The sequence below is a fragment of the Citrobacter sp. L55 genome (genome assembly GCF_002850715.1).
GTDB lineage: Bacteria > Pseudomonadota > Gammaproteobacteria > Enterobacterales > Enterobacteriaceae > Citrobacter > Citrobacter braakii.
In genome coordinates, this window is sequence record NZ_KZ559416.1 from 1 (window position 1) to 57671 (window position 57671).

Below are 57671 nucleotides of genomic sequence, written 5' to 3' on the forward strand. Positions count from 1 at the left end.
CTCCCCATGCGAGAGTAGGGAACTGCCAGGCATCAAATTGCAGTAAACCGGGATGAATAATCCGGGTAGTGACAAAGAAATTCGGTGGAGCGGTAGTTCAGTTGGTTAGAATACCTGCCTGTCACGCAGGGGGTCGCGGGTTCGAGTCCCGTCCGTTCCGCCACTTATTAGAAAATTAAGCCTGCTACCAAGCAGGCTTAATGATAAGAAAATTTAGGGGCGTAGCTCAGTTGGTAGAGCACCGGTCTCCAAAACCGGGTGTCGCGAGTTCGAGTCTCTCCGCCCCTGCCAGAAACAATCCTTAGCATTTTTGCTAAGGATTTTTTTTTACCTGCAATTTGAATTATGCCTTCCTGCTGTTTTACTCCCGGCATCCTTGCCTATATTTTCTTTAATTTTCCAGAATATCTGTTCTCAGCAGATCGCAAATTAGTCCATTTTTATCGCTGTTTTGCAGCCAAACTGCATATAAAGGACGTGAAAGCGTTGTACTGTCGGTAACCGTATGGAGATCGCTTTTGGTTTTGGCCCAGTTGACGGGAAGCCAGCTAAAGCCCTTAATCACTGAAAGTTGCTGCCTGGCCAATTCTGCCGAACTGGTGGTGAGTACCGGCACTTCATCTCCCGCTATTAGTCCCGCTTCGTGTTGTTGAAAATCGGGTCCCCATTCCAGGCGTAAATAATTCAGCTCATCTTTGGTTTGCGAAGGAGAACTGCAATAGAGCGCCAGCGTGAAATATCCCAACAGTTGGCTGCTAAATTCGTCCATTTTGGGTGTTTCGGTAGTAATCAGTAGATCAAGCTGTCGTTCATGAAGCTGTTTTACTAACGATTGGCGTTGAGCGATCCTCGCTTCAAACTGCAGGCTGGATTGTGGCTCCTGAGATTGATACAAACGCTTCAACCAGTCATTAAGCATGCACTCCCAGAGAGATGCGCTGGCACCGATAGAAAACTCGTTATGCCGCGAGGTATTCGCGACTTCCTTACGTGCTGCCTGCCACGTATTCATCAACGTTTCGGCGTAAGGCAATAATTTTTCACCTGCAGCGGTTAAACGGATATTGTTTCTGTGTCGGGTGAACAGGTTTACACCCAATTGATTTTCCAGTTGTCTGATCCGGAAACTAACCGCTGATTGGGTCAGGTAGAGCGCTTCAGCAGCCCTGCCAAAGTGGCGTGTCCGGCTAACTTCCAGGAAAGTTTTTAACAATTCCGTATCCACAACTCGCTCCATAAAATTATTTGTCGTTATGATTTAAATCTTTTGTTTGACGCTCTGTCAAGCGTAACTAATACTCCGCGCCATAAATAGCTCGGCCAAAGAATTAGGAGCGTGCAGGATGGCGGAAAGCTTTACGACGACTAATCGATATTTCGATAATAAATATTATCCCCGCGGATTCTCCCGTCATGGTGATTTCACCATTAAAGAAGCACAACTGCTTGAGCGTCACGGTTATGCTTTCAACGAGCTGGATCTGGGCAAGCGTGAGCCGGTAACTGAAGAAGAAAAACTGTTTGTTGCGGTATGCCGTGGTGAACGTGAGCCGGTTACCGAAGCTGAACGTGTGTGGTCTAAATATATGACGCGTATTAAGCGTCCAAAACGCTTCCACACCTTATCGGGTGGGAAACCTCAGGTGGAAGGCGCAGAAGACTACACCGAATCTGATGATTAATAAAAAAAGGGCGAAAGCCCTTTTTTTATGTCAGTAGTTTCTGCAGATGAATGAGTAACCTGTCTATCGCTCGGTACCCAACGGCCTCCTGTAAATGCTGGCGAGAGATGTGATCACATTGTTCGATATCCGCAATCGTTCGAGCGACCTTAATCAGGCGCAGCCAGGCGCGGATAGACAATCCGAGATGCGCGAGCGTTTCTTCAAGCCACTGTGCATCGTCGCTACGCAGTAGGCAGTATTTATGGATATCCTGACTGTCCAGATGTGCGTTTAACTTATTTTGCCGCTGATACTGACGCTCTCGCGCTGCCATAACACGTTGCTTCACCGTTGCGCTATTTTCCCCTTTCATCGCGCTCTGGCTGAGTATACCGGGCGGCGGTAGGGGAATTTCGAGGGAGAGGTCGAAGCGGTCAAGAAATGGACCTGACAATCGATTTAGGTAGCGCAGCGTCTGTTCTGGGGTACAGCGGTTATGGTTCCCCTGATAATGGCCCGTCGGGCTTGGATTCATCGCAGCTATGAGTTGAAAGCGTGCGGGATAGGTTATTTTTGCTCTGGTGCGGGATAGATGGATCTGCCCGGACTCGATGGGTTCGCGCAGTGCATCCAGCGTGCGCCGCTCAAACTCGGGTAGTTCATCCAGAAACAGTATGCCGTTGTGCGCTAAAGAGATCTCTCCTGGCGCAGGAATAGAGCCTCCACCGACCATGGCGGTTAATGAAGCACTGTGATGTGGCGAGCGAAAAGGGCGTTGCTTCCACTGTTTTTGTATCGTGTCGGAATGGATCAGACTGAGTATCGCGGCACTTTCCAGCGCTTCATCGTTGCTAAGTGGAGGGAGCAGCCCTCTGAGTCGACTGGCTAGCATAGTCTTTCCCGTACCCGGCGGGCCGATGAGCAAGAGGTTGTGGCCGCCTGCTGCGGTAAGCTCCAGCCCGCGTTTACCCTGTTCCTGGCCGATAACATCGCTCAGATCATCAGCTAATGCGTTAGGCGTAAAATCTGCGGATGATGGCCTGTCTAAATCATGCTTACCTTCGAGAAATGCGCATACGGTCTGCAGGTGATCGGCGATCAGGCACCCCTCGCCGTGTATCAGTCCAACTTCAGCGGCATTCTCTTTTGCGACAATAATTCGCCTGCCTGCACGAATGGCCTCGGTTGCGCTTGATATCGTGCCGGGAACGCCGCGTAGCGCGCCTGTAAGCGCTAATTCACCTACCAGCTCGTAGGTGTCGAGATTGTGGGGTGTAAGCTGCTCAGAAGCGGCCAGAAGCGCAACAGCGATAGGTAAATCATATCGCCCCCCTTCTTTCGGGAGATCGGCCGGAGCGAGGTTTATAGTTATCTTTTTTGCCGGGAATTCATAACCGCTATTAATAATCGCACTGCGTACCCGATCGCGAGCCTCTTTCACCGTCGTTTCGGGCAGCCCCACCATGGTTAAACCAGGCAGGCCGTTGCTGATATGTACCTCGATGGTAATGGCTGGCGCATTCACGCCTAGCGCGGCGCGTGTGTGAACAATCGATAGTGACATAATTTCTCCTGATAAAAGTATTATGTCGCAATACATCGCGGCAAGATTTCACATAATTACGGTTTTTAGATGCTGATTCCCGTATTTTTGCGCAACGTATAACTGCTTGCATTAAGCCTGGAATGACGCCCGCAAATGCTTTTGAATGGTGTTTGTATTGGGGATCGGGTTACCGATGATCGCCTGAAGCGTGAAATATTTTCATTTTTGATTTTTTTGTATAAAAAACAACGGTATTTATCTAAACCGTTAACGACGTCAGAAAAACGAATAAAAAAATATCTTGTGTCATTTGCAAATTCTATGGTAACTCTTTAGGTATTCCTTCGAACAAGATGCAAGAAAATACAAAAATGACAGCCCTTCTACGAGTGATTAGCCTGGTCGTGATTAGCGTGGTGGTGATTATTATCCCACCGTGCGGGGCTGCACTTGGACGAGGAAAGGCTTAGAAAACAAGCCTTAACGAACTAAGACCCCCGCACCGAAAGGTCCGGGGGTTTTTTTTGACCTTAAAAACATACACGAGGAGCAGAAAGTGAACGGTAGCATAAAATTCTGTTTCTCAAGATTTACGGCGGGGATGTAACTATGAATGGGGCACAGTGGGTGGTACATGCGTTGCGTGCACAAGGGGTTCAAACCGTCTTTGGTTATCCTGGTGGCGCAATTATGCCGGTTTACGATGCGTTGTATGACGGCGGCGTAGAGCACCTGTTGTGCCGACACGAGCAGGGTGCGGCAATGGCGGCGATTGGCTATGCCCGTGCGACCGGTAAAACCGGCGTTTGTATCGCTACCTCCGGCCCTGGCGCAACCAACCTGATCACGGGCCTTGCCGATGCGCTGTTAGATTCTGTTCCAGTGGTGGCGATCACCGGTCAGGTGGCATCACCTTTCATCGGAACGGATGCGTTCCAGGAAGTGGACGTGCTGGGGATGTCTCTGTCCTGCACCAAACACAGCTTCCTGGTACAGTCACTCGAAGAACTGCCGCGTATCATGGCTGAGGCTTTCGCCGTGGCGAATTCCGGTCGTCCGGGTCCAGTTCTGGTTGATATCCCGAAAGACATTCAATTAGCCAGCGGTACGCTGGAGCCATATTTTACGACCGTCGAAAACGTAGAGACGTTTCCGCACGCTGACGTTGAGCAGGCACGTAATATGCTGGCGCAGGCACAAAAACCCATCCTGTACGTAGGTGGTGGCGTAGGTATGGCGCAGGCGGTCCCGGCCCTGCGTGAATTTATCGCGGTAACCCAAATGCCGGTCGCCTGCACGCTGAAAGGTCTGGGCGCAGTAGATGCTGACTACCCGTACTATTTGGGCATGTTGGGAATGCACGGTACTAAAGCCGCGAATTTCGCGGTGCAAGAGTGCGATTTACTGATTGCGGTTGGCGCACGTTTTGATGACCGGGTGACTGGCAAGCTGAATACCTTTGCACCGAACGCCAGCGTAATCCACATGGATATCGACCCAGCGGAAATGAACAAACTGCGCCAGGCACACGTGGCGCTGCAGGGGGATTTAAATTCTCTTCTGCCAGCATTACAGCAATTGATGAAGATTGACGAATGGCGTCAGCACAGCGCTGAACTGCGCGCAGAACATACCTGGCGCTACGACCATCCGGGGGAAGCTATCTATGCGCCACTGTTGTTAAAGCAGTTATCCGATCGCAAACCTGCGGATAGTGTAGTGACAACGGATGTTGGCCAGCATCAGATGTGGTCGGCACAGCATATGACCTACACTCGCCCTGAAAACTTCATCACGTCGAGCGGTCTGGGGACGATGGGCTTTGGCCTGCCAGCAGCGGTTGGCGCGCAGGTTGCTCGCCCGAATGATACGGTAATCTGTATCTCCGGTGACGGTTCCTTCATGATGAATGTACAGGAATTGGGCACCGTAAAACGCAAGCAGTTGCCGCTGAAGATAGTTTTACTCGACAACCAGCGGTTAGGCATGGTGCGACAATGGCAGCAGCTGTTTTTCCAGGAACGTTATAGCGAAACCACCCTTACCGATAACCCCGATTTCCTCATGTTGGCCAGAGCCTTCGGCATTCCTGGTCAACACATCACCCGTAAAGACCAGGTTGAAGCGGCACTCGACACCATGCTGAATAGCGAGGGGCCATACTTGCTTCATGTCTCAATCGACGAACTTGAGAATGTCTGGCCTCTGGTGCCACCTGGCGCCAGTAACTCAGAAATGCTGGAGAAATTATCATGATGCAACATCAGGTCGCCGTTGAGGCTCGTTTCAATCCGGAAACGTTAGAACGTGTTTTACGCGTGGTACGCCATCGTGGTTTTCAGGTGTGCTCCATGAATATGGAAGCCGCCAGCGATGCGCAGAATATAAATATCGAATTGACCGTTGCCAGCCCCCGGTCGGTCGACTTACTGTTTAGTCAGTTAAGTAAACTGGTAGATGTTGCACATGTTGCTATCTGCCAGAGCACAACCACATCACAACAAATCCGCGCCTGAGCGCAAAAGGAAGAAAAATGACGACGAAAAAAGCTGATTACATTTGGTCTAATGGCGAGATGATTCGTTGGGAAGACGCGAAGGTCCACGTGATGTCCCACGCGCTGCACTACGGTACTTCTGTATTTGAAGGGATCCGTTGCTACGATTCTCACAAAGGGCCGGTAGTGTTCCGTCATCGCGAACATATGCAGCGTCTGCGTGATTCAGCCAAGATCTATCGTTTTCCCGTTTCTCAGAGCGTTGATGAGCTGATGGAAGCTTGCCGTGAGGTGATTCGTAAAAACAACCTGACCAGCGCCTATATCCGTCCGCTGGTGTTTGTTGGCGACGTAGGGATGGGCGTTAACCCGCCTGCGGGATATACCACTGATGTGATAATCGCCGCGTTCCCATGGGGGGCTTACCTCGGTGCTGAAGCGCTGGAGCAGGGGATCGACGCGATGGTTTCTTCCTGGAACCGCGTTGCGCCGAACACGATTCCTACCGCTGCTAAAGCAGGTGGTAACTATCTGTCTTCGCTGCTGGTGGGTAGTGAAGCGCGTCGTCATGGCTACCAGGAAGGCATTGCGCTGGATGTGAATGGCTACATCTCCGAAGGCGCGGGCGAAAACCTGTTTGAAGTAAAAGACGGCATTCTGTTTACCCCGCCGTTTACCTCTTCCGCGCTGCCGGGTATCACCCGTGACGCGATCATTAAGCTGGCGAAAGATCTCGATATCGAAGTGCGTGAGCAAGTGCTGTCTCGTGAATCGCTGTACCTGGCCGACGAAGTGTTCATGTCCGGTACCGCGGCCGAAATCACCCCAGTACGTAGCGTCGATGGTATTCAGGTGGGCGAAGGCCGCTGCGGTCCGGTCACCAAACGCATCCAGCAGGCTTTCTTTGGCCTCTTCACCGGTGAAACGGAAGATAAATACGGCTGGTTGGATTCAGTAAATCAATAACAAAATTAATATTACCCCAAAATAGTTCACGTTGCAGGAAGACGGCAACGCAGCGAGCCCCAGGAGCTTACTTTAGTAGGTGACTGGGGGGAGCGAGGCAGCCCTCAGTTGCGGCGTGAAATATGCAGGGGAAAGACAGACGGGAGTTAATCAAGCATGCCTAAGTATCGTTCTGCTACCACCACCCACGGCCGCAATATGGCGGGTGCCCGCGCACTGTGGCGCGCCACCGGGATGACCGATGATGACTTCGGTAAACCGATTATCGCTGTGGTGAACTCCTTTACCCAGTTTGTGCCGGGCCACGTCCACCTGCGCGATCTCGGTAAGCTGGTTGCCGAACAAATCGAAGCCTCAGGCGGTGTGGCGAAAGAGTTCAACACCATTGCCGTGGATGATGGTATCGCCATGGGTCATGGCGGCATGCTTTATTCACTGCCGTCGCGTGAGCTGATCGCCGATTCAGTGGAATATATGGTTAACGCCCACTGCGCCGATGCGATGGTCTGCATCTCTAACTGCGATAAAATCACCCCCGGGATGTTAATGGCCTCTCTGCGGCTGAATATTCCGGTGATCTTTGTTTCCGGCGGCCCAATGGAAGCCGGGAAAACCAAGCTCTCTGACCAAATCATCAAGCTTGATCTGGTTGATGCGATGATTCAGGGCGCAGACCCGAAAGTCTCCGACTCGCAGAGCGAGCAGGTTGAACGTTCGGCCTGTCCGACCTGCGGCTCGTGCTCCGGGATGTTCACCGCCAACTCGATGAACTGCCTGACCGAAGCGTTGGGTCTGTCGCAGCCGGGTAACGGTTCGCTGTTGGCGACTCACGCCGACCGTAAAGAGCTGTTCCTCAACGCAGGTAAACGCATAGTCGAGCTGACCAAACGCTACTACGAGCAGGATGACGCTTCAGCCCTGCCGCGCAACATTGCCAACAAGGCGGCGTTTGAGAACGCCATGACGCTGGATATTGCGATGGGCGGTTCCACCAACACCGTTCTGCACCTGCTGGCGGCCGCGCAGGAAGCGGAAATCGACTTCACCATGAGTGATATTGATAAGTTGTCCCGCAAAGTCCCGCAGCTGTGTAAAGTTGCGCCGAGTACGCAGAAATACCATATGGAAGACGTGCACCGCGCGGGCGGCGTACTGGGCATTTTAGGCGAGCTGGATCGCGCCGGTCTACTGAACCGCGACGTGAAAAACGTGCTGGGACTGACTCTGCCTCAAACGCTCGATAGTTATGACGTTATGCTGACCAAAGACGACGCGGTGAAAAAAATGTTCCGCGCAGGTCCGGCTGGCATCCGTACCACACAGGCGTTCTCGCAGGATTGTCGTTGGGACACCCTGGATGATGACCGCGCAGAAGGTTGCATTCGCTCGTTGGAACATGCTTACAGCAAAGACGGCGGCCTGGCAGTCCTGTACGGTAACTTCGCGGAAAACGGCTGTATCGTAAAAACCGCTGGTGTGGATGACAGCATCCTGAAATTCACCGGCCCGGCAAAAGTGTATGAAAGCCAGGACGATGCGGTTGAAGCTATCCTCGGCGGTAAAGTGGTTGCCGGCGACGTGGTGGTGATTCGCTACGAAGGGCCGAAGGGCGGGCCAGGCATGCAGGAAATGCTCTACCCAACCACCTTCCTGAAATCGATGGGTCTCGGTAAGGCCTGCGCGCTGATTACCGACGGTCGTTTCTCTGGCGGTACTTCGGGGCTTTCCATTGGTCACGTTTCTCCTGAAGCGGCCAGCGGCGGTAATATCGCAATTATCGAAGATGGCGACATGATTGCTATCGATATCCCGAATCGTGGCATTCAACTGCAACTGAGCGATGCGGAAATCGCTGCGCGCCGTGAAGCGCAAGAAGCTCGTGGTGACAAAGCCTGGACGCCAAAAGATCGTCAGCGTCAGGTCTCCTTTGCGCTGCGCGCTTACGCCAGCCTGGCAACCAGCGCCGACAAAGGTGCGGTGCGCGATAAGTCGAAACTAGGGGGATAATGACCATGGCGGATTCTCAACCCCTCTCCGGCGCTCCAGAAGGCGCCGAGTATCTCAGAGCAGTGCTGCGTGCGCCGGTATACGAAGCGGCGCAGGTCACACCGCTACAAAAAATGGAAAAACTCTCTTCGCGCCTCGATAACGTGATTCTGGTGAAGCGCGAAGACCGTCAACCCGTTCACAGCTTCAAGCTGCGCGGTGCCTATGCCATGATGGCCGGTCTGACCGAAGAGCAAAAAGCGCATGGGGTAATCACCGCATCGGCAGGTAATCATGCTCAGGGCGTAGCTTTCTCTTCTGCGCGATTAGGTGTGAAGGCGCTGATTGTCATGCCTACGGCTACCGCTGATATCAAAGTCGATGCCGTTCGCGGTTTCGGTGGTGAAGTACTGTTACACGGCGCGAATTTTGATGAAGCCAAAGCCAAAGCGATTGAGCTGTCGCAGCAGCAGGGTTTTACCTGGGTTCCTCCGTTCGACCATCCGATGGTGATTGCCGGGCAGGGCACACTGGCACTGGAGTTATTGCAGCAGGATGCCCACCTTGATCGTGTATTCGTGCCGGTGGGCGGTGGCGGATTAGCGGCAGGCGTGGCGGTGCTGATCAAACAACTGATGCCGCAGATCAAAGTGATTGCCGTTGAAGCTGAAGACTCAGCCTGCCTGAAAGCGGCGCTGGATGCCGGTCAACCGGTCGATCTTCCACGTGTTGGCCTCTTTGCTGAAGGCGTGGCGGTGAAACGTATCGGCGACGAAACCTTCCGTTTGTGCCAGGAGTATCTCGACGACATCATCACTGTCGATAGCGACGCTATCTGCGCGGCAATGAAAGATCTGTTCGAGGATGTGCGCGCGGTGGCGGAACCTTCCGGTGCGCTGGCGCTGGCGGGGATGAAAAAGTACATTGCCCAGCACAACATTCGCGGCGAACGTCTGGCGCATATCCTTTCCGGCGCTAACGTTAACTTCCATGGCCTACGTTATGTTTCCGAACGTTGCGAGCTGGGCGAACAGCGCGAAGCGTTGCTGGCAGTAACTATTCCGGAAGAAAAGGGCAGCTTCCTGAAGTTTTGCCAGCTGTTGGGAGGACGCTCGGTTACCGAGTTTAACTACCGATTTGCTGATGCGAAAGACGCCTGTATTTTTGTTGGCGTCCGTCTGAGCCGTGGGCTGGAAGAGCGTAAGGAAATCCTCCAGTTGCTTAACGAGGGCGGCTACAGCGTGGTGGATTTGTCCGACGACGAAATGGCGAAGCTGCACGTGCGCTACATGGTCGGTGGGCGCCCGTCGAAACCCTTGCAGGAGCGGCTGTACAGCTTCGAATTCCCGGAATCTCCGGGGGCGTTGCTCAAATTCCTGCATACCCTGGGGACGCACTGGAATATTTCGTTGTTCCACTATCGTAGTCACGGAACCGATTATGGTCGCGTACTGGCGGCGTTTGAGTTGGGTGAGCACGAACCTGATTTCGAAACGCGACTGAACGAACTGGGTTATGACTGTCATGATGAAACGCATAACCCGGCGTTCAGGTTCTTCCTGGCGGGTTAGCGGCAGCCATTAAAAAAGGGTTCATGTAAAGACATGAACCCTTTTTGCAACTGTATCAGCAGATTACAGCGTGATGACTTCGAATTCGACTTCGGTGTTTACATCCGCATCGTAATCCACTTCGTCGAGACCAAAACCGAACAGATTCAGGAATTCCTGCTTATATCCTGCATAGTCCGTTTTTTGCGCCAGGTTTTCGGTGGTGATCAGCGGCCACAGATCGCGGCATGCCTGCTGAATGTCTTCACGCAGTTCCCAGTCATCCATACGGATACGCTGGTTGTCATCAAGCACCACTTTATCGCCGTACAGGCTGGTGGTCATCAGACGGTTGATCTGCTCGATGCAGCCTTCATGAATGCCTTGTTCTTTCATCAGCTTGAAGACCATGGAGATGTACAGCGGCATCACCGGAATAGCAGAAGAAGCCTGCGTGATAACGGATTTCAGTACAGCAACGTTAGCGGAACCGTTCAGCGGAGCCAGTTGATTACGCAGCGCGCCTGCCGCGCGGTCGAGATCTTCTTTTGCTTTGCCCAGCGCGCCGTGCCAGTAGATTGGCCAGGTCAGGTCGGTACCGATGTAGGAGTAGGCAACGGTTTTCACGCCGTCAGCCAGCACGCCTGCTTCGCTCAGCGCGCCCATCCACAGTTCCCAGTCTTCGCCGCCCATAACGGTGACGGTGTTCTGAACTTCTTCTTCGGTTGCCGGCTCAATGCTGGCGGTTATGATCTGATCTTTGTTGGTATCGATCGCTTTAGAGGTATAAACCTCACCGATTGGCTTCAGCGCAGAACGGACGATTTCACCGGTTTTCGGCATTTTACGTACCGGAGATGCCAGTGAATAAACCACCAGGTCAATCTGACCCAGGTCTTCTTTGATCAGTTTGATAACTTCGTCGCGACACTCGTCGGAGAACGCGTCGCCGTTGATGCTTTTGGAATACAGACCTTCACGTTTTGCGGCCTCATCGAAGGCTGCAGAGTTATACCAGCCCGCGGAACCTGGCTTGGTTTCCGTGCCTGGTTTTTCGAAAAATACGCCGATAGTGGCGGCTCCGCTGCCAAACGCGGCGGAAATTCTGGAAGCAAGGCCGTAACCGGTGGAAGCACCGATGACCAGCACGCGGGAAGGGCCGTTAGCGATTTTCCCGTTTTTCTTCACATAATCGATCTGTTTTTCCACATTGACTTTGCAGCCAGTCGGATGGGTCGTTGTACAGATGAATCCACGAATTTTTGGTTTGATTATCATAATGATGGCTAATTAAGTTTGTATTTTCGCTGTCAAGTGCGCAATGACACCGTCTGTTCTGGCTTGCTAAACGTGATGGTTAACAAGCCCCCCACATCTATTATGGCACGGGACATTATACAGAAAAGGAGCGCCAATACTGAATCTACCACTGATTTTAGGCCTGACGCTGGCGCTACTCGGCGGATTTACGCTCCAGAACAATCTTCCAGAACGCGTCGATCAGCGGCTCATGCAGCCGTTTTTTCGGTGCGCAGACGCCCAGCTCGAACGGCGTTTTTTCGTCGCTGCGTTCTAAAATCATCACGCGATTCCGTACCGGCTCCGGGCTGTTTTCCAGCACCACTTCCGGCAGCAGCGCCACACCGCAGCCCAGCGCCACCATCGAGACCATCGCTTCGTGCCCCCCGACCGTGGCGTAAATCGATGGGTTGCTGATTTTGTGACGGCGGAACCACAGTTCGATGCGGCGGCGTACCGGCCCCTGGTCGGCCATGATAAACGGCACCGTCGACCAGTCCGGCTTATCGACCGAAACCTGATTCCGTACCGGGCAAGGCAATGCTGGTGCGATCAACACTACCGTTAAATTCTCCAGCATCGAGAATGCCACAGCACCGGGCAGCGTCTCTGGCTTACCCGCTATTGCCAGATCGGCCTCTCCGGTGACCACTTTGTCCATCGCATCAGCGGCATCGCCGGTGGTGAGCTTAATTTCAACCGAGGGGTGCTCGGCGCGAAAGCGGTCGAGAATTGGCGGCAGGTGGCTGTAGGCGGCGGTAACCGAGCAGAAGATATGCAGCTCGCCCGACAACGACGGTCCCTGCTGATCGAGGGTGTGGCGCAATTGTTGATACTGCAACAGCGTCTGCTGGGCAAACACTCGCAGCTCTTCGCCTGCTTCGGTCAGCGTGACCGTACGGTTATCGCGCACAAACAGCGCCTGGCCGAGATCTTCTTCCAGCCGTTGGATCTGGCGTGAGAGTGTGGAGGGGCTGACGTGCATCGCCCGCGCACTGCGGCCAAAGTGGCGGCTTTCCGCCAGATGCAGGAACATTTTCAGATCGCGTAAATCCACGGACGAGCCTCCGATTTTCTACGTTGCAGATATTGCAATGTGATGTTGTGAATATATCAATTTCCGCAATAATTTTCCTGTTGTAATGTGGGTTCATTCTCGCTGAAACGCGAACCGAACAATAAGACAGTACAACATCACGAGGTATCACCATGGCTAACTACTTTAATACACTGAACCTGCGCCAGCAGCTGGCGCAGCTGGGCAAATGTCGCTTTATGGGTCGCGACGAATTCGCCGATGGCGCAAGCTACCTTCAGGGTAAAAAAGTGGTCATCGTCGGGTGCGGTGCTCAGGGGCTGAACCAAGGCCTGAACATGCGCGACTCCGGTTTGGATATCTCCTACGCCCTGCGTAAAGAAGCGATTGCTGAGAAGCGCGCTTCCTGGCGCAAAGCGACCGAAAATGGCTTCAAAGTAGGTACCTACGAAGAGCTGATCCCGCAGGCGGATCTGGTGGTTAACCTGACCCCGGACAAACAGCACTCCGACGTTGTACGTTCCGTACAGCCGCTGATGAAAGACGGCGCGGCGCTGGGCTACTCCCACGGTTTCAACATCGTCGAAGTGGGCGAGCAGATCCGTAAAGATATCACTGTGGTGATGGTTGCGCCGAAGTGTCCGGGTACCGAAGTGCGTGAAGAGTACAAACGTGGTTTTGGTGTTCCAACCCTGATCGCCGTTCACCCGGAAAACGATCCGAAAGGCGAAGGCATGGCGATTGCCAAAGCATGGGCTGCGGCCACTGGCGGTCACCGTGCAGGCGTGCTGGAATCGTCCTTCGTTGCGGAAGTGAAATCTGACCTGATGGGCGAGCAGACAATTCTGTGCGGTATGCTGCAGGCTGGCTCTCTGCTGTGCTTCGACAAGCTGGTGGAAGAGGGTACTGACCCGGCTTACGCCGAAAAACTGATTCAGTTTGGCTGGGAAACCATCACCGAAGCGCTGAAGCAGGGCGGTATCACCCTGATGATGGATCGTCTGTCTAACCCAGCGAAACTGCGTGCTTATGCGCTGTCCGAACAGCTGAAAGAGATCATGGCGCCATTGTTCCAGAAACACATGGATGACATCATCTCCGGCGAATTCTCTTCAGGCATGATGGCTGACTGGGCCAACGACGATAAGAAACTGCTGACCTGGCGTGAAGAGACCGGCAAAACCGCGTTCGAAACCGCGCCGCAGTTTGAAGGAAAAATTGGCGAGCAGGAGTACTTCGATAAAGGCGTGCTGATGATCGCGATGGTGAAGGCTGGCGTTGAGCTGGCGTTTGAAACCATGGTGGATTCCGGCATCATCGAAGAGTCTGCTTACTACGAATCACTGCACGAACTGCCGCTGATCGCGAACACCATCGCCCGTAAGCGCCTGTACGAAATGAACGTTGTTATTTCCGATACCGCAGAATACGGTAACTACCTGTTCTCTTACGCGTGCGTACCGCTGCTGAAAGAGTTCATGACTACCCTGCAAACCGGGGATCTGGGCAAAGCCATTGCCGAAGGTGCGGTAGACAACGCGCAGCTGCGCGACGTGAACGATGCTATTCGTGGCCATGCTATCGAGAAAGTTGGCCAGAAACTGCGTGGCTATATGACTGATATGAAACGTATTGCTGTAGCTGGCTAAGAGGCTGCCATTCGGCAAAAAAAGCCCGGTGTTTGAACACACCGGGCTTTCTATTAGTTACGGTACAGCACTTTAATGATGTGGTAACCGAACTGAGTGTGCAGTGGGCCGGTTAGCTCCAGCACCGGGCAGGAGAACACCACTTTATCAAACGCCGGAACCATCTGGCCCTGACGGAATTCGCCTAAATCGCCGCCGCGTTTGCCCGACGGGCAGATAGAGTGTTTCTTCGCCAGTTTACCAAAATCGGCGCCATTTTTGATTTGTTCCAGAAGATCTAGAGCCAGTTTCTCTTCTTTAACAAGGATATGCACTGCTGATGCTGTTTTTGCCATGGTTTGTGCTCTGAGTTGAGTGATAAATCAGGGCGCAATAGTAGCATGTAATCCATGGTCTTCGACGATGGGCTATGACCGATCCCCCTGGCGTCACTTTCTGCTACAATCCACATCCCCGTGTTTACAGATTGAGCAATCCTCTATGCGTTTGAACCCCGGACAACAACAAGCCGTCGAATTCGTCACCGGACCTTGCCTGGTGCTGGCGGGAGCGGGTTCCGGTAAGACGCGTGTTATCACAAACAAAATCGCACATCTGATCCGTGAATGTGGCTATCAGGCACGGCATATTGCGGCAGTAACCTTTACCAATAAGGCTGCGCGCGAGATGAAAGAGCGTGTGGCGCAAACGTTGGGTCGTAAAGAAGCGCGCGGGTTGATGATCTCTACTTTCCACACTCTGGGACTGGATGTCATTAAGCGTGAATACGCCGCGCTAGGGATGAAGTCGAACTTCTCGTTGTTTGATGATACTGACCAGGTGGCCCTGCTTAAGGAATTGACCGAAGGGCTAATTGAAGACGATAAACTTATCCTTCAACAGTTGATTTCAACGATCTCCAACTGGAAAAACGATCTGATGACCCCAGCGCAGGCGGCAGCCAGTGCAAAGGGTGAACGCGATCGTATTTTTGCCCACTGCTATGGTCTGTATGACGCGCATATGAAGGCGTGTAACGTCCTCGATTTTGACGATCTGATCCTGCTCCCCACGCTGCTGTTGCAGCGCAATGAAGAAGTACGTGAGCGTTGGCAAAACCGAATCCGCTACCTGCTGGTGGATGAATATCAGGATACCAACACCAGCCAGTACGAGTTGGTGAAGTTGCTGGTGGGGAAACGCGCGCGCTTTACCGTCGTGGGTGATGACGATCAGTCGATCTACTCCTGGCGCGGGGCACGTCCGCAGAACCTGGTACTGTTAAGCAAAGATTTTCCGGCGCTGCAGGTGGTGAAGCTGGAGCAAAACTATCGTTCATCAGGGCGTATCCTGAAGGCGGCGAACATCCTTATTGCTAACAACCCACACGTCTTTGAAAAACGGCTCTTTTCTGAGCTTGGCTACGGCGCTGAGCTGAAGGTGTTGAGTGCGAATAATGAAGAGCACGAAGCAGAACGCGTGACCGGGGAACTGATTGCCCATCACTTTGTGAACAAGACGCAGTATAAAGACTACGCCATCCTGTATCGCGGTAATTATCAGTCGCGAGTGTTCGAAAAGTTTCTGATGCAGAACCGCATCCCGTACAAAATTTCCGGCGGGACGTCGTTCTTCTCACGTCCGGAGATTAAAGATCTGCTGGCCTATCTGCGCGTGCTCAGCAACCCGGATGATGACAGTGCATTTTTGCGCATCGTAAATACGCCAAAGCGTGAAATCGGTCCGGCCACGCTGCAAAAGTTGGGGGAATGGGCGATGACGCGTAATAAAAGCCTGTTTACCGCCAGCTTTGATATGGGACTTAGCCAGACGCTAACCGGGCGCGGATATGATTCTCTGACCCGCTTTACGCACTGGCTGGGTGAAATTCAACGTCTGGCGGAGCGCGAGCCGGTTGCCGCCGTACGCGATCTGATCCACGGCATTGATTACGAATCCTGGCTGTATGAAACCTCGCCGAGCCCGAAAGCGGCCGAAATGCGTATGAAAAACGTCAACACGCTGTTCAGCTGGATGACGGAGATGCTGGAAGGTAGTGAGCTGGAAGAGCCAATGACCCTGACTCAGGTCGTTACCCGCTTTACCCTGCGCGACATGATGGAGCGCGGAGAGAGCGAAGAGGAGTTGGATCAGGTGCAGTTGATGACGCTGCATGCTTCAAAAGGACTGGAGTTCCCGTACGTATTTATGGTGGGAATGGAAGAAGGATTTTTGCCGCACCAGAGCAGCATCGATGAAGATAACATCGACGAAGAGCGTCGTCTGGCTTACGTCGGGATTACACGTGCGCAGAAAGAACTTATCTTCACGCTGTGTAAAGAGCGCCGTCAGTACGGTGAACTGGTACGACCTGAACCGAGCCGTTTCCTGTTGGAACTACCACAAGATGACGTTATCTGGGAACAGGAGCGTAAAGTGGTGAGTGCCGAGGAGCGGATGCAAAAAGGGCAGGCCAGCATTGCCAATATTCGGGCGATGATGGCAAAAGCCAAAGAGAAATAGGTCTTTTGTAGGCCGGATAAGCGTAAGCGCTATCCGGCAGCCAGCATCTAATGCACTTCCAGCGGCCAGTGGACATAGCTTTGCCACTGTATTTCCTGATCGATTAACTCTGTACCTAATGGATGATGTTCCAGCCAGCCTTCCGGTAGCGTTAACGTCAGATTCTCATCCTGAGCTTGCAGGGTGATATGTGGCACTAAATCGTCGCGACGGCGAGCGGCGAAGATGATCGCCAGGCGTAGCAAACGGCAAAGGTGCTCCGCGATGCGTGGTGGCACAGCGTTTTGCTGGTGGAGTGAAGAGAGATCGACTGGATTAGTTTGGTTGAGCAACAGCGTGGCTAACAGTTTTTTCTGCGCGGGAGTAAAGCCCGGGAGATCGAGATTACGTACCAGCCAGGCGGCATGCAGTGGCGCCTGCTTATACTCTACGCTCAGTCCTATTTCATGCAACTGACAGGCACTTTGCAGCAGTTCACGACTAATAGCTTCAAGATGCCACTCATCTTTCACCTGTTCGAGTAAATGCACAGCCAATTGCGTGACGCGATTCGCCTGATCGGTGTCGACCATAAATCGACGCTGAATATTACGCAGCGTACGGCTGCGAATGTCCTGATCAACCGGTAAGTGCAGCATGCCGTAGACCAGACCTTCGCGTAGTGCGCCGCCGGCCAGAGTCATGCATTGAATATTCAGTTCGGTGAAAATGGCGATCAGAATGGCCAGTCCGCTGGGAAAAACCAGTGCGCGTTCCAGCGTTAACCCTTCTATTTCCAGCTCTTCCAGACGACCACAATGAATTGCGCGTTGTTTAAGCTGCTGAAGCTTGGCCAACGTAATGCGCTCATCCATGCCTTGCGCCATCATGATTTCCTGTAACGCTTGGACGGTGCCAGAGGCACCAACGCAAACTTTCCAGCCATGAAAACGCAGTTTGTCGGCGACCGGGCGCAGAACTTCGCGAGCCGCTTTCTCTGCTTCGTCAAAGTTTTCCTGTGCCAGATTACGATTGGTGAAATACCTTTCGAGCCAGGTGACGCAGCCCATTGACAGGCTGAACAGAGAGGTGGTTTGTGCGCCGGAGCCGGTAACCAGTTCAGTGCTGGCACCGCCAATATCAACGACAAGACGCTGATCGGCACCGCCGGTGGTGTGGGCAACACCTTGATAAATCAGCCGCGCTTCTTCTTCGCCGCTGATGACCTGGACAGGACAGCCGAGGATCTCTTGCGCTTTGGCGATAAACTCATCGGCGTTTACCGCGATGCGTAATGTTGCCGTGGCGACCACGCGGATTTGCGGCTGAGGGATATCCTGCAGGCGTTCAGCAAACAGGCGCAGGCATTGCCAGCCGCGCTCCATAGCTTCAGCGGAAAGAACGTTGTCGCTGTTGAGGCCAGCGGCCAGACGCACCTTGCGTTTAATACGCGTGAGCGTCTGAATGCTTCCCGCCACCTCGCGTACGACCAGCATATGAAAACTATTCGAGCCTAAATCAATTGCGGCGTACAGCGAAGTGGTTGTGAGCATATCTAACGTTAACCTGAACGACGACGATTACGCGGAGCACCACCGGTACGGCGTGGGCCATTGCCTGTGCGCGGACGCGTTAAGCGTAACGGCTTCGGCAGATCGGTCATCAGCGCATCCGGGTTGTACTTGCTGACCGGGATTGAGTGACCGATATAGGTCTCGATTGCTGGTAAATTCAGCGCGTATTCTTCACAGGCCAGGCTGATAGAGTGACCGCTTGCTCCGGCGCGACCGGTACGACCGATACGGTGAACGTAATCTTCACAGTCATCCGGCAGGTCATAGTTAAATACGTGCGTTACGGCTGGGATATGCAGACCACGCGCGGCGACATCCGTCGCAACGAGAATGTCGAGATCGCCACGGGTGAACTCATCAAGGATACGCAGACGTTTTTTCTGCGCCACGTCACCGGTCAACAGACCGACGCGATGACCGTCAGCGGCAAGGCTACCCCAGATATCTTCACAACGATGCTTGGTGTTAGCAAAGACGATGGCGCGATCTGGCCACTCTTCTTCAATCAGCGTTTGCAGTAAACGCATTTTCTCTTCGTTGGAAGGATAGAAGAGCTCTTCTTTAATACGGTGACCTGTCTTCTGTTCCGGTTCGACTTCAACGTACTCGGCGTTATTCATCTGTTCGAACGCCAGTTCGCGAACGCGGTAAGAGAGGGTTGCAGAAAACAGCATGTTCAGACGTTGGGTGGTTGGCGGCATACGACGGAACAGCCAACGGATATCTTTGATAAAACCCAGATCGTACATACGATCGGCTTCATCCAGCACCACGACCTGAATCGCGCCCAGGTTAATGTGGTTCTGTTTTGCATAGTCGATGAGACGACCGGTCGTGCCGATAAGAATATCGACGCCGCTTTCCAGCACTTTCAGCTGTTTGTCATAACCGTCGCCGCCATAAGCCAGGCCTAATTTCAAACCGGTGGTCTGTGCCAGCGGCTCGGCGTCAGCGTGGATCTGCACGGCTAACTCACGCGTTGGCGCCATAATTAACGCACGCGGTTGGTTCACCTTGCGATCGGCAATCGCGGGATGAGAGAGAAGATAATGAAACGTTGACGTCAGGAACGCCATCGTTTTTCCGGTACCGGTTTGCGCCTGCCCTGCAACATCACGACCTGCCAGCGTTAGCGGCAGCGCGAGGGCCTGAATGGGCGTGCAGTTATGAAAGCCTTTATTTTCAAGGGCTTCTATCACCTTTGGGTGCAGGGCGAAGTCGGAAAACTTCTGTTCTGTTAAATGTGTTTTGCTCATAGTGTGGTAGAATATCAGCTTACTATTGCTTTACGAAAGCGTATCCGGTGAAATAAAGTCAACCTTTAGTTGGTTAATGCTACATCAACACGTCGTTGATTAAGAGTACACCAACGCACCAGGCTTATTCCTGTGGAGTTAATATGAGCGATAAAATTATTCACCTGACTGACGACAGTTTTGACACGGATGTACTCAAAGCGGACGGAGCTATCCTCGTTGATTTCTGGGCAGAGTGGTGCGGTCCGTGCAAAATGATCGCTCCAATTCTGGATGAAATCGCTGACGAATATCAGGGCAAATTGACGGTTGCTAAACTGAACATTGACCAAAACCCAGGCACCGCGCCGAAGTATGGTATCCGTGGCATCCCGACCCTGCTGCTGTTTAAAAACGGCGAAGTTGCGGCGACTAAAGTCGGCGCACTATCCAAAGGTCAGTTGAAAGAATTCCTCGACGCTAATTTAGCGTAAGGAAGTCTCATGATCGGGCGACCATACTTCGAAATGATTCGGATGACTGGACGCCCGACTTGAGTCGTGCTAAGTTAGTGTTGACTTCGTATTAAACATACCTTATTAAGTTTGAATCTAGTTATATCCAATACTTCCCGTTGTTTCTCGCGCGAGAAGTGGACAGATTCCTGGCTTGTCACTCAATCCGTCTTGTCGTTTCAGTTCTGCGTACTTTCCTGTGACCAGACAGCGAACAGACATGAGTTGATGGCCGTAAACAGGCATGGATGACCCTGCCATACCATTCACAACATTAAGTTCGAGATTTACCCCAAGTTTAAGAACTCACACCATTATGAATCTTACCGAATTAAAGAATACGCCGGTTTCTGAGCTGATCACTCTCGGCGAAAATATGGGCCTTGAAAACCTGGCTCGTATGCGCAAGCAGGACATTATTTTTGCCATCCTGAAGCAGCACGCAAAGAGTGGCGAAGATATCTTTGGTGACGGTGTGCTGGAGATATTGCAGGATGGATTTGGTTTCCTCCGCTCTGCAGACAGCTCCTACCTCGCCGGTCCTGATGACATCTACGTTTCTCCCAGCCAAATCCGCCGTTTCAACCTCCGCACTGGTGATACCATCTCTGGTAAGATTCGCCCGCCGAAAGAAGGTGAACGCTACTTTGCGCTGTTGAAAGTTAACGAAGTTAACTACGACAAACCAGAAAACGCCCGTAACAAAATCCTCTTTGAGAACTTAACACCGCTGCACGCAAATTCTCGTCTGCGTATGGAACGTGGTAACGGTTCTACTGAAGACTTAACGGCGCGTGTACTGGATCTGGCATCACCGATCGGTCGTGGCCAACGTGGTCTGATTGTTGCTCCGCCGAAAGCAGGTAAAACCATGCTGCTGCAGAACATCGCGCAGAGCATTGCTTACAACCATCCGGACTGCGTGCTGATGGTGCTGCTGATTGACGAACGTCCGGAAGAAGTTACCGAGATGCAGCGTCTGGTGAAAGGTGAAGTGGTTGCGTCTACCTTTGACGAACCAGCCTCCCGCCACGTTCAGGTTGCGGAAATGGTTATCGAGAAGGCGAAACGTCTGGTTGAACACAAGAAAGACGTTATCATTCTGCTCGATTCCATCACCCGTCTGGCGCGTGCTTACAACACCGTGGTTCCGGCTTCCGGTAAAGTTTTGACCGGTGGTGTTGATGCCAACGCCTTGCATCGTCCGAAGCGTTTCTTCGGTGCGGCGCGTAACGTGGAAGAGGGCGGTAGCCTGACTATCATCGCGACTGCGCTGATCGATACCGGCTCTAAAATGGATGAAGTTATCTACGAAGAGTTTAAAGGTACCGGCAACATGGAACTGCATCTCTCTCGTAAGATTGCTGAAAAACGCGTCTTCCCGGCTATCGACTACAACCGTTCCGGTACCCGTAAAGAAGAGCTGCTCACCACCCAGGAAGAGCTGCAGAAAATGTGGATCCTGCGCAAAATCATCCATCCGATGGGTGAAATTGATGCCATGGAATTCCTCATTAACAAGCTGGCGATGACCAAGACTAACGACGACTTCTTCGACATGATGAAACGTTCGTAATTCAGGTCTCATCCGAAAACGCCACGTTTTTACGTGGCGTTTTGCTTTTGTGGCTGTAATCTTAACGACACAATAACGATAATACGGTATGAAGTACCAACAAGTAGAAAAAGATTCGTAATCTGTTTCTTGTGGTTGATAATTATACAAAACCATTGGGTATGAAGTCGGGTTTCCCTTCTGAATATAGGTCTTCGTGGTTATACTTCTGCTATTAATATTCTCTGAGAGCATGCATTGTGAATTTACTGACAGTAAGCACTGATCTCATCAGTATTTTCTTATTCACAACACTGTTTCTTTTCTTTGCCCGCAAGGTCGCAAAAAAGATTGGTTTAGTGGATAAACCCAACTTCCGTAAACGGCATCAGGGATTGATTCCGTTGGTTGGAGGGATTTCGGCTTACGCAGGTGTATGTTTTACGTTTGCCATTGCTGACTACTACATCCCGCATGCTTCTCTCTTTCTGGCCTGTGCTGGTGTATTAGTTTTGGTCGGCGCGTTAGACGATCGCTTTGATATCAGTGTAAAAATCCGTGCGATTATCCAGGCCGCGATCGGCATTATTATGATGTCGGTTGGCAAACTCTATCTTCTTAGCCTTGGGTATATTTTTGGTCCCTGGGAGATGGTGCTCGGTCCGTTCGGCTATTTACTCACGCTGTTTGCCGTCTGGGCGGCAATAAACGCCTTCAATATGGTGGATGGGATTGATGGTCTGCTAGGTGGGTTGTCCAGCGTTTCATTTGCGGCGATGGGATTCATTTTGTGGTTTGATGGTCAGACGAGTCTGGCTATCTGGTGTTTTGCCATGATCGCCGCCATTCTGCCTTATATCCTGCTAAATCTGGGCATCCTTGGACGTCGCTATAAAGTTTTTATGGGTGACGCGGGCAGTACACTGATTGGCTTCACCATTATTTGGATCCTGCTGGAGACTACGCAGGGCAAAACTCACCCCATTAGCCCGGTAACTGCACTGTGGATTATTGCCATTCCATTGATGGATATGGTGGCAATCATGTACCGACGTTTGCGAAAAGGCATGAGCCCTTTCTCCGCGGATCGTCAACACATACATCATCTGGTGATGCGAGCAGGGTTTACTTCCCGACAAGCATTTGTTCTGATTACGCTGGCTGCGGCGGTACTGGCGTCTATCGGCGTGTTGGCTGAATATTTTCGCTTAGTCCCTGAATGGGCCATGTTGTTGCTTTTTTTACTGGCCTTTGGCCTCTACGGTTACTGTATCAAGCGTGCCTGGAAGGTAGCGAGATTTATCAAGCGAGTGAAGCGCAGATTGCGAAGAATTCGTGAAGGCAAACCAAACTTAACCAAGTAAATTGAGGATGCGATGAGACAACCATTACCGGGGGAAGACGCCGTGAGCGCTGAAAATGAACTGGATATCCGTGGGTTGTTTCGTACCTTGTGGTCAGGGAAGGTGTGGATCGTCGGTATGGCTCTCGCCTTCGCGATAGCGGCCCTCGCCTATACGTTTTTTGCGCGTCAGGAGTGGAGCGCCACGGCGATTACTGACAGGCCAACGGTCAATATGTTGGGCGGCTTTTACTCTCAACAACAGTTTTTACGCAACCTGGATATTAAGGCCAGTCTTGCGTCCACGGACCAACCGTCAGTAATGGATGAGGCCTATAAAGAATTCATTATGCAGCTTGCCTCCTGGGATACACGCCGAGAATTCTGGCAGCAGACTGATTACTATAAGCAGCGTATGGTCGGTAATAGCAAAGCCGATGCGGCGATGCTGGATGAACTGATCAATAACATTCAGTTTTTACCTGGCGATGCGCTGCGTAATACCAATGACAGCGTGAAGCTGATTGCCGAGACGGCTCCTGATGCCAACAATTTGCTGCGCCAGTACGTCGCGTTTGCCAGCCAACGCGCGGCACGTCATCTGAACGATGAGTTAAAAGGCGCATGGGCCGCACGCACTGTGCAGATGAAAGCGCAGGTCAAACGTCAGGAAGAAGTGGCAAAATCCATTTTCTCTCGCCGCGTCCACAGCATTGAACAAGCGCTTAAAATTGCCGAACAACATAATATTTCGCGTACTTCCACAGATGTTCCAGCTGATGAATTGCCGGATTCAGAATTGTTCTTACTCGGACGTCCTATGTTGCAGGCGCGACTCGAGAATCTGCAGTCAATTGGTCCGGATTTCGATCTGGACTATTTCCAGAACAGGGCAATGCTGAACACCCTGAACGTTGGACCAACTTTAGATCCGCGTTTTCAGACCTATCGTTATTTGAGAACGCCGGAAGAGCCGGTAAAACGTGACAGCCCTCGTCGCGCCTTCCTGATGATTATGTGGGGTATCGTTGGGGCTCTGATCGGTGCTGGTGTCGCGTTAACCCGTCGCCGTACGATTTAGCAATGCCGTTGCAGTGAGGGGCTGGGCCCTCACTGCCAATCCGAAGAGAATCGATGTGAAAGTACTGACTGTATTTGGTACGCGACCGGAGGCCATTAAGATGGCTCCTCTGGTTCATGCGCTGGAAAAAGATCCTGATTTTGAGGCGAAAGTTTGCGTTACGGCGCAGCATCGGGAGATGCTCGATCAGGTGTTGAATCTTTTTTCCATTGTACCTGACTACGATCTCAATATTATGCAGCCAGGTCAGGGACTAACAGAAATAACCTGCCGCATCCTGGAAGGGTTAAAGCCTATTTTGGCTGAATTCAAACCCGATGTGGTGTTGGTTCATGGTGATACCACAACCACGATTGCTACCAGTCTGGCCGCGTTCTATCAGCGCATCCCGGTGGGGCATGTCGAGGCTGGTTTACGTACAGGCGATCTCTATTCACCATGGCCGGAAGAGGCTAATCGTACGCTGACCGGGCGTCTGGCAATGTATCATTTTGCCCCAACAGAAAACTCGCGCCAAAATCTGTTACGAGAAGCTATCCCTGATGATCGTATTTTCGTCACGGGTAATACGGTTATTGACGCGTTGATCTGGGTTCGGGATCGCGTACTGGGAAATGAGACGCTGCGTGCGGATCTGGCCGAACGTTATCCTTTCCTGGATGCTGATAAAAAGATGATCCTGGTGACCGGTCATCGTCGGGAAAGCTTCGGTCGCGGTTTTGAGCAAATCTGTCATGCCCTGGCGGAAATAGCCGCGTCTAACCAAAATGTGCAGATTGTCTATCCGGTACACCTGAACCCTAACGTCAGTGAGCCGGTCAATCGCATCCTGGGTCACGTTGAAAACGTGGTGTTGATTGAACCGCAGGACTACCTGCCATTCGTATGGCTGATGAATCACGCCTGGTTGATCCTTACTGATTCCGGCGGGATTCAGGAAGAAGCGCCGTCTCTGGGGAAACCTGTGCTGGTGATGCGTGAAACAACGGAGCGCCCGGAAGCTATTACCGCAGGGACTGTACGTCTGGTAGGTACAGACCCACAGCGGATTGTTGAAGAAGTCACGCGTTTGCTGCATGACGACAATGAATATCAGATCATGAGCCGCGCCCATAATCCGTATGGAGACGGGCTGGCATGTGACCGCATTTTAGATGCATTAAAAAATAATCGGATATCGCTATGAGTTTTACGACCATTTCTGTCATTGGGCTGGGTTATATCGGACTGCCAACGGCGGCTGCCTTTGCTTCCCGTCAAAAACACGTAATTGGCGTAGATATAAATCAACATGCGGTGGATACCATTAATCGCGGTGAAATTCACATCGTTGAGCCCGATCTGGGGGCGGTGGTGAAAACGGCGGTCGAAAATGGGTTTTTACGTGCGAGCGCGACACCCGTAGATGCTGATGCGTATCTGATTGCGGTGCCTACCCCGTTCAAGGGAGATCATGAACCCGATATGGTCTACGTAGAAGCCGCGGCGAAATCTATTGCGCCAGTTTTGAAAAAAGGCGCATTGGTGATTCTGGAATCCACTTCACCTGTCGGGGCAACTGAACAGATGGCCGCATGGCTTGCAGAAATGCGGGCTGACCTGACTTTCCCGCAGCAGGTCGGTGAACAGGCGGACGTTAACATTGCTTATTGCCCAGAGCGCGTACTGCCGGGTCAGGTAATGGTCGAACTGATTAAAAACGATCGGGTGATTGGAGGAATGACCTCCGTCTGTTCCGCGCGCGCCAGCGAGCTGTACAACATCTTTCTCGAAGGCGAATGTGTGGTGACCAACGCCCGCACCGCAGAAATGTGTAAGCTGACGGAAAATAGCTTTCGCGATGTCAATATCGCCTTCGCCAATGAACTGTCGCTGATTTGCGCCGATCAGGGGATCAACGTCTGGGAACTGATTCGGCTGGCAAACCGGCATCCACGCGTGAATATTTTGCAGCCCGGCCCTGGCGTAGGTGGACACTGTATCGCGGTCGATCCGTGGTTTATCGTGGCGCAGAACCCGCAGCAGGCGAAATTGATCCGTACTGCACGTGAGGTAAACGATGGTAAACCGCATTGGGTGGTCGATCGGGTAAAGGCTGCCGTAGCCGACTGTCTGGCGGATACCAACAAACGGGCTAGCGAAGTGAAAATTGCCTGTTTTGGTCTGGCATTCAAACCCAATATTGACGATTTGCGTGAAAGCCCGGCGATGGGAATTGCGCAGAATATTGCGCAATGGCACAAAGGCGAAATGCTGGTGGTGGAACCGAACATCCATCAACTGCCGAAAAAACTGGATGGTATTTGCCAACTGGCGACGCTGGACGATGCTCTGGCACGTGCTGATGTGTTGGTCATGTTGGTTGACCATAATGAATTTAAAGGCATCAAAGGCGATGCGGTTCAACAGCAGTACATCGTTGATACCAAAGGGGTCTGGCGGTGAAAATCCGCGCCAGTATTGAGCCGCTTAGCTGGGAAAATACGTTCTTTGGCGTGAATAGCGCCATTGTCCGTTTTGACCAACGCGCGCCGGTTCTAACCGCGGATGCGTTGCTGCCCTGGTCGCGTGTACAAGCAAAAATACTTGCCGCAAATAGCCATGAATTGGATGCTCTTCAGCATTTGGGTTTCTCACTGGTAGAAGGTGAAGTCGATTTTGTACTGCCGGTGACGTGTGCCAGCGGCGACCCCGGTGCGCAGGTCGCGCAACCTACGGATATCCCGGTATTACGCCATCTGGCAGGACAGGCATTTGCGCAAAGTCGTTTTCGCGCCCCGTGGTATGCCGAAGATGCCAGCGCGCGTTTCTACGCACAGTGGATTGAAAACGCGGTGCTGGGGACGTTTGATCATCAATGCCTCATTTTTCGTAAACCGACTGGTGAGATTCGTGGCTATGTCTCGCTGCGTGAACTGAATGCGACCGAGGCGAGAATTGGCCTGCTGGCCGGGCGTGGTGCGGGTGCAGAACTGATGCAGGCCGCGCTTTGTTGGGCACAGGCCCGCGGTAAAACAACATTGCGCGTGGCGACCCAAATGGGTAACACCGCCGCGCTTAAACGTTATATACACAGTGGTGCGAATGTGGAAAGCACCGCGTATTGGTTATACAGGTGACACGATGATTCCATTTAATGCACCGCCGGTGGTGGGAACTGAACTCGATTACATGCAGTCTGCGATGAATAGCGGCAAACTGTGTGGTGACGGTGGTTTTACCCGTCGCTGTCAGCAGTGGCTGGAGCAGCATTTTGGCAGCGAGAAAGTGCTGTTGACGCCCTCCTGCACCGCATCGCTTGAGATGGCGGCATTGCTGCTGGATATCCAGCCTGGCGATGAAGTCATTATGCCGAGCTACACGTTTGTCTCTACGGCCAATGCCTTCGTGTTGCGCGGCGCGAAAATCGTCTTTGTTGATATCCGCCCGGATACCATGAACATTGACGAAACGCTGATTGAAGCGGCGATCACCGATAAAACCCGCGCTATTGTGCCGGTACATTACGCGGGCGTGGCCTGCGAAATGGATACCATCATGGGGCTGGCCACTAAACATAACCTGTATGTGGTGGAAGATGCCGCCCAGGGCGTCATGTCGACCTACAAGGGGCGTGCGCTTGGTACGATTGGTCACATCGGCTGCTTTAGCTTCCATGAGACCAAAAACTATACCGCAGGCGGGGAAGGTGGAGCGACGCTGATTAATGATAAAAAATTAGTCGAGCGTGCAGAAATCATCCGTGAAAAAGGGACTAACCGTAGTCAGTTTTTCCGCGGCCAGGTAGACAAGTATACCTGGCGTGATATCGGTTCCAGCTATTTGATGTCCGATCTGCAGGCGGCTTATCTGTGGGCGCAGTTGGAAGCGGCTGATCGTATTAACCAGCAGCGTCTGGCGCTGTGGAAAAAGTATTACGATGCCCTGGAACCGCTGGCGCGTGCCGGGCGTATTGAGCTGCCTTCGATACCGGAGGGTTGCGTACAGAATGCCCATATGTTTTACATCAAACTGCGCGATATCGACGATCGCACGGCGTTGATTAACTTCCTGAAAGAAGCTGAAATTATGGCGGTGTTCCACTATATCCCGCTGCATGATTGCCCGGCTGGCGATAAATTCGGCATGTTTGCCGGTGTTGATCGTTACACCACCAAAGAGAGCGAACGCCTGCTGCGTTTACCGCTGTTCTACAATCTGTCGCCGGTGAACCAGCGAACAGTCATTACGACCTTACTCAACTACTTCGCCTGATATGTCGCTTGCAAAAGCGTCCTTATGGACGGCGGCCAGTACGCTGGTAAAAATTGGTGCAGGTTTGCTGGTTGTGAAGTTGCTGGCGGTGTCGTTTGGACCGGCAGGCGTGGGGCAGGCGGGTAACTTCCGCCAGATGGTCACTGTGCTTGGCGTGTTGGCGGGGGCCGGCATTTTCAATGGCGTCACGAAATACGTTGCGCAGCATCATGACGATCCGGCCCGGCTCCGTAAGGTGGTCGGTACATCTTCCGCGATGGTGCTGGGATTCTCTACGCTGATGGCGGTGATTTTTTTGCTGGCGGCCGCACCTATCAGTCAGGGATTATTTGGTCATACTCATTATCAGGGGCTGGTTCGACTGGTTGCGCTGGTGCAGATGGGCATAGCCTGGGCGAACCTGCTGCTGGCGCTGATGAAGGGCTTCCGCGATGCGGCGGGTAACGCGCTGTCGTTGATTGTGGGGAGCCTGGTGGGCGTAGCGGCTTATTATGGCTGTTATCGCTTGGGAGGGTATGAAGGCGCCTTGCTGGGCCTGGCGCTGGTACCTGCGCTGGTCGTTATCCCTGCCGCTATAATACTGATTAAGCGTGGGACTATCCCCCTGCATTACCTGAAACCCTCGTGGGATAACGGTCTGGCAGGGCAGTTAAGCAAGTTTACGCTGATGGCGCTGATTACCTCCGTAACGCTGCCAGTGGCATACGTGATGATGCGAAACCTGTTGGCGGCGCAGTACAGCTGGGATGATGTGGGGATCTGGCAGGGGGTGAGCAGTATCTCCGATGCTTATCTGCAATTCATCACCGCCTCATTCAGCGTTTACTTGCTGCCGACGTTGTCGCGTTTGACTGAAAAGCGCGACATTACACGCGAAGTGATCAAGTCGTTGAAATTCGTGCTGCCGGCGGTTGCTGCCGCAAGCTTTACCGTCTGGCTACTGCGCGATTTTGCTATCTGGCTGCTTTTCTCCGCTAAATTCACCGCCATGCGCGACCTGTTCGCCTGGCAACTGGTCGGTGATGTGCTGAAAGTCGGCGCCTATGTTTTCGGTTATCTGGTGATCGCGAAAGCGTCGCTGCGGTTTTATATCTTGGCAGAAATTAGCCAGTTCATGTTATTGACGGCGTTTGCACATTGGCTGATCCCTGCACATGGTGCGCTGGGCGCGGCACAGGCTTACATGGCAACGTACATTGTCTATTTCTCTCTTTGTTGTGGCGTGTTTTTACTCTGGCGTAGGCGGGTATGACTGTACTGATTCACGTTCTGGGATCGGATATCCCTCACCATAACCAAACCGTGCTGCGGTTTTTCAACGACTCGCTGGCCGCGACGAGCGAGCACGCGCGCACGTTTATGGTTGCAGGTCAGGATGCCGGATTCAGTGAGAACTGCCCGGCGTTATCGCTAAGCTTCTATGGTGGGAAAAAGGCGCTGGCTGAAGCGGTTATCGCGAAAGCAAAAGCGGATCGCCAACAGCGTTTTTTCTTCCACGGTCAGTTCAACACCAGCCTGTGGTTAGCGCTGCTGAGCGGGGGAATTAAACCGGAGCAGTTTTACTGGCATATCTGGGGCGCGGATTTATATGAAGTCTCCAGCGGACTGAAATTTCGCCTGTTTTACCCCATTCGCCGTATGGCGCAGAACCGCGTGGGCTGCGTATTTGCCACGCGGGGTGATTTGAGCTATTTCGCCGAACAGCATCCGCGCGTGCGTGGCGAGTTGCTCTATTTCCCAACGCGGATGGATCCCTCGCTCAATAATATGAGCAACGCGTGTCAGCGCAGCGGCAAGATGACGGTGCTGGTTGGCAACTCTGGCGATCGCAGCAATGAGCATATTGCCGCGCTACGCGCCGTCCATCAGCAGTTCGGCGACACGGTGAATGTGATTGTACCGATGGGGTACCCCGCCAATAATGTGGCTTATATCGACGAGGTTCGTCAGGCCGGCCTGGCATTGTTTAGCGCTGAGAATCTGCAAATTTTAAGTGAAAAGCTGGAATTTGATGCCTATCTGACATTATTACGTCAGTGTGATTTGGGTTACTTTATTTTTGCCCGTCAGCAGGGGATCGGTACCCTGTGTTTACTGATTCAGGCCGGTATCCCGTGCGTGCTCAACCGTGAAAATCCCTTCTGGCAGGATATGGTGGAACAGAATCTCCCGGTGTTATTTACCACTGATGAGCTCAATGAAGGCGTCGTACGCGAAGCGCAGCGCCAGTTGGCATCGGTAGATAAAAATTCAATCACCTTCTTTAGCCCGAATTATCTGCAGCCGTGGCACAACGCGCTGCGCATTGCTTCAGGAGAAACCATATGAGCCTGATGCAATTTAGCGGTTTGCTGGTGGTATGGCTGCTCTCCACCTTGTTTATCGCCACGCTGACCTGGTTTGAATTCCGCCGCGTGCGTTTTAACTTCAATGTTTTCTTCTCACTGCTGTTTTTGCTGACGTTCTTCTTCGGGTTCCCGTTGACCAGCATACTGGTGTTCCGTTTTGATGTGGCAGTTGCTCCGCCGGAGATCCTGCTGCAGGCCTTGCTGTCAGCCGCCTGTTTCTATGCCGTCTACTACGTGACGTATAAAACACGCCTTCGCAAGCGAGTCGAGGATAAGCCACGCAGGCCGCTATTTACCATCAATCGCGTTGAAGCGCATTTGACCTGGGTTATCCTGATGGCGATTGCATTGGTGAGCGTGGGCGTCTTCTTTATGCACAACGGATTCCTGCTGTTCAGACTGCAATCCTACAGCCAAATTTTTTCCAGCGAAGTCTCTGGCGTCGCTCTGAAGCGTTTCTTCTACTTCTTCATTCCGGCAATGTTGGTGGTCTATTTCCTGCATCAGGACAGCAAAGCGTGGTTGTTCTTCCTGGTGAGTACCGTCGCGTTTGGTTTGCTGACCTATATGATTGTTGGCGGGACGCGCGCCAATATCATCATTGCGTTTGCCATCTTCTTGTTTATCGGCATCATTCGCGGCTGGATTTCGCTGTGGATGCTGGCCGCCGCGGGCGTGCTGGGTATCGTCGGGATGTTCTGGCTGGCGCTAAAGCGCTATGGGATGAACGTTAGCGGCGACGAGGCGTTCTATACCTTCCTGTACCTCACGCGCGACACCTTCTCGCCGTGGGAGAATCTGGCGCTGTTGCTGCAAAATTACCACAATATTGAGTTTCAGGGGCTGGCGCCGATTGTCCGTGACTTCTACGTCTTTATCCCCTCCTGGCTGTGGCCTGGGCGGCCGAGTATTGTCCTCAACTCAGCGAACTACTTTACCTGGGAAGTGTTGAACAACCACTCAGGTCTGGCGATTTCGCCGACGTTAATTGGTTCACTGGTGGTGATGGGCGGGGTGCTGTTTATCCCGTTAGGCGCGATTGTCGTTGGACTTATCATCAAATGGTTTGACTGGCTGTATGAGTTAGGCAACCGCGAAACCAATCGCTACAAGGCGGCGATTCTGCACAGTTTCTGTTTTGGCGCTATTTTCAATATGATCGTGTTGGCACGTGAAGGGCTGGATTCGTTTGTCTCGCGAGTGGTCTTTTTCCTCGTGATTTTCGGCGTGTGTCTGCTGGTGGCAAAACTGCTGTTTTGGCTATTCGATAGTGCGGGACTCATCCATAAACGAATCAAATCGCTGCCCCGGACACAGATTGAAGGATCGTAATGACAGATAACACAACTGCGCCACTCTACTCGCTGCGCGGGCTACAATTGATTGGCTGGCGCGATATGCAGCATGCGCTAAATTACCTGTTTGCCGAGGGACATCTCAGGTCAGGAACGCTGGTGGCAATCAACGCTGAGAAGATGCTGACGGCAGAAGATAACCCTGAAGTGCGGGATCTGATCAACGCCGCTGACTTCAAATATGCGGATGGGATTAGCGTGGTGCGCTCAGTGCGCAAAAAATTCCCGCAGGCGCAGGTTTCACGCGTGGCAGGGGCTGATCTTTGGGAAGCGCTTATGGCGCGAGCTGGGCAGGAAGGAACGCCAGTCTTCCTGATTGGTGGCAAGCCTGAAGTTCTGGCGCAAACGGAAGCCAAACTGCGTGCCCAGTGGCGCGTGAACATTGTAGGCAGTCAGGACGGTTATTTTACCCCGGACCAGCGTCAGGCGTTGTTTGAACGTATCCACGACAGCGGTGCGCAGATTGTGACGGTGGCGATGGGCTCGCCAAAACAAGAGATCTTTATGCGTGACTGCCGGAAGATTCACCCTGAAGCGCTGTATATGGGCGTCGGTGGTACCTACGACGTCTTTACCGGTCACGTTAAGCGTGCGCCGCGAATCTGGCAGAGTCTGGGGCTGGAGTGGCTGTATCGCTTATTGTCGCAGCCAAGCCGTATCACTCGTCAACTTCGCTTATTACGCTATCTCCGCTGGCACTATACCGGCAACCTCTGACGCCCTCTCTCCTCTGATAAGTAGCGTGATCTGCTAATTACGCTACTTATTCACAACATAATCGCTGCTTTCTCGCACAATCTATTTATTTTTTGAATGCTTTAATTGCATTTAAGCGATTTTAGGAAACCATTCGCAACAATCATTGCAGTGCCGTGGTGTTTTTGACGCCAACCGTTAAGCGGTCGGTGCCGTATGGCCTGTTATGGCATAACAAGATGTACCCATAACGAGAACCGGTAATACCGGACAGTATGCAAACACAACAAGAGGATTTATGGCCGAGAACAAACCTGAGCTACAGCGTGGGCTGGAGGCTCGTCACATCGAATTAATTGCCCTTGGGGGGACTATTGGCGTCGGGCTATTTATGGGGGCCGCCAGTACCCTGAAATGGGCGGGACCTTCAGTTCTGCTGGCATACATCGTCGCCGGGCTGTTCGTCTTTTTCATTATGCGTTCTATGGGGGAGATGTTATTCCTCGAGCCGGTTGCCGGTTCATTTGCTGTTTACGCCCATCGTTACATGAGCCCCTTCTTTGGTTATCTCACCGCCTGGTCATACTGGTTTATGTGGATGGCGGTGGGGATATCAGAGATTACCGCCATCGGGGTGTACGTCCAGTTCTGGTTCCCGGAAATGGCACAATGGATACCCGCACTGATAGCTGTCGGACTGGTTGCGTTGGCAAATCTCGCCGCGGTTCGCCTGTATGGTGAAATTGAGTTCTGGTTTGCCATGATTAAAGTGACCACCATCATTGTGATGATCGTCATTGGATTAGGGGTGATTTTCTTCGGTTTTGGTAATGGCGGTCAGGCGATCGGCTTTGGCAACCTGACCGAGCACGGCGGCTTCTTTGCTGGTGGTTGGAAGGGCTTCCTGACGGCATTGTGTATTGTCGTGGCTTCTTACCAGGGCGTGGAGCTGATCGGCATTACTGCGGGTGAAGCGAAGAATCCGCAGGTCACGCTGCGGAGTGCAGTAGGGAAAGTGCTGTGGCGTATTCTGATTTTCTACGTCGGTGCGATTTTTGTTATCGTCACTATTTTCCCGTGGAATGAGATTGGCAGTAACGGTAGCCCGTTTGTTCTCACCTTTGCCAAGATTGGTATTACCGCCGCGGCAGGGATTATTAACTTTGTGGTCCTGACGGCGGCGCTGTCGGGCTGTAACAGTGGGATGTACAGCTGTGGGCGTATGCTTTACGCGCTGGCAAAGAATCGCCAGCTACCTGCCGCTGTTGGAAAAGTTTCGCGCCAGGGCGTGCCGGTTGCCGGCGTGGCTATTTCTATCGCGATCCTGCTGGTTGGTTCGTGCCTGAACTACATTATTCCCAACCCGCAGCGTGTGTTCGTTTATGTCTATAGCGCCAGCGTGCTGCCGGGGATGGTGCCGTGGTTTGTGATCCTGATAAGCCAGATACGTTTCCGTCAGGCGCATAAAGCGGCGATCGCCAGTCATCCCTTCCGCTCGATTCTGTTCCCGTGGGCGAACTATTTGACGATGGCGTTCCTGATTTGCGTATTAATCGGCATGTACTTTAATGAAGATACCCGAATGTCGCTGTTTGTTGGCATTCTCTTCTTACTGGCCGTGACGCTCATTTATAAGGTTTTTGGCCTGAATCGTCATGGCACAGCCCAAAAATTGCAGGAATAAGCGACAAAACGCACAAACCATGACCAAACGATAATTTATTTTAAAAAAGCACTAGACAGCAGACCGAGACCTCCGTAATATCCAGCCCCGCAACGGCGCTAAGCGCCCGTAGCTCAGCTGGATAGAGCGCTGCCCTCCGGAGGCAGAGGTCTCAGGTTCGAATCCTGTCGGGCGCACCATTTAGTAAGGTGCCGGAGCTGCGGTGGTTTTAATACCGCGTAAAAGATTTGCAGTGGTGGCTATAGCTCAGTTGGTAGAGCCCTGGATTGTGATTCCAGTTGTCGTGGGTTCGAATCCCATTAGCCACCCCATTAATTTAAAGTTGTGAAATGCGAAGGTGGCGGAATTGGTAGACGCGCTAGCTTCAGGTGTTAGTGTCCTTAGGATGTGGGGGTTCGAGTCCCCCCCCTCGCACCACGACTTAAAGAATTGAACTAAAAATTCAAAAAGCAGTAAAACGGCGAGTAGCGCAGCTTGGTAGCGCAACTGGTTTGGGACCAGTGGGTCGGAGGTTCGAATCCTCTCTCGCCGACCAATTTTGAACCCCGCTTCGGCGGGGTTTTTTGTTTTCTGATTTTCCCTTCTCAGCCTTTATTTCCCCGAATTTCCTGATGTCTTAAAAAGTCCGGTTCCATTGTTTTTGCAGTGCAATCGTGGCATGCCTTGTGCAATAATATACGGGTAGATGCTCATTCCATCTCTTATGTTCGCCATCTGGCCTCATAAACTCAGGAATGATGCAGAGCCGTTTACGGTGCTTATCGTCCACAGACAGATGTCGCTCTGGCCTCATCAAACACCATGGACATAACGTTGAGTGAAGCACCCATTTATGTTGTCATACAGACCTGTTTAACGCCTGCTCCAAAAGAGCGGGCGTTTTTTTATGCATATACACCTCATCCTTCAAGTCGCCTCGAAGCATCTCGAATGATTTGGTGTATATGAAATAACGGTAGGCCCGGTAAGCGAAACGTCACCGGGCAAGAGGGAATTACTGCGGGGGATTGTTGTTCTGCAGCGTCAACATCAGGCCATCACGACGCATGGTGGCGGCTTCTTCCGGCTGATGCAGTCTGTCCAGCGCGTCAGCAAGCCAGGCGTAGTCATAGGCATCTGGACGCTGTTTGAGAGCGGCACGGAAGGCGAACGTGGCTTCCTGCCATTCGCCGTGCTTCATTAGCGACTGGCCCAGCGTGCTCCACAGTAATGGGCGATCGCCGACGGCTTTAATCTGCTGGCGCAACACTTTTTCTATCTGTTCCGGGTTGTTGGTTTTCAGACGCGGGATCGGCAGCACCAGGCGGTCGTCATACTGGCGTTTAAGACCATCAATGATGACCTGCTGCGCCGTATCGTGATCGTCACACTCAATCAGATGTTCAGCCATTGCTACCTGCAGGGCAACCTGGTGACGGGTTTTACGGTTCTGGTTTTTCCACCATGCACGTAGCCCCTCGCTGCCCTGATCGGCGCGAACCTGATCCATCAGACCAACCCATGCTTGTTGTTCCAGCATCGCACGGTGCTCGTCATCACCCACGTGCGCTTTTGCCATGGATGGAATGATATCCAGTAACGAACTCCATGCACCGGTACGAATGTAGGCCTGTTCAGCCAGACGCAGCACTTCCGGATGACGTGGCGTCACTTCCAGCAGTTTATCTACGCTGTGGCGTGCGGCGTGATTTTCATTACGTGCCAGCTGCAGGCGAACGCGAGTGATTTCTACCGGGATCGTATCATTTCCGGCCAGTTCGGCAGCACGCTCAAGGTGTTGGTTGGCACGAGCTTCGTCACCGCGCTGTTGAGCAGCTTCTGCCGCCAGCAGGTAATTCACTACCGGCTGTTCTGCATGATCGGCGTTTTTCGACATCAGCTTTTCAACCTGCTGATAATCGCCTTCTGCCAGCTTGAGCAGCGCCTGCTCGGTCTGCTTACGGGCGCGACGACGCTTCCGACCGACAAACCATCCGCGGGTATGCGCGCCAGTGCGGAAAATTCGGCGCAGCAGCCATTCAATCGCAAACAAGACGACCATTGCGACGATCAGAATGATCACCAGACCCGTCACGCTGGTTTCGATATTGTAATTATCCGTCTGGATCAGCACGTAGCCCTGATGACCGGCAATCATTGGACCGACAACGATCCCGGCGATCAATAGCACAAAGAGCAATAATACTTTTAGCATCATTATTCTCCTTGCGGCGCAGTTGCCGGAGTTTCAGCTGAAGGCGCAGGAGCTGCTGCAACCGGCGCTGTGGCAGGCTGTGCCAGTAAATTACGTACGCGGGTCTGCATGAGCTTGTCGAGAAGCGCCTGGCTCTGCAGCGTTTCCGGTACGTCCATGCTGATGCTTTGTTGGCTCAGTTGGTCTACCTCTTCAAGGAAAGCTTTGGTGGCTGCATCGTCGGTGTCGTAGTAGGCGCGCACCCAGGTCGAGACGTTTTCCAGCGCCTGGCGATATGTTTCCTCCTGATGACGCGGCACGGCCTGGGCGGCCACTAACAGGCGAGAACGGATATTTTCACGTAAGTAAACGTCCTGGTTCGGTGCCAGCAGCGGGACGGCGGTTTCATCACGACGGCGAACGGTGATAAAGCTGTCCATAAAGTTCTGCCAGCTTTTTTGCAGATTGACGCGCCATTCGCTGATCGAGCTGGAAAGCTCGCTGCTGTCGGAATCCATCGGCGAATCGTCGGTATCGTTGTCGGCCAGACGCAGGTTATCAATCTGGTTAGAGAGTTGATTCACTTTCAGGATAATGCCGTCATAGTCGACCTGAGTCACCGCAGAGAGGCTCGCGATATCGTCGGTAATCGCGCGACGGGCGGTAATCAGGCTTGGGTCATTCATATCCGCCAGGCTGGCGTCAGCGCTTTTCAGCAGCGCCGCGGCGGTAGTAACGTCCTGATCGCTCCATAATTTGCGACCGGCCAGTTTCACCAGAAAATCAGCCTGCGCCAGCAGCCATGTCCCGGCATCGCTGCCGGAGATAGTGGCGACTTTTTGCTGGACTTCGTCAAGCTGTTTGACCAGCGCGGCCTGCTGGCGAGCGGCTTCATCCAGCTGCGTTGCCTGCTGCTTAATAATGCCTTCCAGCTCAGCTTTTTGGCTTTCTTGCGCTTTTTGCAACGCCGTAAGCTGGTTCGCCAGCGCATCGCTGGTAGCTGTCTGCGTTGTTGCCTGCTGTTTCCCCCAACCGTACAGCCCAACGCCTGCAGCCAGCGCAATAGCAATCGCCACAGCGCTCAGAATCAGCGCCGTGCTGTTCTTACTCTTTTTTTCAGTATTGACTGGCTGTGACGTGGTTTCCACGGCCTCCCTGGTCTCTTCAACCACGGCGGAGGATTTTTCTTGTTCCGTCATTATGGCATCCCATTATGAGAGTTATTGTAATGCGCGTAGTAGCGCATCGTTGTCGGCGTTATCAGCGACCTTAATATCTTGCCAGCCCAGTTCCCGGGCGAGGTGCGCCAGACGCTCACTGACGACCAGCAGCCGACAGCGTAGTAACCAGTGCTCACGATACCACTGCGGAATGAGCGACCAGAGCTGTTGTAGCATCTCTCCGCTGGTGACAACCACCGTGGTCACACCACGAGATTGCCAGCGCATCGCTTCTTCTGCACCATCGTAATATTTTGCACTGCGTTGATAACATTCACAAAAATTGACATCAGCTCCGCGTGCTGTCAGGGTTTCACCTATCAGCTCACGGCCACCATTGCCGCGTAATATTAGCGCGCGTTTTCCCGCAATATTTTGTAATTCAGGTAATTGTAGCAAGACTTCGCTAATTTCCCGATCCAGAGGGTAGTGAATATTGAAACCGCTAACGGTATGCAGCGCCAGCGCCGTTGTGCGACCAATGGCAAAATAACGCGGAAGGGAGGGCCAGCTTTTCCCCTGTTGCTGAAGCTCGGCATCTGCAAAGGTGACGGCGTGCTGCGAGAGGGCGAAGACCAGATCGTTTTCCGTTAGCGCCGACAGCCGGGAAGCAAGCGTTGCCAGTTCCCGACCGGGCGAAAACTCGATGAGCGGAAAGCTCCAGGCCACCCGCCCCAGTGTGCGCAGACGGCTCACTAACTCTTCCCCTGCGGGAGACGGGCGGGTGACCAGAATACTCATGCGGGGGCTTCTCCGTTGTAAACTTCAGCCAGAATGGTGCGCGCACCGTTCTCCAGCAGCTCTTCAGCCAGAGAGATGCCCATCTGTTCAGCTTCCTGCGCGGCGCCGCGACGTTCTCCGCATACCATCTGCGAACCGTCAGGCGCGCCGACCAGCGCCCGCAGCCAAATCTCACCGTTAATGAGTTCTGCATAACTGCCGATAGGGACCTGACATCCCCCTTCCAGGCGAGTATTCATGGCGCGTTCGGCTTTGACGCGCAGCGCAGTCTCTTCATGGTTGAGCGGCGCTAACAGCGCCTGAGTGCGCATATCATCCAGTCGACATTCTATGCCAACTGCGCCTTGCCCGACAGCGGGCAGGGAGACTTCCGGCGGCAGAGCGGTGCGGACTCGCGACTCAAGACCTAAACGTTTTAATCCGGCGACCGCCAGAATAATGGCGTCATAATCGCCGTTATCCAGTTTGCTCAGACGCGTACCTACGTTGCCGCGCAGCGAACGGATGACGAGATCCGGACGACGCTTTGCCAACTGGCACTGGCGACGCAAACTGGATGTCCCGACGATACTGCCTGCCGGGAGTTCATCCAGCGTGTTGTACTTATTTGAGACGAAAGCATCACGCGGATCCTCTCGCTCGCAAATGGTGACCAGTCCAAGACCGTCAGGGAACTCAACCGGCACATCCTTCATGGAATGCACGGCGATATCGGCGCGTTTTTCCAGCAGCGCGACTTCCAGCTCTTTAACAAACAACCCTTTCCCCCCGACTTTCGCCAGCGGGGTATCAAGGATCACATCGCCACGGGTTACCATCGGAACCAGTTCCACGATCAGACCGGGGTGGTTTGCCATTAAGGCGTCTTTGACATAATGTGCCTGCCAGAGCGCAAGGGGGCTTTGGCGTGTGGCAATTCTCAAAACATTGTCTAACATGCTTGTTACCGTCATTATCAATCATTGACCATCCTAACATCCTTATCAAAGGGATGTCAGCGTTACGCTCAAACGTGAGTGAGAGGAAAAGGCGCTGCATCATCACTGGCAGTGAATAATGACGAGAAACCTCCCGACCGTATGAAGGAATTTACACGTAACGAACGGTGCTACACTTGTATGTAGCGCATCTTTCTTTACGGTCAATGAGCAAGGTGTTAAATTGATCACGTTTTAGACCATTTTTTCGGCTGTACAGCATAAAAAAATATGGGCGAAAAAACAGGTAACGGTTATTTTTGACATACGGTTTATCCGAATTGATGACGATTATTGTGAGCGCTTGTGCCGCAGCAATCGACAACATGACGGATAGCAACATCAGGCGATACGTCTTGTACCTCTATATTGAGACTCTGAAACAGAGACTGGATGCCATAAATCAACTGCGTGTGGATCGCGCGCTTGCTGCCATGGGACCTGCCTTCCAGCAGGTATACAGTCTGCTGCCGACATTATTGCACTACCACCATCCGCTGATGCCGGGTTACCTTGATGGTAACGTTCCCAAAGGCATATGCCTTTACACGCCTGATGAAACCCAACGCCACTACCTGAACGAACTGGAACTGTACCGCGGTATGTCACCGCAGGATCCTCCCAAGGGCGAACTGCCTATCACCGGCGTTTACTCAATGGGCAGCACCTCTTCGGTAGGGCAAAGCTGTTCCTCTGACCTTGATATTTGGGTCTGCCATCAATCCTGGCTGGATAGCGAAGAGCGCCAGCTGCTGCAGCGTAAATGTAGCCTGCTGGAAAGCTGGGCCGCCTCGCTGGGCGTGGAAGTCAGCTTCTTCCTGATTGATGAAAACCGTTTCCGCCACAATGAAAGCGGCAGTTTGGGTGGTGAAGACTGTGGCTCGACGCAGCATATCCTGTTGCTTGATGAATTCTATCGCACCGCTGTGCGTCTCGCGGGTAAACGTATTCTGTGGAATATGGTGCCGGGCGACGAAGAAGAGCATTACGACGATTACGTCATGACGCTTTACGCACAGGGGGTGTTAACGCCAAACGAATGGCTGGATCTCGGCGGACTCAGTTCGCTCTCCGCCGAAGAGTACTTTGGCGCCAGCCTCTGGCAGCTGTACAAGAGTATCGACTCCCCGTACAAAGCGGTATTGAAAACGCTGCTGCTGGAAGCTTATTCCTGGGAATACCCCAATCCACGCCTGTTGGCGAAAGATATTAAACAGCGCCTGCACGATGGCGAGATCGTCTCTTTTGGTCTCGACCCTTACTGCATGATGCTGGAGCGCGTTACCGAGTACCTCACGGCGATCGAAGACCCGACTCGTCTGGATTTAGTGCGTCGATGTTTCTACTTAAAAGTGTGTGAGAAACTGAGCCGCGAGCGCGCCTGCGTGGGCTGGCGTCGTGAAGTATTAAGTCAGTTAGTGAAAGAGTGGGGCTGGGATGACGCCCGTCTGACCATGCTGGATAACCGCGCTAACTGGAAGATTGACCAGGTACGCGAAGCGCATAATGAACTGCTCGATGCGATGATGCAGAGCTATCGTAATCTGATCCGTTTTGCCCGCCGAAATAACCTCAGCGTGAGCGCCAGCCCGCAGGATATCGGCGTGCTGACCCGTAAGCTGTATGCCGCGTTTGAAGCATTACCAGGTAAAGTAACGCTGGTGAACCCGCAGATATCTCCGGATCTCTCGGAACCGAATCTGACCTTTATCCATGTGCCGCCGGGCCGTGCCAACCGTTCGGGTTGGTATCTCTATAACCGCGCGCCTAACATGGACTCGATCATCAGCCATCAGCCGCTGGAATATAACCGCTACCTCAATAAACTGGTGGCGTGGGCCTGGTTCAACGGCCTGCTGACCTCGCGTACGCATTTATTTATTAAGGGCAACGGCATTGTTGATTTGCCGAAGCTGCAAGAAATGGTCGCCGACGTGTCGCATCACTTCCCGCTGCGACTGCCAGCGCCAACGCCGAAAGCGCTCTATAGCCCGTGCGAGATTCGCCACCTGGCGATTATCGTTAACCTTGAATATGACCCGACGGCAGCATTTCGCAATCAGGTGGTACATTTTGATTTCCGTAAGCTGGACGTCTTCAGCTTTGGTGAAGAACAAAATTGCCTGGTGGGTAGCGTCGACCTGCTGTACCGCAACTCGTGGAATGAAGTGCGTACGCTGCACTTCAACGGTGAGCAGGCGATGATTGAAGCGTTAAAAACGATTCTCGGCAAAATGCACCAGGATGCCGCGCCGCCGGATAGCGTCGAGGTCTTCTGCTATAGCCAGCATCTGCGCGGTTTAATTCGCACCCGCGTGCAGCAACTGGTGTCTGAGTGCATCGAGTTGCGCCTCTCCAGCACCCGTCAGGAAACCGGACGCTTCAAAGCGCTGCGCGTTTCCGGTCAGACTTGGGGTCTGTTCTTCGAGCGCCTGAATGTCTCGGTACAGAAGCTGGAAAACGCGATTGAATTTTATGGCGCGATTTCACATAACAAACTGCACGGGCTTTCCGTTCAGGTTGAGACCAATCATGTGAAACTCCCGTCAGTGGTTGACGGTTTTGCCAGCGAAGGGATCATTCAGTTCTTTTTCGAAGAAACGGGTGATGAGCAGGGCTTTAATATCTACATTCTGGATGAGAGTAATCGGGCTGAGGTGTATCACCACTGCGAAGGTAGCAAAGAGGAGCTGGTACGCGATGTCAGCCGTTTCTACTCGTCGTCGCACGATCGCTTTACCTACGGCTCCAGCTTCATCAACTTTAACCTGCCGCAGTTCTATCAGATTGTGAAAACCGACGGGCGCGCGCAGGTGATCCCGTTCCGTACCCAGCCGATTAGCGCCGTGCCGCCCGTCAGTCAGGAAAACGACACTCCGCTGTTGCAGCAGTATTTCTCGTGAGCATGATGCCGGATAAGCGAAGCGTATCCGGCAATAAAACTTAACGGAAGCTCACCTCTTCACCCGCCTGCTGTGTCGCCGCCTGTTCTAGCAGATCCCAGAACGTTTCGCCGCTACGATCGCAGATCCACTCGTCGTCTTTCAGGTCAAAGTGGTAGCCGCCCTGTTTGGTCGCCAGCCACACCTGATGCAGCGGCTCCTGACGGTTAATAATAATTTTGCTGCCGTTTTCGAAGCTGATGGTCAGCACGCCGCCGTTGATCTCACAATCGATATCGCTGTCGCCGTCCCAGTCGTCCAGACGCTCTTCAATGGTCATCCACAGGGTGTCAGCAAGGCGATGAAATTCACTGTCGTTCATTTTCTTATCCTGTTTTTCGTGATGACGGCAGTATAACCTGAAACAAAACGCGTTGCAGATTACAGGCTAACTCTTGCTTTTACGCCTTCTCCTGCGATGATAGAAAACAGAAAGCATGAACTTTACAGGCAATCGATAATGAAAAACGTGTTAAAGCCACTCGCTGTCATTTTTACTCTGTTCAGCCTGACGGGCTGTGGGCTAAAAGGCCCGCTCTATTTCCCGCCAGCAGATAAAACCGCGCCGCCTCCGACCAAGAGCGTTCAGCCGCAATCACAATCCACCACGCCAGAGAAAAACGATCGTGGGATTAGTGACGGGCCTTCTCAGGTGAATTACTGACGGCAGGAATAGATGTATATTTCTGTACCCGCGTGAACGGAGTGAATGATGCAATTCTCTAAAATGCATGGCCTTGGCAACGATTTTATGGTCGTCGACGCGGTAACGCAGAATGTCTTTTTCTCACCAGAGCTGATCCGCCGCTTGTCCGACAGGCATCTCGGCGTTGGATTTGATCAACTGCTGGTGGTTGAACCTCCGTATGATCCGGAGCTGGATTTCCACTACCGTATTTTTAATGCTGACGGTAGTGAAGTGTCACAGTGTGGCAATGGCGCCCGCTGTTTTGCCCGCTTTGTTCGCCTGAAAGGGCTGACCAATAAGCGTGATATTCGCGTCAGTACCGCTAATGGTCGTATGGTATTAACCGTAACCGACGACGAGCTGGTACGGGTGAATATGGGTGAACCCAATTTTGAACCCGCGCAGGTTCCGTTTCGCGCCAACAAAGCAGAGAAGACCTATATTATGCGCGTGGCTGAACAGACAGTATTGTGCGGCGTGGTTTCAATGGGGAACCCGCACTGCGTAATTCAGGTTGATGATGTTGATACGGCCACGGTAGAAACGTTGGGGCCGGTTCTGGAAAGTCACGAACGCTTTCCTGAACGCGCCAATATCGGATTTATGCAGGTGGTAAAGCGCGAGCATATCCGGCTGCGCGTCTATGAGCGCGGCGCGGGTGAAACGCAGGCCTGCGGCAGCGGTGCGTGCGCCGCTGTTGCGGTTGGTATCCAGCAGGGCCTGCTGGCAGAAGAAGTGAGGGTGGAATTACCGGGCGGTCGACTTGATATCGCCTGGAAAGGTCCGGGTCATCCGCTGTATATGACTGGCCCGGCGGCACATGTCTACGACGGATTTATTCACTTATGAAGCAACCAGGGGAAGAACTACAGGAAACGCTCATGGAGCTGGACGACCGGGCGGTCGTCGATTACCTGCAACGTAATCCTGAGTTTTTTATCCGTAATGCCCAGGCAGTTGAAGCGATGCGTGTTCCGCACCCGGTGCGGGGCACGGTTTCTTTAGTGGAATGGCATATGGCGCGGGCACGTAATCATATTAACGTGCTGGAAGAGAATATGGCGTTGTTGATGGAACAAGCCAACGCCAATGAAAGCCTGTTCTATCGTCTGTTAAATCTGCAAGCCCGGCTGGTATCGGCCAGCAGTCTTGACGACATGCTGATGCGATTTCATCGCTGGGCGCGTGAGTTAGGGCTGGCTGGGGCGACGGTTCGTCTGTTCCCGGATCGCTGGCGACTTGGTGCGCCATCAAAATTCACTCATCTGGCATTAAGCCGTCAGGCTTTTGAACCGCTGCGTATTCAGCGTCTGGGCCAGTCACTACACTATCTTGGACCGCTCAATGGCCCGGAACTTCTGGTCATGATGCCCGAGGCGAAAGCGATAGGCTCGGTGGCGATGTCGATGTTGGGGCAAGATGGATCCCTGGGCGTGATGCTGTTCAGCAGTCGCGACGTTAATCATTACCAGCAGGGGCAAGGTACGCAATTACTGCAGGAAATCTCGCTGATGTTGCCGGAGCTGCTGGAGCGCTGGATTGAACGCGTATGACCGATTCACCCCTTTCTCAGGATGTGGCGCGCTTTTTACGCTATCTGGGCGTTGAGCGCCAGCTTAGCCCGATCACATTGCTGAATTATCAGCGTCAGCTTGATGCCATCATTGCGTTAGCCGGAGAGACCGGTCTGCAAAGCTGGCAACAATGTGACGCTTCGATGGTACGCAGTTTTGCCGTGCGCAGCCGTCGTAAAGGGCTAGGGCCGGCGAGCCTGGCGCTGCGTCTCTCCGCATTGCGCAGTTTCTTTGACTGGCTGGTTAATCAGGGCGAGCTGAAAGCCAATCCCGCAAAAAGTGTTTCCGCGCCGAAAGCACCGCGTCATCTACCTAAAAATATCGATGTCGACGACGTTAATCGTCTGCTGGATATCGACCTCAACGATCCCCTCGCCGTGCGCGATCGGGCAATGTTAGAAGTGATGTACGGCGCAGGGCTGCGTTTGTCTGAACTGGTTGGGCTGGATATTAAACATCTCGATCTCGACACCGGCGAAGTATGGGTGATGGGGAAGGGCAGTAAAGAACGTCGCCTGCCAATTGGCCGCAATGCAGTGGCGTGGATTGAGCACTGGCTGGACCTGCGGGGGCTATTTGGCTGCGATGACGATGCGTTATTCCTGTCAAAACTGGGCAAACGCATTTCTGCGCGTAATGTACAAAAACGCTTTGCGGAATGGGGGATCAAACAGGGGCTGAACAGCCACGTACATCCCCACAAATTGCGCCACTCTTTTGCGACGCATATGCTGGAGTCGAGCGGCGATCTGCGCGGGGTACAGGAGTTATTGGGTCATGCTAATCTCTCCACTACCCAAATCTATACCCATCTTGATTTTCAACACTTGGCTTCAGTGTACGATGCGGCGCATCCGCGCGCCAAACGGGGGAAATAATGCGTTTTTACCGGCCTTTGGGGCGCATTTCTGCGCTCACCTTTGACCTTGATGACACCCTTTACGATAACCGTCCCGTTATCACACGCACCGAGCAGGAAGCGCTCGCGTTTGTACAGAATTACCATCCGGCTCTGAATTCGCTGCAAAATAGCGACCTACAGCGCTTACGTCAGGCCGTTCGCGACGCCGAGCCGGAAATCTACCACGACGTTACCCAATGGCGTCACCGCGCCGTAGAGCGCGCTATGCTGGAGGCGGGATTGTCAGAAGCAGAAGCCAGAATGGGGGCAAATGCGGCGATGATGAATTTCGCCAAATGGCGTAGCCGCATTGACGTCCCGCAGGCGACGCATGACACGCTGAAGGCGCTGGCCCGCAAATGGCCGCTGGTGGCGATCACCAACGGTAACGCACAGCCAGAACTGTTCGGCCTGGGCGATTACTTTGAGTTTGTGCTGCGCGCCGGTCCCGACGGGCGATCAAAACCGTTCAGCGACATGTATGCGCTGGCGGCGGATAAACTGAAAATGCCTGTGGCTGAGATTCTGCATGTGGGCGATGACCTGACGACAGACGTGGCGGGGGCCATCCGTTGCGGTATGCAGGCCTGCTGGATCAAACCAGAAAATGCCGACCTGATGCAAACCGCAGACAGCCGTTTGCTGCCGCATATCGAAATTTCACAGTTGGCATCTCTGACCTCGCTGATATAATCACCAGCAGAACTCTGTATATATACCCAGCTTTTTGGCGGATGGCGCTACGCTTATCCGCCTTACCTACTTTTACGCGGCGGTGCCAATGGACGTTTCTTACCTGCTCGACAGCCTTAATGATAAACAGCGTGAAGCGGTGGCCGCGCCACGCAGCAACATGCTGGTTTTGGCCGGCGCGGGGAGTGGTAAAACTCGCGTGCTGGTGCACCGTATCGCCTGGTTACTGACGGTAGAGAACAACTCGCCATACTCCATTATGGCGGTGACCTTTACCAACAAAGCAGCGGCGGAAATGCGCCACCGTATTGGCCAGATCATGGGAACCAGCCAGGGCGGTATGTGGGTGGGTACATTCCACGGTCTGGCGCACCGTCTGCTGCGCGCGCACCATATGGATGCGAACCTGCCGCAGGATTTCCAGATCCTCGACAGCGAAGACCAATTGCGTTTGCTCAAGCGTTTGATCAAGGCGATGAATCTTGATGAGAAGCAGTGGCCGCCGCGTCAGGCGATGTGGTTTATCAATAGCCAGAAAGACGAAGGACTGCGCCCGCACCATCTGCAGAGCTATGGCAACCCGGTTGAGCAAACCTGGCAAAAGGTGTATCAGGCCTATCAGGAAGCGTGTGACCGCGCGGGGCTGGTGGATTTTGCCGAGCTGTTGCTGCGCGCCCATGAACTGTGGCTCAACAAGCCGCATATCCTGCAGCACTACCGCGAACGCTTTACCAATATCCTGGTGGACGAATTCCAGGATACCAACAACATTCAGTACGCCTGGATCCGCCTGCTGGCGGGCGATACCGGCAAAGTGATGATCGTTGGCGATGATGACCAGTCGATCTACGGCTGGCGCGGGGCGCAGGTGGAAAACATCCAGCGTTTCCTCACGGATTTCCCGGGCGCAGAAACTATTCGCCTGGAGCAGAACTACCGCTCGACCAACAACATCCTCAGTGCGGCCAACGCCCTGATTGAAAACAACAACGGGCGTTTGGGTAAAAAGCTGTGGACCGATGGCATCGACGGCGAACCAATCTCACTGTACTGCGCGTTCAACGAACTCGATGAAGCGCGTTTTGTGGTCAATCGTATCAAAACCTGGCAGGACAATGGCGGTGCGCTGGAACAGTGCGCCATTCTGTATCGCAGCAACGCCCAGTCGCGCGTGCTGGAAGAGGCGTTGTTACAAGCCAGCATGCCGTACCGTATCTATGGTGGGATGCGCTTCTTTGAACGCCAGGAAATCAAAGATGCGCTCTCCTACCTGCGCCTGATCGCTAACCGTAATGACGACGCCGCATTTGAACGCGTGGTGAATACGCCAACCCGCGGGATTGGCGATCGTACATTAGATGTCGTGCGTCAGACCTCCCGTGACCGCCAGCTTACGTTGTGGCAGGCCTGTCGTGAGCTGTTGCAGGAAAAAGCCCTCGCGGGTCGCGCCGCCAGCGCCTTACAGCGTTTTATGGAGCTGATCGATGCGCTGGCGCAGGAGACCGCCGATATGCCGCTGCACGTGCAGACTGACCGGGTGATTAAAGACTCCGGCCTGCGCATGATGTACGAGCAGGAAAAAGGCGAGAAGGGTCAGACGCGTATCGAAAACTTAGACGAACTGGTGACGGCAACGCGCCAGTTCAGCTACAACGAAGAAGACGAAGACTTAATGCCGCTACAGGCGTTCCTGTCTCACGCCGCGCTGGAAGCAGGCGAAGGGCAGGCGGATACCTGGCAGGATGCGGTACAACTGATGACGCTGCACTCGGCGAAAGGTCTGGAGTTCCCCCAGGTATTTATCGTGGGTATGGAAGAAGGCATGTTCCCCAGCCAGATGTCGCTGGACGAAGGTGGGCGCCTCGAAGAAGAGCGCCGCCTGGCTTACGTAGGCGTGACCCGCGCGATGCAAAAGCTGACGCTGACCTACGCCGAAACGCGTCGTCTGTACGGCAAAGAGGTTTACCACCGTCCGTCGCGCTTTATCGGCGAACTGCCGGAAGCGTGCGTTGAAGAGGTTCGCCTGCGCGCCACGGTTAGCCGACCGGTGAGCCATCAGCGGATGGGCACGCCAATGGCGGAAAATGATACCGGCTACAAGCTCGGCCAGCGCGTGCGCCACGCTAAGTTTGGTGAGGGCACCATCGTCAATCTGGAAGGAAGCGGTGAGCACAGTCGTTTGCAGGTCGCGTTCCAGGGGCAAGGGATCAAATGGCTGGTGGCAGCCTACGCCAGACTGGAAACGGTTTGATCGGTTTGGCTTTGCCGGATGGCGACGCTGGCGCGTCTTATCCGGCCTACAGACCGGGTAACATTTTGATTTCCAGGCCGGACGAGGCGAAGCCGCCATCCCGCTATCTGTCGGTTAATATTCTGAAATCATAGATAAATAATTCCCCTCTGCTAACCTTTTTGTATAAGGGGAAATTATTACTTTTTCGCCATCTGTTGCGTGTTGACGTCAAAATTTTGCTGGCGTAACATGCGCGCACGATTACGCTAAGAGGACATTCGCCTTGGACACACCCAGTAGATACTGGCTCATTATCCTGTCATCCAGGATCAACTCCTAAGGCTATCCCTTTTTGCTGATAGCCTTCGCGGTTGTCAGCGACCTTCTGTTTTTTCCCGTCGCGCTGAGTCAGGCTGTTTAATGGTCTGAAACCCAATTTGTTTCTGTGTGCCCTCCGAACTGTCCGATAATTTTTTGCATTGGGAGTCCCGGTCATGCTGAGCGCATTTCAACTGGAAAACAATCGTTTAACTCGCCTTGAGGCAGACGAAATCGAGCACCTGGCCAGTTCGGTTTGGGTCGATTTAGTCGAGCCGGATGACGAAGAACGAAACCGTGTGCAAAAGGACTTGGGCCAGAATCTGGCTACGCGCCCTGAACTGGAAGACATCGAAGCATCTGCGCGTTTTTTTGAAGACGAAGACGGTCTGCACATTCACTCCTTCTTCTTCTATGAAGATGCCGACGATCACGCGGGTAACTCAACCGTCGCATTTACCATTCGCGAAGGTCGCCTGTTTACTCTGCGCGAGCGCGAGCTGCCGGCATTTCGCCTGTACCGCATGCGTGCGCGTAATCAGGCGATGGTGGATGGCAACGCTTACGAGCTGCTGCTCGACCTGTTCGAAACTAAAATTGAACAGTTGGCGGATGAGATCGAAAATATCTACAGCGACCTGGAAAAACTCAGCCGTGTGATCATGGAAGGGCGTCAGGGTGATGAATATGACGAAGCGCTTTCGACGCTGGCGGAACTGGAAGATATTGGCTGGAAGGTCCGCCTGTGTCTGATGGATACCCAGCGCGCACTGAACTTCCTGGTGCGTAAAGCGCGTTTGCCGGGGAGTCAGCTGGAACAGGCGCGCGAGATTCTGCGCGATATCGAATCCCTGCTGCCGCACAACGAATCACTGTTCCAGAAAGTTAACTTCCTGATGCAGGCGGCGATGGGCTTTATCAATATCGAGCAGAACCGCATCATCAAGATCTTCTCGGTGGTCTCTGTGGTGTTCCTGCCGCCGACGCTGGTGGCTTCCAGCTACGGGATGAACTTTGAGTTCATGCCGGAACTGCACTGGAGCTTCGGTTACCCAGGGGCGATTGTCTTTATGATGCTCGCGGGTCTGGCACCGTATCTGTACTTTAAGCGCAAGAACTGGCTGTAATGGCTGTGCCGGATGGCGGTTACGCCTTATCCGGCACTTCTTCAGCTCCGACGTACCCGTCGTTGCGTATAAATCGCATCCATCACGAAAACTGCCAGCGCCACCCAGATAAACGCAAACGTGACCATTTTATCCGCTCCCGGAACTTCACCGTAGAAAGTGACGGCCAGCAGGAACATTAGCGTGGGTCCGATATACTGGAAGAAACCCAGCGTGGACAGACGCAGGCGGGTCGCTGCGCCGGTAAAGCACAGCAGCGGAATGGTGGTCACGACACCTGCAGCAATCAGCAGCAGATTGAGCGACATGGGGTTTTGCCCCATATGGCTGGTTGGGCTGTCCGCGATGCCAAACAGATAGATAGCCGCAACAGGTAAAAGCCACAGGGTTTCGATCAGCATGCCGGTTTGTGCTTCGACGGCAATCTTCTTGCGTACCAGACCATAGAAAGCAAAGCTGAACGCCAGGCCCAACGCGATGATTGGCAGCGATCCGAAGGTCCACAGCTGTACCAGTACGCCGCAGGCGGCTAACAGTACCGCCAGCCACTGCATGCGACGAAAGCGCTCGCCGAGGAAAAGCATTCCCAGCACAATATTCACCAGTGGGTTAATAAAATAGCCCAGGCTGGCTTCCAGCATATGATGATTATTGACCGCCCAAATGAACAGCAGCCAGTTTCCACCGATGAGCACTGCAGAGAGCGCCAGCAGGAAGATCTTCTTTGGCGTTTGTAGCAGCGTTTTGATGCCCGACCACTGGCGGCTGATGCTCATCAGTACCACCATAAAGAAAAATGACCAGATGACGCGATGCGTCAGGATCTCATCCGCCGGGACATAGTAAATCAGCTTGAAGTAGGCAGGAGCGATACCCCAAATAAAATAAGCAGCAAGAGCGAGTAACACGCCCTGCCGCGTTTGTTTAGCATCCATCGGGAAAACTCATTTCAGAAATGTAACAGCAGTTTACCTTTTTTTGAGCACTTACCCCACCATATAAGTGGCGGTTGCGCTGGCAATATAAAGCTGTTCTTCGTTATGCAGTTCCACGCGCGCAACGGCGACTTTATTCCCCGCCCGCAGCAGGCTACTGGTGGCGGTAAAGCGATTTCCTCTCCCCGGGCGCAGGTAATCAACGCGCAAATCGATTGTCCCCATACGTGACATTCGCTGACGCAGTTCGTCCTCGCTGATCGTCTCATGGCGGGTCAGCGTACTGCCAACGCACACCAGCCCGGCGGCAACGTCCAGCGCCGACGCGATCACGCCGCCATGCAGAATGCTTTGCGCCCAGTTGCCGACCATCATCGGTTGATTATTAAAGGCTAATTGAGCAAATTCTTTCTCATAGCGTTCAAGCTCCAGACCCAGCGCCCGGTTAAAGGGCATATGATAGACAAACATTTCACCCACTAACTTCAGCGCTTCCTCAGCAGTAAGTACGGCAGACATACGATCCCTACATCTCAATGGTTAATGAAATGTTGATATTATGCTTATTATTTGTTGTTTTCTACTTTAGGACGGGATAACTAACGAGGAGCTCGCTAAGTATGTAGAATACTTGCCAGATAATTATACAATTCATCAATATTTTGGTTCAGGAGAACATTACCGATGCGGGCGATTCTGGGATGGTTACTACCAGCAGTCATGCTGCCGTTGACCGCGTATGCGCAGGAAGCGACAGTGAAAGAGATTCATGATGCACCGGCGGTTCGCGGCAGTATTATCGCCAACATGCTGCAGGAGCATGACAACCCTTTCACGCTTTATCCTTATGAGACCAACTATCTCATCTACACCAATACCAGCGACATGAATAAAGAGGCGATCAGCAGCTATAGCTGGTCCGAAAATGCGCGCAAAGATGAGGTTAAGTTTCAGCTAAGCCTGGCGTTTCCGCTCTGGCGAGGAATATTAGGCCCGAACTCGGTACTCGGCGGTTCCTATACCCAGAAGTCCTGGTGGCAGCTTTCGAACAGTGAAGAGTCTGCACCGTTTCGCGAAACCAACTATGAACCGCAATTGTTCCTCGGTTTCGCCACCGACTATCGCTTTGCCGGTTGGACGCTCCGCGATGTCGAAATGGGCTATAACCATGACTCCAATGGTCGATCCGACCCCACCTCACGTAGCTGGAACCGCCTTTACACCCGGCTGATGGCTGAAAACGGTAACTGGCTGGTGGAAGTTAAGCCGTGGTACGTTATCGGCAGCACTGACGATAACCCTGATATCACCAAATATATGGGCTACTATCAGTTGAAAATGGGTTATCACCTGGGTGACGCGGTGATCAGTGTGAAAGGCCAGTACAACTGGAATACCGGCTACGGCGGCGCAGAGCTGGGGGCTAGTTATCCCATTACGAAGCATGTGCGTCTTTATACCCAGGTCTACAGCGGCTACGGCGAATCACTGATTGACTACAACTTCAATCAGACCCGTGTTGGCGTGGGTGTAATGCTTAACGATATCTTCTGACAGGTATTGAGAGTATTTTAATCATTGCAGTTTCTCTCTCAGGCGCTGAAAATAGCGCCTGTTTTTATTTCAGGCTAATGGGGTTAATGTGGCGCAGGCGGAAGTGTTGAATCTGGAAATGGGCGCTAAACAGGTTTTGCAGGAAACCTTTGGCTACCAACAGTTTCGCCCTGGTCAGGAAGAAATCATTGATACCGTGATCGCTGGTCGCGACTGCCTGGTCGTTATGCCGACCGGTGGCGGAAAATCCCTGTGCTATCAAATTCCCGCATTATTGCTTAACGGCCTCACCGTTGTTGTTTCTCCGCTGATTTCTCTGATGAAAGATCAGGTCGATCAACTGCTTGCCAACGGCGTGGCGGCCGCGTGTCTGAACTCCACCCAAAGTCGTGAGCAGCAGCTTGAGGTGATGGCAGGCTGTCGTAGCGGGCAGATTCGCTTACTGTACATTGCGCCCGAACGCCTGATGCTGGATAACTTCCTTGAAAATCTGGCGCACTGGAACCCGGTGCTGCTGGCGGTTGATGAAGCGCACTGTATTTCGCAGTGGGGGCATGATTTCCGCCCGGAATACGCCGCGCTGGGGCAGTTGCGTCAGCGTTTCCCAACTCTGCCGTTTGTCGCGCTGACCGCGACCGCGGACGAGACAACCCGGCTGGATATTGTGCGTCTGCTGGGGCTCAACGACCCGTTAATTCAGATCAGCAGCTTTGATCGCCCGAATATTCGCTACATGTTGATGGAGAAGTTTAAGCCGCTCGATCAACTGATGCGCTACGTGCAAGAGCAGCGCGGTAAGTCCGGTATTATCTACTGTAACAGTCGCGCTAAAGTAGAAGATACCGCCGCGCGTCTGCAAAGCCGAGGCATTAGCGCCGGGGCTTATCATGCCGGGCTGGAAAACGCTGTACGTGCAGAAGTGCAGGAGAAATTCCAGCGTGATGACCTGCAAATCGTCGTAGCGACCGTGGCGTTTGGCATGGGAATCAACAAACCCAACGTACGCTTCGTGGTGCATTTCGATATTCCGCGCAACATCGAGTCCTATTATCAGGAAACCGGCCGCGCCGGGCGTGACGGCCTGCCTGCGGAAGCAATGCTGTTTTACGATCCGGCTGATATGGCATGGCTGCGCCGTTGCCTCGAAGAGAAACCCGCCGGGCAACTGCTGGATATCGAACGGCATAAGCTCAATGCGATGGGGGCGTTTGCCGAGGCGCAAACCTGTCGTCGTCTGGTGCTGTTGAACTATTTTGGCGAGGGGCGTCAGGAGCCGTGTGGTAACTGCGACATCTGTCTCGACCCGCCAAAACAGTACGACGGACTCATGGATGCGCGCAAAGCGCTGTCGACTATCTACCGTGTTAATCAACGCTTTGGTATGGGTTATGTCGTGGAGGTTTTGCGCGGAGCGAATAACCAGCGAATTCGCGAGCTGGCCCATGACAAGCTGCCTGTCTATGGCATTGGTCGTGAGCAAAGCCACGAACATTGGGTAAGCGTTATCCGCCAGCTTATTCATCTTGGGCTGGTGACGCAGAATATTGCTCATCACTCCGCGTTACAGCTAACCGAAGCCGCGCGTCCGGTACTGCGTGGTGATGTTGCGCTACAGCTTGCGGTACCGCGTATTGTGGCGCTGAAACCGCGAGCGATGCAGAAATCCTTCGGTGGCAATTACGATCGCAAACTGTTCGCCAAATTGCGGAAGCTGCGTAAAGCCATTGCTGATGAAGAAAATATCCCGCCGTATGTGGTGTTCAACGACGCCACGCTGATTGAAATGGCTGAGCAGATGCCAGTTTCACCGAGCGAAATGCTGAGCGTTAATGGCGTGGGGATGCGTAAACTTGAGCGTTTTGGCAAAGAGTTTATGGCGCTTATTCGCGCGCACGTTGATGGTGACGACGAAGAGTAGTCAGCCAGGCAAAAAAGTGCCAGGATGGTGACTCACTGAACTATTTCCCCCGCGAGTCATTTTTATGTTAACGCTATTTTTCACCGTTGCGTTGGTGCATATCGTTGCGCTGATGAGCCCTGGTCCCGACTTTTTCTTTGTTTCTCAAACAGCGGTTAGCCGTTCGCGCAAAGAAGCTATGATGGGCGTGCTGGGTATTACCTGTGGCGTCATGGTCTGGGCTGGCGTAGCGCTGCTCGGCCTACATCTGATTATCGAAAAAATGGCCTGGCTGCACACCATTATTATGGTGGGCGGGGGGCTGTATCTGTGCTGGATGGGTTATCAGATGCTACGCGGCGCGTTTAAAAAACAGGATGTTGCGACTCCCACTCCGCAAGTTGAGCTGGCGCAGAGCGGACGCAGCTTTTTGAAGGGGCTGCTGACCAACCTGGCGAACCCTAAAGCCATTATCTATTTTGGCTCCGTGTTCTCATTGTTCGTTGGCGATAACGTGGGAACGGGCGCACGCTGGGGGATCTTTGCCCTGATCATCGTGGAAACGTTGGCGTGGTTTACCGTAGTCGCCAGCCTGTTTGCACTGCCGAAAATGCGTCGTGGCTATCAGCGTCTGGCGAAGTGGATTGATGGTTTTGCCGGTGCGCTGTTTGCGGGCTTCGGTATCCACCTGATTATTTCGCGTTAAGTTCCTTCCGGGCCGGATAAGCGCAAGCGCCTCCGGCGCCTTCATCAGGCATGCCGTGCCGAGGCTAACAAGGCGCCTATCAGCATAAACAGCGAGCCAAACACTTTGTTTAACGCTTTCATTTGCTTTGGCCCTTTAATCCAGCCAGCAATGCGCGTGGCCAGCGTCGCGTAACCGATCATCACAATGATATCGACCACGATGGTCGTGACGCCAAGCACCACATACTGCATTAACTGCGGTTCCTGCGGCAGGATAAACTGCGGGAACAGGGCGGCAAGGAAAACAATGCTCTTGGGGTTGGTCAGATTAACAAAGACAGCGCGTTTAAACAGGCGGCTGCGCGATTGCGTATTCGCCATGGTGTTCAGATCGATAGCACCCGCCGCCCGCCATTGCTGAATACCCAGCCAAATCAGATAGGCCGCCCCCGCCCATTTCAGCACCTCAAATGCGATAACCGAACGTGAAAATAGCGTTCCCAGTCCTACGCCAACCAGAACGATATGAATGCCAAGTCCTGTCTGCAAACCAGCAATCGACGCGCTGGCGCCGCGATAACCGTGACTGATGGCGGTGGTCATGGTGTTGATTGCGCCAGAGCCTGGAGACAAGCTCAAAATAATAGAGGTCAACAGGTAGGCGAACCACCATTCAAAGGTCATGAGAAACTCCCGGATTGTCTATTTTTATGCCACAATACGCTACTGCCGTTAGGTTGTGTCAGCGACGGCGAAAAAAACGATTTTACTTGGTCAGCGAGGCTGGATACCCGATGTTTCAGCAGCAAAAAGACTGGGAAACAAGAGAAAACGCGTTTGCTGCTTTTTCCATGGGGCCACTGACAGATTTCTGGCGTCAGCGGGAAGAAGCGGAATTTACGGGCGTGGATGATATCCCCGTCCATTTTGTGCGTTTTCACGCAGAAAAAAACGATCGCGTCATCGTCGTCTGTCCTGGACGCATTGAAAGCTACGTGAAATACGCTGAACTGGCGTATGACCTGTTTCATTCTGGTTTTGACGTCCTCATTATCGATCACCGTGGACAGGGGCGTTCCGGGCGTATGCTTTCGGACCCGCATCGCGGTCATGTCGATAACTTTAATGACTATGTCGACGATTTAACCGCCTTCTGGCAGCAGGAAGTGCTACCCGGTCCGTGGAGAAAGCGCTATATACTGGCGCATTCAATGGGCGGTGCGATAGCCACGTTATTCTTGCAGCGCCACCCGAATCAGTGTGATGCCATCGCGCTTTGCGCGCCGATGTTTGGTATTGTGATGCGCTTTCCCGACTGGATGGTACGCCACATTCTGGACTGGGCTGAAGGGCATCCGCGGATCCGCGAAGGTTATGCGATGGGGACCGGGCGCTGGCGGGCGCTGCCATTCGGTATGAATGCGTTAACCCATAGTCGACAGCGCTATCGGCGCAATCTACGCTTCTATGCGGATGAGCCACGGCTGCGCGTTGGCGGCCCCACCTACCACTGGGTACGTGAAGGTATTCTGGCAGGCGAACAGGTTCTGGCTGGAGCAGGAGACGACGCGACGCCGACGCTGCTGATTCAGGCCGAAGAAGAGCGTGTGGTAGATAACCGCATGCACGATCGTTTTTGTGAACTCCGCGCCGCAGCGGGCCATCCCGTAGAAGGGGGGCAGCCGCTGGTCATCAAAGGCGCGTACCATGAGATCCTTTTTGAAAAGGACGCAATGCGCTCAGTCGCGCTTAACGCTATTGTCGAATTTTTCGACAAGCATAACTCATCCAGCGGAACCCGCTTTGCCTAGAGGTTGAATTTTCTTATGTATCAGGTTGTTGCGTCTGATTTAGACGGTACGCTGCTTTCTCCCGACCATACTCTGTCCCCTTATGCCAAAGAGACGCTGAAGTTATTGACCGCTCGTGGCGTTAACTTCGTGTTTGCGACTGGCCGTCATCATGTTGATGTGGGGCAAATTCGCGATAACCTCGGCATTAAAACCTACATGATCACGTCCAACGGTGCGCGGGTGCATGATTCTGACGGAAATCTGGTGTTTTCGCATAACCTGGATCGCGACATTGCCAGCGACCTGTTTGGCGTAGTGAATGCAAACCCGGACATCGTGACCAACGTTTATCGTGATGATGAGTGGTTTATGAACCGCCATCGCCCGGACGAAATGCGCTTCTTCAAAGAAGCAGTGTTTAACTATTCACTGTTTGAACCTGCGTTACTGGAGCCGGAAGGCGTGAGTAAGGTGTTTTTCACCACCGATTCTCACGAAAGGCTGCTGCCGCTGGAGCAGGCGATTAACGCCCGCTGGGGCGACCGCGTCAACGTCAGTTTCTCTACGCTTACCTGCCTGGAAGTCATGGCTGGCGGCGTATCGAAAGGTCATGCGCTTGAAGCGGTAGCGAAAGCGATGGGCTACAGCCTGAAAGATTGCATCGCTTTTGGCGACGGAATGAACGATGCGGAAATGCTCTCCATGGCGGGCAAAGGCTGCATTATGGGCAACGCTCACCAGCGCCTGAAGGATCTGCATCCGGAACTGGAAGTCATTGGTCTTAATGCCGACGATGCCGTGCCGCATTATCTGCGTGAGCTGTTTTTGCAGTAATGTTTTTGTTCGTTAGTTGACCAGATGTCAACTTAAAACTTCGCTACAATGGGCGTACCTTTTGTTAAGAG

General features: G+C 53.1%; 52 protein-coding genes and 6 tRNA genes. 43 read left to right on the forward strand and 15 right to left on the reverse strand.

All coding sequences use genetic code 11. From position 1 onward, the window contains the following. The first annotated feature begins 86 nt into the window (after nt 1-86). Nucleotides 87-163, forward strand: a tRNA-Asp gene (locus B9P82_RS23625). 52 nt (nt 164-215) lie between these two features. Next, a tRNA-Trp gene (locus tag B9P82_RS23630) sits at nt 216-291 on the forward strand. Between the two features lie 100 nt (nt 292-391). On the opposite strand, the gene hdfR is transcribed toward B9P82_RS23630, so the two are convergent. Beyond that, entirely contained in the window at nt 392-1237 is an 846-nt protein-coding gene (gene hdfR, locus B9P82_RS23635; RefSeq protein ID WP_087121878.1) for an HTH-type transcriptional regulator HdfR, read from the reverse strand. 106 nt (nt 1238-1343) lie between these two features. Between hdfR and maoP the strand changes: the two genes are divergently transcribed. Beyond that, the gene (maoP, locus tag B9P82_RS23640; RefSeq protein WP_003018025.1) at nt 1344-1682 is read left to right on the forward strand and encodes a macrodomain Ori organization protein MaoP; all 339 of its coding nucleotides are present in this window, start codon (nt 1344-1346) and stop codon (nt 1680-1682) included. 25 nt (nt 1683-1707) lie between these two features. On the opposite strand, the gene B9P82_RS23645 is transcribed toward maoP, so the two are convergent. After that, entirely contained in the window at nt 1708-3228 is a 1521-nt protein-coding gene (locus B9P82_RS23645) for a YifB family Mg chelatase-like AAA ATPase (protein ID WP_101701045.1), read from the reverse strand. Between the two features lie 353 nt (nt 3229-3581). Between B9P82_RS23645 and ilvL the strand changes: the two genes are divergently transcribed. The 6 genes from ilvL (at nt 3582) to ilvA (ending at nt 10230) form a co-directional block, all read left to right on the forward strand. Continuing rightward, a complete protein-coding gene (ilvL, locus tag B9P82_RS23650) occupies nt 3582-3680 on the forward strand; it encodes an ilv operon leader peptide (RefSeq protein WP_001311244.1) in 99 nt (32 codons plus the stop codon). Nucleotides 3681-3819: 139 nt separating this feature from the next. Beyond that, on the forward strand, nt 3820-5466 hold the full coding sequence (gene ilvG, locus B9P82_RS23655) for an acetolactate synthase 2 catalytic subunit (RefSeq protein WP_047499578.1): 1647 nt from the start codon (nt 3820-3822) through the stop codon (nt 5464-5466). Further along, nucleotides 5463-5726, forward strand: coding sequence for an acetolactate synthase 2 small subunit (ilvM, locus tag B9P82_RS23660; RefSeq protein WP_003018017.1), 264 nt, complete (start codon nt 5463-5465; stop codon nt 5724-5726). The genes ilvG and ilvM overlap by 4 nt, the downstream gene beginning before the upstream one ends. Nucleotides 5727-5743: 17 nt before the next feature. Then, nucleotides 5744-6673, forward strand: coding sequence for a branched-chain amino acid transaminase (locus B9P82_RS23665; RefSeq protein WP_003829030.1), 930 nt, complete (start codon nt 5744-5746; stop codon nt 6671-6673). 156 nt (nt 6674-6829) lie between these two features. Next, entirely contained in the window at nt 6830-8680 is a 1851-nt protein-coding gene (gene ilvD, locus B9P82_RS23670; RefSeq protein ID WP_101701046.1) for a dihydroxy-acid dehydratase, read from the forward strand. A 5-nt stretch (nt 8681-8685) separates the two neighbouring features. Then, complete coding sequence (gene ilvA, locus B9P82_RS23675) at nt 8686-10230, forward strand: threonine ammonia-lyase, biosynthetic (protein WP_016157833.1); 1545 nt, start codon at nt 8686-8688, stop codon at nt 10228-10230. Between the two features lie 63 nt (nt 10231-10293). Here ilvA and fabV read toward each other — a convergent pair whose 3' ends face one another. Both fabV and ilvY read right to left on the reverse strand, forming a co-directional pair. Next, on the reverse strand, nt 10294-11487 hold the full coding sequence (gene fabV, locus B9P82_RS23680) for an enoyl-ACP reductase FabV (protein ID WP_049270475.1): 1194 nt from the start codon (nt 11485-11487) through the stop codon (nt 10294-10296). A gap of 175 nt (nt 11488-11662) precedes the next feature. Then, nucleotides 11663-12565: an HTH-type transcriptional activator IlvY gene (ilvY, locus tag B9P82_RS23685; protein ID WP_016155102.1), complete on the reverse strand. Its 903-nt coding sequence runs from the start codon at nt 12563-12565 to the stop codon at nt 11663-11665. A 152-nt stretch (nt 12566-12717) separates the two neighbouring features. Here ilvY and ilvC point away from each other — a divergent pair, with 152 nt between their 5' ends. After that, entirely contained in the window at nt 12718-14193 is a 1476-nt protein-coding gene (gene ilvC, locus B9P82_RS23690; RefSeq protein WP_016157835.1) for a ketol-acid reductoisomerase, read from the forward strand. Nucleotides 14194-14246: 53 nt separating this feature from the next. Here ilvC and ppiC read toward each other — a convergent pair whose 3' ends face one another. Then, nucleotides 14247-14528: a peptidylprolyl isomerase PpiC gene (ppiC, locus tag B9P82_RS23695; protein ID WP_101701047.1), complete on the reverse strand. Its 282-nt coding sequence runs from the start codon at nt 14526-14528 to the stop codon at nt 14247-14249. Nucleotides 14529-14673: 145 nt separating this feature from the next. Between ppiC and rep the strand changes: the two genes are divergently transcribed. Beyond that, a complete protein-coding gene (gene rep / locus B9P82_RS23700; RefSeq protein ID WP_101701048.1) occupies nt 14674-16695 on the forward strand; it encodes a DNA helicase Rep in 2022 nt (673 codons plus the stop codon). Between the two features lie 47 nt (nt 16696-16742). Here rep and gppA read toward each other — a convergent pair whose 3' ends face one another. Further along, a complete protein-coding gene (gene gppA / locus B9P82_RS23705) occupies nt 16743-18227 on the reverse strand; it encodes a guanosine-5'-triphosphate,3'-diphosphate diphosphatase (protein ID WP_016157837.1) in 1485 nt (494 codons plus the stop codon). A gap of 8 nt (nt 18228-18235) precedes the next feature. Further along, nucleotides 18236-19504: an ATP-dependent RNA helicase RhlB gene (rhlB, locus tag B9P82_RS23710; protein WP_003829013.1), complete on the reverse strand. Its 1269-nt coding sequence runs from the start codon at nt 19502-19504 to the stop codon at nt 18236-18238. A gap of 143 nt (nt 19505-19647) precedes the next feature. Here rhlB and trxA point away from each other — a divergent pair, with 143 nt between their 5' ends. The 18 genes from trxA (at nt 19648) to B9P82_RS23805 (ending at nt 34848) form a co-directional block, all read left to right on the forward strand. Then, nucleotides 19648-19977, forward strand: a complete 330-nt coding sequence (trxA, locus tag B9P82_RS23715) for a thioredoxin TrxA (RefSeq protein WP_001280776.1) — start codon at nt 19648-19650, stop codon at nt 19975-19977. A gap of 130 nt (nt 19978-20107) precedes the next feature. Then, a complete protein-coding gene (locus B9P82_RS23720) occupies nt 20108-20227 on the forward strand; it encodes a rho operon leader peptide (protein ID WP_049259789.1) in 120 nt (39 codons plus the stop codon). Between the two features lie 87 nt (nt 20228-20314). After that, nucleotides 20315-21574, forward strand: a complete 1260-nt coding sequence (gene rho / locus B9P82_RS23725; protein WP_002437993.1) for a transcription termination factor Rho — start codon at nt 20315-20317, stop codon at nt 21572-21574. Between the two features lie 239 nt (nt 21575-21813). Next, nucleotides 21814-22917, forward strand: a complete 1104-nt coding sequence (wecA, locus tag B9P82_RS23735) for a UDP-N-acetylglucosamine--undecaprenyl-phosphate N-acetylglucosaminephosphotransferase (protein WP_016155107.1) — start codon at nt 21814-21816, stop codon at nt 22915-22917. Between the two features lie 12 nt (nt 22918-22929). Further along, nucleotides 22930-23976, forward strand: coding sequence for an ECA polysaccharide chain length modulation protein (gene wzzE, locus B9P82_RS23740; protein ID WP_016155108.1), 1047 nt, complete (start codon nt 22930-22932; stop codon nt 23974-23976). A 55-nt stretch (nt 23977-24031) separates the two neighbouring features. Continuing rightward, on the forward strand, nt 24032-25162 hold the full coding sequence (wecB, locus tag B9P82_RS23745; protein WP_029139774.1) for a non-hydrolyzing UDP-N-acetylglucosamine 2-epimerase: 1131 nt from the start codon (nt 24032-24034) through the stop codon (nt 25160-25162). Then, nucleotides 25159-26421, forward strand: a complete 1263-nt coding sequence (gene wecC / locus B9P82_RS23750; RefSeq protein WP_046274881.1) for a UDP-N-acetyl-D-mannosamine dehydrogenase — start codon at nt 25159-25161, stop codon at nt 26419-26421. The genes wecB and wecC overlap by 4 nt, the downstream gene beginning before the upstream one ends. Further along, nucleotides 26418-27095 carry a dTDP-4-amino-4,6-dideoxy-D-galactose acyltransferase gene (rffC, locus tag B9P82_RS23755; RefSeq protein WP_101701049.1) on the forward strand — a complete coding sequence of 226 codons (678 nt, stop codon included), beginning with the start codon at nt 26418-26420 and terminating at the stop codon, nt 27093-27095. Before wecC ends, rffC begins: the two co-directional genes overlap by 4 nt. Nucleotides 27096-27099: 4 nt before the next feature. After that, entirely contained in the window at nt 27100-28230 is a 1131-nt protein-coding gene (gene rffA / locus B9P82_RS23760; protein ID WP_101701050.1) for a dTDP-4-amino-4,6-dideoxygalactose transaminase, read from the forward strand. Between the two features lies 1 nt (nt 28231). Continuing rightward, nucleotides 28232-29482 (forward strand): lipid III flippase WzxE, encoded by a 1251-nt coding sequence (wzxE, locus tag B9P82_RS23765; RefSeq protein WP_101701051.1) that lies wholly within the window; start codon nt 28232-28234, stop codon nt 29480-29482. After that, a complete protein-coding gene (locus B9P82_RS23770) occupies nt 29479-30558 on the forward strand; it encodes a TDP-N-acetylfucosamine:lipid II N-acetylfucosaminyltransferase (protein WP_049270486.1) in 1080 nt (359 codons plus the stop codon). Before wzxE ends, B9P82_RS23770 begins: the two co-directional genes overlap by 4 nt. Next, entirely contained in the window at nt 30555-31910 is a 1356-nt protein-coding gene (wzyE, locus tag B9P82_RS23775) for an ECA oligosaccharide polymerase (protein ID WP_101701052.1), read from the forward strand. The genes B9P82_RS23770 and wzyE overlap by 4 nt, the downstream gene beginning before the upstream one ends. Further along, entirely contained in the window at nt 31910-32650 is a 741-nt protein-coding gene (wecG, locus tag B9P82_RS23780) for a lipopolysaccharide N-acetylmannosaminouronosyltransferase (RefSeq protein WP_101701053.1), read from the forward strand. The genes wzyE and wecG overlap by 1 nt, the downstream gene beginning before the upstream one ends. A gap of 277 nt (nt 32651-32927) precedes the next feature. Beyond that, nucleotides 32928-34313, forward strand: coding sequence for a bifunctional threonine/serine APC transporter ThrP (locus B9P82_RS23785; RefSeq protein WP_016157844.1), 1386 nt, complete (start codon nt 32928-32930; stop codon nt 34311-34313). 102 nt (nt 34314-34415) lie between these two features. Next, a tRNA-Arg gene (locus B9P82_RS23790) sits at nt 34416-34492 on the forward strand. A 56-nt stretch (nt 34493-34548) separates the two neighbouring features. Continuing rightward, a tRNA-His gene (locus tag B9P82_RS23795) sits at nt 34549-34624 on the forward strand. A 20-nt stretch (nt 34625-34644) separates the two neighbouring features. Then, nucleotides 34645-34730, forward strand: a tRNA-Leu gene (locus B9P82_RS23800). A 41-nt stretch (nt 34731-34771) separates the two neighbouring features. Next, nucleotides 34772-34848: transfer RNA gene (locus B9P82_RS23805), tRNA-Pro, on the forward strand. Between the two features lie 459 nt (nt 34849-35307). On the opposite strand, the gene hemY is transcribed toward B9P82_RS23805, so the two are convergent. From hemY to hemC, 4 genes are read right to left on the reverse strand one after another with little or no spacing between them, the layout of a single operon-like run. Beyond that, nucleotides 35308-36507 carry a protoheme IX biogenesis protein HemY gene (hemY, locus tag B9P82_RS23810; protein ID WP_016155120.1) on the reverse strand — a complete coding sequence of 400 codons (1200 nt, stop codon included), beginning with the start codon at nt 36505-36507 and terminating at the stop codon, nt 35308-35310. Between the two features lie 2 nt (nt 36508-36509). Beyond that, the gene (gene hemX, locus B9P82_RS23815) at nt 36510-37685 is read right to left on the reverse strand and encodes a uroporphyrinogen-III C-methyltransferase (RefSeq protein WP_019078439.1); all 1176 of its coding nucleotides are present in this window, start codon (nt 37683-37685) and stop codon (nt 36510-36512) included. A gap of 21 nt (nt 37686-37706) precedes the next feature. Continuing rightward, nucleotides 37707-38447 carry a uroporphyrinogen-III synthase gene (gene hemD / locus B9P82_RS23820; protein ID WP_101701054.1) on the reverse strand — a complete coding sequence of 247 codons (741 nt, stop codon included), beginning with the start codon at nt 38445-38447 and terminating at the stop codon, nt 37707-37709. Continuing rightward, nucleotides 38444-39385, reverse strand: a complete 942-nt coding sequence (hemC, locus tag B9P82_RS23825; protein WP_016157846.1) for a hydroxymethylbilane synthase — start codon at nt 39383-39385, stop codon at nt 38444-38446. Before hemC ends, hemD begins: the two co-directional genes overlap by 4 nt. 395 nt (nt 39386-39780) lie before the next feature. Between hemC and cyaA the strand changes: the two genes are divergently transcribed. Then, nucleotides 39781-42327, forward strand: a complete 2547-nt coding sequence (gene cyaA, locus B9P82_RS23830) for a class I adenylate cyclase (protein ID WP_019078435.1) — start codon at nt 39781-39783, stop codon at nt 42325-42327. A gap of 40 nt (nt 42328-42367) precedes the next feature. Here cyaA and cyaY read toward each other — a convergent pair whose 3' ends face one another. Next, nucleotides 42368-42688, reverse strand: a complete 321-nt coding sequence (gene cyaY / locus B9P82_RS23835) for an iron donor protein CyaY (protein WP_080860388.1) — start codon at nt 42686-42688, stop codon at nt 42368-42370. Between the two features lie 138 nt (nt 42689-42826). Here cyaY and B9P82_RS23840 point away from each other — a divergent pair, with 138 nt between their 5' ends. The 8 genes from B9P82_RS23840 (at nt 42827) to corA (ending at nt 49900) form a co-directional block, all read left to right on the forward strand. After that, entirely contained in the window at nt 42827-43030 is a 204-nt protein-coding gene (locus B9P82_RS23840) for an LPS translocon maturation chaperone LptM (RefSeq protein WP_003017937.1), read from the forward strand. Nucleotides 43031-43078: 48 nt separating this feature from the next. Next, nucleotides 43079-43903 carry a diaminopimelate epimerase gene (dapF, locus tag B9P82_RS23845; protein ID WP_016155126.1) on the forward strand — a complete coding sequence of 275 codons (825 nt, stop codon included), beginning with the start codon at nt 43079-43081 and terminating at the stop codon, nt 43901-43903. After that, entirely contained in the window at nt 43900-44607 is a 708-nt protein-coding gene (locus tag B9P82_RS23850; protein ID WP_047358746.1) for a DUF484 domain-containing protein, read from the forward strand. Before dapF ends, B9P82_RS23850 begins: the two co-directional genes overlap by 4 nt. Further along, nucleotides 44604-45506, forward strand: coding sequence for a tyrosine recombinase XerC (gene xerC / locus B9P82_RS23855; protein WP_049040600.1), 903 nt, complete (start codon nt 44604-44606; stop codon nt 45504-45506). The genes B9P82_RS23850 and xerC overlap by 4 nt, the downstream gene beginning before the upstream one ends. Further along, entirely contained in the window at nt 45506-46222 is a 717-nt protein-coding gene (yigB, locus tag B9P82_RS23860) for a 5-amino-6-(5-phospho-D-ribitylamino)uracil phosphatase YigB (RefSeq protein ID WP_016155129.1), read from the forward strand. Before xerC ends, yigB begins: the two co-directional genes overlap by 1 nt. Before the next feature lie 88 nt (nt 46223-46310). Then, nucleotides 46311-48473: a DNA helicase II gene (gene uvrD, locus B9P82_RS23865; RefSeq protein ID WP_016155130.1), complete on the forward strand. Its 2163-nt coding sequence runs from the start codon at nt 46311-46313 to the stop codon at nt 48471-48473. A gap of 265 nt (nt 48474-48738) precedes the next feature. Beyond that, complete coding sequence (ysgD, locus tag B9P82_RS29105; RefSeq protein WP_212723238.1) at nt 48739-48795, forward strand: YsgD/CorL family protein; 57 nt, start codon at nt 48739-48741, stop codon at nt 48793-48795. A 154-nt stretch (nt 48796-48949) separates the two neighbouring features. Continuing rightward, nucleotides 48950-49900: a magnesium/cobalt transporter CorA gene (gene corA / locus B9P82_RS23870; RefSeq protein WP_003017920.1), complete on the forward strand. Its 951-nt coding sequence runs from the start codon at nt 48950-48952 to the stop codon at nt 49898-49900. A gap of 41 nt (nt 49901-49941) precedes the next feature. Here corA and rarD read toward each other — a convergent pair whose 3' ends face one another. After that, nucleotides 49942-50835: an EamA family transporter RarD gene (rarD, locus tag B9P82_RS23875; RefSeq protein ID WP_016155131.1), complete on the reverse strand. Its 894-nt coding sequence runs from the start codon at nt 50833-50835 to the stop codon at nt 49942-49944. Between the two features lie 51 nt (nt 50836-50886). After that, the gene (gene yigI, locus B9P82_RS23880) at nt 50887-51354 is read right to left on the reverse strand and encodes an acyl-CoA thioesterase YigI (protein WP_003017917.1); all 468 of its coding nucleotides are present in this window, start codon (nt 51352-51354) and stop codon (nt 50887-50889) included. Between the two features lie 165 nt (nt 51355-51519). Between yigI and pldA the strand changes: the two genes are divergently transcribed. The 3 genes from pldA (at nt 51520) to rhtC (ending at nt 54992) form a co-directional block, all read left to right on the forward strand. Then, a complete protein-coding gene (gene pldA, locus B9P82_RS23885; protein WP_016157849.1) occupies nt 51520-52389 on the forward strand; it encodes a phospholipase A in 870 nt (289 codons plus the stop codon). An 88-nt stretch (nt 52390-52477) separates the two neighbouring features. Then, a complete protein-coding gene (recQ, locus tag B9P82_RS23890) occupies nt 52478-54307 on the forward strand; it encodes an ATP-dependent DNA helicase RecQ (RefSeq protein WP_019078429.1) in 1830 nt (609 codons plus the stop codon). 64 nt (nt 54308-54371) lie between these two features. Next, nucleotides 54372-54992: a threonine export protein RhtC gene (gene rhtC / locus B9P82_RS23895; protein ID WP_016155134.1), complete on the forward strand. Its 621-nt coding sequence runs from the start codon at nt 54372-54374 to the stop codon at nt 54990-54992. 44 nt (nt 54993-55036) lie between these two features. Here rhtC and rhtB read toward each other — a convergent pair whose 3' ends face one another. Continuing rightward, nucleotides 55037-55657, reverse strand: coding sequence for a homoserine/homoserine lactone efflux protein (gene rhtB / locus B9P82_RS23900; protein WP_003828938.1), 621 nt, complete (start codon nt 55655-55657; stop codon nt 55037-55039). A 110-nt stretch (nt 55658-55767) separates the two neighbouring features. Here rhtB and pldB point away from each other — a divergent pair, with 110 nt between their 5' ends. Further along, nucleotides 55768-56784, forward strand: coding sequence for a lysophospholipase L2 (pldB, locus tag B9P82_RS23905; RefSeq protein ID WP_003017911.1), 1017 nt, complete (start codon nt 55768-55770; stop codon nt 56782-56784). A gap of 15 nt (nt 56785-56799) precedes the next feature. Next, nucleotides 56800-57600, forward strand: a complete 801-nt coding sequence (gene yigL, locus B9P82_RS23910; protein WP_008787091.1) for a sugar/pyridoxal phosphate phosphatase YigL — start codon at nt 56800-56802, stop codon at nt 57598-57600. The last annotated feature ends 71 nt before the right edge of the window (nt 57601-57671 follow it).

Excerpts from the sequence above, each read along its gene's own strand:
- hdfR (WP_087121878.1), bottom strand. The coding sequence starts at position 1,237 with ATGGAGCGAGTTGTGGATACGGAATTGTTAAAAACTTTCCTGGAAGTT.
- maoP (WP_003018025.1), top strand. The coding sequence starts at position 1,344 with ATGGCGGAAAGCTTTACGACGACTAATCGATATTTCGATAATAAATAT.
- B9P82_RS23645 (WP_101701045.1), bottom strand. The coding sequence starts at position 3,228 with ATGTCACTATCGATTGTTCACACACGCGCCGCGCTAGGCGTGAATGCG.
- ilvL (WP_001311244.1), top strand. The coding sequence starts at position 3,582 with ATGACAGCCCTTCTACGAGTGATTAGCCTGGTCGTGATTAGCGTGGTG.
- ilvG (WP_047499578.1), top strand. The coding sequence starts at position 3,820 with ATGAATGGGGCACAGTGGGTGGTACATGCGTTGCGTGCACAAGGGGTT.
- ilvM (WP_003018017.1), top strand. The coding sequence starts at position 5,463 with ATGATGCAACATCAGGTCGCCGTTGAGGCTCGTTTCAATCCGGAAACG.
- B9P82_RS23665 (WP_003829030.1), top strand. The coding sequence starts at position 5,744 with ATGACGACGAAAAAAGCTGATTACATTTGGTCTAATGGCGAGATGATT.
- ilvD (WP_101701046.1), top strand. The coding sequence starts at position 6,830 with ATGCCTAAGTATCGTTCTGCTACCACCACCCACGGCCGCAATATGGCG.
- ilvA (WP_016157833.1), top strand. The coding sequence starts at position 8,686 with ATGGCGGATTCTCAACCCCTCTCCGGCGCTCCAGAAGGCGCCGAGTAT.
- fabV (WP_049270475.1), bottom strand. The coding sequence starts at position 11,487 with ATGATAATCAAACCAAAAATTCGTGGATTCATCTGTACAACGACCCAT.
- ilvC (WP_016157835.1), top strand. The coding sequence starts at position 12,718 with ATGGCTAACTACTTTAATACACTGAACCTGCGCCAGCAGCTGGCGCAG.
- ppiC (WP_101701047.1), bottom strand. The coding sequence starts at position 14,528 with ATGGCAAAAACAGCATCAGCAGTGCATATCCTTGTTAAAGAAGAGAAA.
- rep (WP_101701048.1), top strand. The coding sequence starts at position 14,674 with ATGCGTTTGAACCCCGGACAACAACAAGCCGTCGAATTCGTCACCGGA.
- gppA (WP_016157837.1), bottom strand. The coding sequence starts at position 18,227 with ATGCTCACAACCACTTCGCTGTACGCCGCAATTGATTTAGGCTCGAAT.
- rhlB (WP_003829013.1), bottom strand. The coding sequence starts at position 19,504 with ATGAGCAAAACACATTTAACAGAACAGAAGTTTTCCGACTTCGCCCTG.
- trxA (WP_001280776.1), top strand. The coding sequence starts at position 19,648 with ATGAGCGATAAAATTATTCACCTGACTGACGACAGTTTTGACACGGAT.
- rho (WP_002437993.1), top strand. The coding sequence starts at position 20,315 with ATGAATCTTACCGAATTAAAGAATACGCCGGTTTCTGAGCTGATCACT.
- wzzE (WP_016155108.1), top strand. The coding sequence starts at position 22,930 with ATGAGACAACCATTACCGGGGGAAGACGCCGTGAGCGCTGAAAATGAA.
- wecC (WP_046274881.1), top strand. The coding sequence starts at position 25,159 with ATGAGTTTTACGACCATTTCTGTCATTGGGCTGGGTTATATCGGACTG.
- rffA (WP_101701050.1), top strand. The coding sequence starts at position 27,100 with ATGATTCCATTTAATGCACCGCCGGTGGTGGGAACTGAACTCGATTAC.
- wzxE (WP_101701051.1), top strand. The coding sequence starts at position 28,232 with ATGTCGCTTGCAAAAGCGTCCTTATGGACGGCGGCCAGTACGCTGGTA.
- B9P82_RS23770 (WP_049270486.1), top strand. The coding sequence starts at position 29,479 with ATGACTGTACTGATTCACGTTCTGGGATCGGATATCCCTCACCATAAC.
- wzyE (WP_101701052.1), top strand. The coding sequence starts at position 30,555 with ATGAGCCTGATGCAATTTAGCGGTTTGCTGGTGGTATGGCTGCTCTCC.
- wecG (WP_101701053.1), top strand. The coding sequence starts at position 31,910 with ATGACAGATAACACAACTGCGCCACTCTACTCGCTGCGCGGGCTACAA.
- B9P82_RS23785 (WP_016157844.1), top strand. The coding sequence starts at position 32,928 with ATGGCCGAGAACAAACCTGAGCTACAGCGTGGGCTGGAGGCTCGTCAC.
- hemY (WP_016155120.1), bottom strand. The coding sequence starts at position 36,507 with ATGCTAAAAGTATTATTGCTCTTTGTGCTATTGATCGCCGGGATCGTT.
- hemX (WP_019078439.1), bottom strand. The coding sequence starts at position 37,685 with ATGACGGAACAAGAAAAATCCTCCGCCGTGGTTGAAGAGACCAGGGAG.
- hemD (WP_101701054.1), bottom strand. The coding sequence starts at position 38,447 with ATGAGTATTCTGGTCACCCGCCCGTCTCCCGCAGGGGAAGAGTTAGTG.
- hemC (WP_016157846.1), bottom strand. The coding sequence starts at position 39,385 with ATGTTAGACAATGTTTTGAGAATTGCCACACGCCAAAGCCCCCTTGCG.
- cyaY (WP_080860388.1), bottom strand. The coding sequence starts at position 42,688 with ATGAACGACAGTGAATTTCATCGCCTTGCTGACACCCTGTGGATGACC.
- B9P82_RS23840 (WP_003017937.1), top strand. The coding sequence starts at position 42,827 with ATGAAAAACGTGTTAAAGCCACTCGCTGTCATTTTTACTCTGTTCAGC.
- dapF (WP_016155126.1), top strand. The coding sequence starts at position 43,079 with ATGCAATTCTCTAAAATGCATGGCCTTGGCAACGATTTTATGGTCGTC.
- B9P82_RS23850 (WP_047358746.1), top strand. The coding sequence starts at position 43,900 with ATGAAGCAACCAGGGGAAGAACTACAGGAAACGCTCATGGAGCTGGAC.
- xerC (WP_049040600.1), top strand. The coding sequence starts at position 44,604 with ATGACCGATTCACCCCTTTCTCAGGATGTGGCGCGCTTTTTACGCTAT.
- yigB (WP_016155129.1), top strand. The coding sequence starts at position 45,506 with ATGCGTTTTTACCGGCCTTTGGGGCGCATTTCTGCGCTCACCTTTGAC.
- uvrD (WP_016155130.1), top strand. The coding sequence starts at position 46,311 with ATGGACGTTTCTTACCTGCTCGACAGCCTTAATGATAAACAGCGTGAA.
- corA (WP_003017920.1), top strand. The coding sequence starts at position 48,950 with ATGCTGAGCGCATTTCAACTGGAAAACAATCGTTTAACTCGCCTTGAG.
- rarD (WP_016155131.1), bottom strand. The coding sequence starts at position 50,835 with ATGGATGCTAAACAAACGCGGCAGGGCGTGTTACTCGCTCTTGCTGCT.
- yigI (WP_003017917.1), bottom strand. The coding sequence starts at position 51,354 with ATGTCTGCCGTACTTACTGCTGAGGAAGCGCTGAAGTTAGTGGGTGAA.
- pldA (WP_016157849.1), top strand. The coding sequence starts at position 51,520 with ATGCGGGCGATTCTGGGATGGTTACTACCAGCAGTCATGCTGCCGTTG.
- rhtC (WP_016155134.1), top strand. The coding sequence starts at position 54,372 with ATGTTAACGCTATTTTTCACCGTTGCGTTGGTGCATATCGTTGCGCTG.
- rhtB (WP_003828938.1), bottom strand. The coding sequence starts at position 55,657 with ATGACCTTTGAATGGTGGTTCGCCTACCTGTTGACCTCTATTATTTTG.
- pldB (WP_003017911.1), top strand. The coding sequence starts at position 55,768 with ATGTTTCAGCAGCAAAAAGACTGGGAAACAAGAGAAAACGCGTTTGCT.
- yigL (WP_008787091.1), top strand. The coding sequence starts at position 56,800 with ATGTATCAGGTTGTTGCGTCTGATTTAGACGGTACGCTGCTTTCTCCC.